Source organism: Stenotrophomonas sp. 24(2023) (assembly GCF_030913365.1).
In the GTDB taxonomy this organism is placed as follows: domain Bacteria; phylum Pseudomonadota; class Gammaproteobacteria; order Xanthomonadales; family Xanthomonadaceae; genus Stenotrophomonas.
This window is the reverse complement of the sequence record NZ_CP133160.1, coordinates 3,054,393-3,109,620: the sequence shown is the minus strand read 5'-3', so window position 1 is coordinate 3,109,620 and position 55,228 is coordinate 3,054,393. Positions and strand designations below refer to the sequence as shown.

Sequence of the window (55,228 nt, the reverse complement as noted above, 5' to 3'; positions counted from 1 at the left end):
CGGGCTGGCATTGTCGCCCATTGCCCCCATCTGGTCACCTCGGTAGGCTGACCGATTGCTGCTCCCCGCTGGTTCGCCCTGCTGGCCGGCACCCAGCCAACGCCCCCACAACCGGATTCCCCATGGCGATGGATTTCATCCGCATCCGCGGCGCGCGGACGCACAACCTGAAGAACCTCGACCTCGACCTGCCCCGCGACAAGCTGATCGTGATCACCGGCCTGTCCGGCTCGGGCAAGTCCTCGCTGGCCTTCGACACCATCTACGCCGAAGGCCAGCGCCGCTATGTCGAATCGCTGTCGGCCTATGCGCGCCAGTTCCTGAGCGTGATGGAGAAGCCGGACCTGGACCACATCGAGGGCCTGTCCCCGGCCATCTCGATCGAACAGAAGTCGACCTCGCACAACCCGCGCTCGACCGTGGGCACGATCACCGAGATCTACGACTACCTGCGCCTGCTGTACGCCCGCGTCGGTACCCCCCGCTGCCCGGACCACGGCTACCCGCTGGAAGCGCAGACGGTCAGCCAGATGGTCGACCAGGTGCTGACCCTGGACCCGGAACAGCGCTACATGCTGCTGGCCCCGGTCATCCGTGACCGCAAGGGCGAGCACGCGCAGGTGTTCGACCAGCTGCGCGCGCAGGGCTTCGTGCGCGTGCGCGTGGACGGCGAACTGCATGAAATCGACGCGGTACCGCCGCTGGCACTGCGCCAGAAGCACACCATCGAGGCGGTGATCGACCGCTTCCGCCCGCGCGAAGACATCAAGCAGCGCCTGGCCGAGAGCTTCGAAACCGCGCTGAAGCTGGGCGACGGCATGGCCTCGGTTCAGTCGCTGGACAACGCCGAGACCAAGCCGACCCTGTTCTCGTCCAAGTACTCCTGCCCGGTCTGCGACTACTCGCTGCCGGAACTGGAACCGCGCCTGTTCTCGTTCAACGCGCCGATGGGCGCCTGCCCGGGCTGCGATGGCCTGGGCATGGCCGAGTTCTTCGACCCCTCGCGCGTGGTGGTGCACCCGGAACTGTCGCTGGCCGCGGGTGCCGTGCGTGGCTGGGACCGCCGCAATGCCTACTACTTCCAGCTGATCGCCTCGCTGGCCAAGCACTACAAGTTCGACGTCGACGCGGCGTGGAGCTCGCTGCCGGCCGATGTGCAGCAGGCGGTGCTGTACGGCAGCGGCGAGGAGGCGATCACCTTCACCTACTTCACCGAAGCCGGTGGCCGCACCCAGCGCAAGCACCGCTTCGAGGGCATCATTCCCAACCTGGAACGCCGCTACAAGGAAACCGAATCGGCGGCGGTGCAGGAAGAACTGGGCAAGTACATCAGCGAACGGGCCTGCCCGGAATGCAATGGCGCGCGCCTGAACAAGGCCGCCCGCAACGTGTTCGTGGCCGACCGCCCGCTGCCGGAGCTGGTGGTGCTGCCGATCGACGAAGCGCTGACCTTCTTCAACGAGCTCAACCTGCCGGGCTGGCGCGGCGAGATCGCGACCAAGATCGTCAAGGAGATCGCCGAGCGGCTGGGCTTCCTGGTCGACGTGGGCCTGGATTACCTGACCCTGGAGCGCAAGGCCGATACGCTGTCCGGTGGCGAGGCCCAGCGCATCCGCCTGGCCAGCCAGATCGGCGCCGGCCTGGTCGGCGTGATGTACGTGCTGGACGAGCCGTCCATCGGCCTGCACCAGCGCGACAACGAGCGCCTGCTGGGCACCCTCACCCGCCTGCGCGACCTGGGCAACACGGTCATCGTGGTCGAGCATGACGAGGATGCCATCCGCCTGGCCGACTACGTGCTGGACATCGGCCCGGGCGCGGGCGTGCATGGCGGCGAGATCGTCGGCCAGGGCACCCTGCAGGACATCCTGGAAGCGCCGCGTTCGCTGACCGGCCAGTACCTGTCGGGCAAGCGCGCGATCGAGATCCCGGCGCGCCGGCACAAGCCGAACCCGAAGATGACCCTGCGCCTGCGCGGGGCCAGCGGCAACAACCTCAAGGGCGTGGACCTGGATATTCCGTCGGGCCTGCTGACCTGCGTGACCGGCGTGTCCGGCTCGGGCAAGTCGACCCTGATCAACGACACGCTGTTCTCGCTGGCCGCCAACGAGATCAACGGCGCCTCGCACCCGATCGCTCCGTACAAGGAGATCGATGGCCTGGACCTGTTCGACAAGGTGGTGGACATCGACCAGTCACCGATCGGCCGCACCCCGCGCTCGAACCCGGCCACCTACACCGGCCTGTTCACCCCGCTGCGCGAACTGTTCGCGCAGGTGCCCGAAGCGCGCGCGCGCGGTTATTCGCCGGGCCGCTTCAGCTTCAACGTGCGCGGCGGCCGCTGCGAAGCCTGCCAGGGCGATGGCCTGATCAAGGTGGAGATGCACTTCCTGCCGGACGTGTACGTACCCTGCGATGTCTGCCACGGCAAGCGCTACAACCGCGAGACGCTGGAGATCCTGTACAAGGGCCACAACATCAACGACGTGCTGGAAATGACCGTCGAGGATGCGCTGAAGCTGTTCGAGCCGGTGCCCTCGATCGCGCGCAAGCTGGAAACGCTGGTCGATGTGGGCCTGAGCTACATCAAGCTGGGCCAGAGCGCGACCACGCTGTCCGGCGGTGAAGCGCAGCGCGTGAAGCTGTCCAAGGAACTGTCGCGCCGCGATACCGGGCGCACGCTGTACATCCTGGACGAGCCGACCACCGGCCTGCACTTCCACGACATCGAAGCGCTGCTGGGCGTGCTGCACAAGCTGCGCGACGAAGGCAACACGGTGGTGGTGATCGAACACAACCTGGACGTCATCAAGACCGCCGACTGGATCGTGGACCTGGGGCCGGAAGGCGGCCATCGCGGCGGCACCATCCTGGTCACCGGCACGCCGGAAGACGTGGCGGCCTGCCCGCAGTCGTACACCGGCCAGTTCCTGGCCAAGATGCTGCCCTCCACCAGCGCACGCCCGGAACGCCCGGCCGCGGTGGCCAACAAGCCCGACGCCCGCCCGCCGCGCAAGGTGAAGCCTGAAAAGCCGGCCAAGAAGGCCGTCGCCGCCAAGAGCACCGGCACCGCCAGCAAGAAGAAGAAGGACGCCTGATGAGCAGCGAACACAAGATCCTGGCCCGCATCCCGATCAGCGTGCGCTGGCGGGACATGGACAGCATGGGCCACGTCAACAACGCCAAGTACATTTCCTACCTGGAAGAAGCGCGCGTGCGCTGGATGCTGGGCGTGGAAGGCGTGTCGATGACCGACCGGATCGCACCGGTCGTGGCTGCCACCAACGTCAACTACAAGCTGCCGATCGTGTGGCCCAACGACATCGTGGTCGAGCTGTTCGTCGAACGCCTGGGCAACAGCAGCGTGACCATCGGCCACCGCATCGTCGACCCGCAGGATGATGCGAAGCTGTACTCGGATGGCAACGTGGTGGTGGTCTGGATGGACACCCAGACCGGCAAGAGCGCGCCGCTGCCGGACGCGATCCGCAACGCGTCGAGCTGATGCGCTTCTGGCTGATGCGCTTCTGGTAGATGCCGACCTTGGTCGGCGTTTCGCCCGCCGAGCACGGCCCGGCGCTACCGGAGGCTGCACATTATCCGGCGCGCCCGGGTGCTGCTCTTCGTAGAGTCGAGCTTGCTCGACTGCTCTTGCTTGAAGCAGTCGAGCAAGCTCGACGCTGCGCGCCACGCCATACCCGTTTTTCCCCACTCAAAGGACTGAGATGATCCACCACACCGATCTGCACGACCTGCTGCCCGGCATGGCCCCCTTCCCCGCCGACGTCTTCCCCGCCGACCAGGCCTGGCTCGGCCAGCACCTGCTGCCGCTGCTGAAGATCGACCTGGGCGAGCTGCGCCCGGAGCTGGCCGGCCAGATGGCCACCCTGCTGTGCCCGATCGAGCCCTATGAAGGCTGTATCGGTGACGACACCACCGCGCACCACAACGCGTTCACCGGCATCAACTGGATCGCCTTCGAGCTGACCGCGGGCAACGAAATGCGCTTCCTGGGCACGCAGGACTACTTCCTGGGCGAGGCGGTGGAGGGAGAAGAGGCCCGCGCCCACATCGTCGAAATGCGCGAGAGCCATGCCAAGGCGCGTGCGCATTTCCTGCAGCATGGGCGCCTGGCCAGCTGCTCGCGCTACGGCGAGGGCGAACTGGACGAACAGGCATGGCTGCAGCAACTGGGCGGCCCGATCTGGTTTGGCAACTGGTCCGACTACGCCCCACTGCCTGCGGCATTCCAGCTGCAGGATCTGGCCGGTTACCGGCAGCGTGGCAGCCTGCGTTTCCGCAATGACAGCAGCCACCTGCCCGACGATGGCCTGCAACTGACCCGCGACGGCCATGCGTTCTTCCACGTGGCCAGCGTGCCGGCCAGCCACTGGGTCGCGGCCGGTGCCGATGCGATCGTGATGTTCTACGAACCGGCCAGCCGCACGGTCCTGTTTACGTTCGACTGGTCGTAAGACGCCGCCGGGCATGGCCCGGCGCTACCGGGTGCGTCGCCTGCGCTTCGTAGAGTCGAGCTTGCTCGACTGCTGTTGGCCGGAGCAGTCGAGCAAGCTCGACGCTACGGCGGCCGGCACCACCATCCCCTTACGGCGCAGCCTTGCGCACCGCCAACGTCGCGCTGGCCTCGCCACCGCCCTCCAGCTGCAGCTGCAGCGGCACGGCCTCGCCTTCCTTCAACGCACCCTTGCCCTCCATCAGCATCAGGTGCAGGCCACCGGGCTTGAGCTCGGCGCGGGCGCCCGGCGCCAGCGGCAGGCGCTCGACCGCACGCATGCGGCTGACCCCATCGACGATCGTGGTTTCGTGCAACGACACGTCAGCAAAGCGGGCACTGCGTGCACCGGTGATGGCCACCGCTTTCGCGCAGCCGTTGTGGATCAAGCCGTAGCCGGCGGTCATCGGCATGCCCGCGCTGGGCGGCAGCCGCACCCATCCCTGCTCGACCGTCACGCAGCCCACCTCGGCCGCCGAAGCCGATGCTGCGCCCGCACACAACGCGAACAATACGCCAACGAATGGTTTGGTTATCATCCTCGAATCCCTCCGCAACGAGACTGCAGCATGACCACGCTCATCGAGGTGATCAACCATGGCCCCATCCGCGAGCTGCGCCTGGCGCGCCCGCCGGTCAACGCCTTGGACACCGAGCTGTGCCGGCAGCTGATCCACGCCCTGGAACAGGCGATGGCCGACGACGCGCACGGCGTGATCCTGTCCGGCAGCGAACGCATCTTCACCGGTGGCATGGACGTGCCACACCTGCTGTCCCATGGCGATGACAAGCACAAGCTGCTGGACAGCTGGAACGCCTTCTTCGGCGCGGTGCGTACCGTGGCCGAAAGCCGCATTCCGGTGGTGGCCGCGATCACCGGCCACGCCCCGGCCGGTGGCTGCGTGCTGGCCCTGTGCTGCGATTACCGGGTGATGGCGCGCAGCGCCGACCCGGCCCGCCCCTACGCGATCGGCCTGAACGAAGTGCAGGTGGGCCTGGTTGCCCCGGAAGGCATCCAGCGCCTGCTGCGCCGCGTGGTCGGCCCGCACCGCGCCAGCGTGCTGCTGAACACCGGGGCGCTGGTGCCGGCCGAACAGGCCCTGCAGATCGGCCTGGTCGACGAACTGGCCGAAGGTGAGCTGGTCGTGGCCCGCGCCCTGGCCTGGCTGCAGCACCTGCTCAAGCAGCCCCGCCAGCCCATGCTGCTGACCCGTGCGGTCGGGCGCGTGGACCTGCACGAGGCCCTGCACCCGGACCTGATCCAGCTGGACCGTTTCGTCGACGCCTGGTTCGCCCCCGACGCACAGAACGCCCTGCAGGCGCTGGTGGCCCGGCTGGGCAAGTAAAGGGGCCCGGCAACGGAGGGGGCCGTGCGCACCGGTATAATCGAGCCCTCTTCACCGCTGTGGCCGTCCCCTTGAACGACACGCCCGAACCCGTCGTCTCCGAGCTGATCGAACTGCTCACCCTGGAGCGGCTGGAAGACAACCTGTTCCGCGGCCAGAGCCGCGACATCGGCACCAAGTACGTGTTCGGCGGACAGGTGCTCGGGCAGGCGCTGGCCGCCGCCCAGGCCACCGTGGACAACGGCCGCCACGTGCATTCGCTGCACGCCTACTTCCTGCGGGCCGGCAACATCGACCACCCCATCGTCTACGACGTGGACCGCACCCGTGACGGCGGCAGCTTTTCCGTGCGCCGGGTCACCGCGATCCAGCACGGCAAGGTGATCTTCTTCTGCGCGGCCTCGTTCCAGCAGGCCGAAACCGGTGCCGAGCACCAGCACAAGATGCCCGAGGTGCCGGCCCCGGAAGACATCGAGCCCAACCGCCCGCTGCCGCCGGAGGTGCTCGAGCGCCTGCCGATCAAGGTGCAGCGCTGGCTCTCGCGCGGCGGCCCGTTCGAGTTCCGCCACGTGTACCCGCGCGACGAACTGAACCCGCCCAAGCGCCCTCCCTACCACCAGGTGTGGATGCGCCTGAACGAACCGGTCGGTGATGCCCCCGAACTGCACCAGGCGTTGCTGGCCTACGCATCGGATTTCCATCTGCTGGGCACGGCGACGTTCCCGCACGGCATCAGCTACTACCACCCGCACGTGCAGATGGCCTCGCTGGACCATGCGATCTGGTTCCACCGGCCGTTCCGTGCCGACGACTGGCTGCTGTATTCGCTGGACAGCCCCAGCGCGCAGGATTCGCGCGGGCTGGCGCGCGGCCAGTTCTTCACCCGTAATGGCGTGCTGGTCGCCAGCACCGCGCAGGAAGGCCTGATCCGCGTGGTGCCCGACCAGGCCGCTGCAGCCGCCGTGCCGGCCAAGGAGTAAACGATGCGCCAGATCTTCAGCAGCCAGCGCGTGGAAACCGTCGAGGGCGTGGCCAAACTGCTGCACGATGCCGGCATCGAGGCCCGCATCACCAACGGCCGCTCGTACCACAGCAAGCGCAAGGGCCAGTTCAGCTACCTGGAATCGGGCAAGCCCTCGATGTACCCGACCCTGTGGGTGGTGCATGCCAACGACCAGCCGCGTGCACGCGAGATCCTGCGCGAAGCCCGCCTGCTGGAAACCACCCGCCGCGACCATCCCACCGCCGAGTTCGCTTTCCGCGACACGCCCGAGCCCTCCAGCGGACGCAACTGGGCCTGGCGCATCCGCATCGCCCTGCTGGTGGTCATCGCCGCCGTCGCGCTGGTGATCGGCCTGCGCCATCGCGGCGCACCGGCAACCGCCCCGGCCGTACCGGCACCGCAGGCGCAGCCGCAGCAGGCCCAGCCGGCCGCACCGGCACCGCCGCCGGCCGACGAGGAAGAAGTGCGGGTACGGATCCAGCCGTCAACGTAACCCGCCGGTAGCGCCGGGCACGGCCCGGCGTTACCGGAAAACCGGCAGGTCACAAACCGCGCGCGGCCCCGTCATGGGACACAATCCCTGCAAGGAGCCGCCGCCATGAATGCTGTCACCGTACCGGGCATCGACCAGACCCTGCACCACGAACTGCCGGCAGCCGCCGGCGGCTGCCAGCATGCCTATGGCCGCATCGTGCTGGCCTGCCAGAACACGGTGACCGCCATCGCGCTGGCCATCACCGGCGACCGCCAGGCCAGCGAGGACATCGCCCAGGAAGCGTTCGTGCGCGGCTGGCAGCAGCTGCACCAGCTGCGCAACCCGAGCAGCTTCCTGCCCTGGCTGCGGCAGATCACCCGCAACCTGGCCCGCGACTGGCTGCGCACGCAGCGCGGCCGCCCGCTGTCCGGCGAGGCGGCCGAGCTGGCCATCAGCATGGCCGCCGACCCGGCACCGGATGCCGCCGACCGCCTGCTGCGGCTGGAGGAAGAAGTGGCCGCCGAGGACATCATTTCCGCCCTGCCCGAGGAAAGCCGCGAAGTCCTGCTGCTGTACTACCGCGAAGGCCAGCGCTCGCAGCAGGTGGCCGATCTGCTCGGGCTGAGCGATGCGGCCGTACGCAAGCGCCTGTCGCGCGCACGCGGCATGGTGCGCGAAGGGATGCTGCAGCGCTTCGGCGCGTTCGCGCGCAGCAGCGCCCCCAGCGCGGCCTTCGCCACCACGGTGGTCTCGATGGTGCTGGTGGCTGCGCCGGGCACTGCCAGCGCGGCCATCCTGCTCGGGGCTGGCGTGGGTGTCGGTGGCGGCAAGCTGGGGCTGGGCGGTGCCAGTGCGGCCGGGGGCACGGCACTGGGATCGCTGGCCGCCGCACTGGCCCAGGTACCCACGGTGGAGATGCACATGAACCTGGGCGCCATCATCGGGGGCATCATCGGCGGCGTGGCCGGCAGCTATTTCGGCGGGCGCTTCCTGCTGTCGTTTGCCGAAAACGGCGCCGAGCGTGCGCGCATCCTGCGCTTCCTGTGGATCAACACCCTTACCGGCATGCTCGCCTGCATCGCGATCCTGGCCGTGGTGCTGCTGCGGGTCGAACTGTGGCTGCTGCTGACGGTCGCGGCGCTGGGCCTGGGCGTGGTGAACTACCAGTGCCTGGTACCGCTGCAACGGCTGATGGCCCCGCTGGTCGCCCGCGATGCGGCACGCCGCGGGCGCAAGGGCCCCCATTGGAAGTACGAAGCCGCCTACGGGCGGCTGGGCATCGTGCTGATGAACCTGATCGTGCTGGCCGCCATCGCCTGGGCGTTGCTGCGCTGACACCCGCCCCACGGCCAATCGCCGGCACACGGCCGGCGATCGGTCAGTACACGCGGTGCGCGGGACGGCAGGGCGCCGTCCGGTGTCGGCTCAGTTGGCCGGGGCCGGCTTCGGGCCATGCCCGTCACGCGGCGGGCGACCGCCGTGGCGCGGGCCGAAACCGAAGCCCTTGGCCGCATCGAACTCGGCCTTGCTCAGCTGGCCGTCCTTGTTGGTGTCGGCAGCGGCGAACCACGCGTCACGGCGCTGCTTCATGCCCAGCTCGCGGTCGGCCTTGTCCAGGTAGCCATCCTTGTTGAGGTCCAGCTGGTCGAAACGCGCGGCCAGGCGCGGGTCGGCCTGTGCTTCGGCACGGCTGATGCGGCCGTCCTTGTTGGTGTCCAGCTTGGCCCAGCGCTCGCCGCCCGGGCCGCGGTGGCCACGCTTCCAGTGCGGCAGCTCATCGGCCGACAACTTGCCATCCTTGTTCTTGTCCAGCTGATCGAAGTGCTGGGCCAACCACGGCGCGGCAGCCGCTTCCTGGCGGTCGATGACGCCATCGCCATTGGTGTCCAGCTTGGCCAGGCGTGGCGACGGGCCCGGCGCGGGGGCCGGCGCATCGGCGGCCAGGGCGACACCAGCGGCGGAAGTGCTCAGCAGCAGGGCCAGCAGCAGGGGGGTACGGTTCATGGGTCACTCCAGGAATGGAAAATCGCGGCGGGGTGCGTTCGTCACCCTCGGGGGACAACAACGCCCGGCCGGCCCATCGGTTGACCCGGCCAGCGGCGCCGTTCATCCCGCGGACAGTCGCGCCCGCTGCGATCCCCAGGGGCTATGCTGTCCCCATGGCGATCCACGGCGACCGAGACGACGACCTGCGGCTGTTCCAGACCGGCGAGCATCCCTGCGGCTACTGGCCGGACCGGGTTGCACGCGATCTGGTGCTGGACCCGCATGACCGGCGCCTGGGCGGGCTGTACCCGATGGCCTTGAGCTGGGGCTTCCGCCGCAGTGGCGACCTGGTCTACCGCCCGCACTGCGCGCAGTGCCAGGCCTGCGTGGCAGTACGCATCCCGGTAGCCCGCTTTGCCCCCGACCGCAGCCAGCGCCGCTGCGCGGCCCGCAATGCCGACCTGGAAGTGCGCATCACCGCCGCGGCCCCGCGCGATGACCTGTTCGCGCTGTACCACCGCTACCTCGTGCACCGCCATGCCAATGGCGGCATGGACGACCACGGGCCGCACGAGTTCGAGCAGTTCCTGATCGGCAGCTGGTCGCATACGCGCTTCATGGAAATGCGGCTGCCGGCACAGGATGGCCAGCCCAGCCAGCTGCTGGGCGTGGCGGTAACGGATGTGACCGAACATGGGCTGTCGGCGGTCTACACCTTCTTCGACCCGGCCCATGCCGGACGCGGGCTGGGCACGTTCGCCATCCTGCAGCAGCTGGCCTGGGCCCACCGCGAGGGCCTGCCCCATGTCTATCTGGGGTACTGGATCCGTGGCCACCAGAAGATGGACTACAAGCGCCGCTTCCGGCCGCTGGAGGCCTATGACGGCCGCCGCTGGCACGATTTCGACGGTGAACTGGACGGCCTCTGACAAACCGCTGACACCACCGCCGGTACACAATAGGGGCATGAACGCCCACTCCCTGACCCTCGGCCTGGCCCTGCTCTGCGGCGCCCTGGGCCCCGCCTTCGCCAAGACCCCCGCGATGACCGGAAAACCATCCGCGCCGCTGCGCCTGGCCACCTACAACACCTCGCTGTACTCCGATGAGGCCGGTGGCCTGGTCAAGGAGTTGGAAGGTGACAGCGAGCACGCGCGCAAGATCGCGGCCGTGCTGCAGCAGGTACGCCCGGACATCGTGCTGCTCAACGAATTCGACTACGACGACGCGCACCGCGCCGCCGAGCTGTTCCAGACGCGCTATCTGGACGTGGCCCAGCCGGGCGGCGGCAAGCCGCTGCACTTCGCCTACCGCTACCTGGCCCCGGTCAACACCGGCGTGCCCAGCGGCCTGGACCTGGACAACAACGGTTCGGTCGGTGGCACGGGCCGCGACTACGGCAACGATGCCTGGGGCTACGGCCTGCACCCGGGCCAGTACGGCATGCTGGTGCTGTCGCGCTACCCGATCGACGCGGCCAAGGTGCGCAGCTTCCAGTTGCTGAAGTGGAGCACGATGCCCGGCGCGCTGCGCCCGGTGGACCCGAAGACGCATGCACCGTTCCACAACGACACGGTGTGGTCGCAGCTGCGCCTGTCGTCCAAGTCGCACTGGGACGTGCCGGTGCAGACGCCCTCCGGCCTGCTGCACGTGCTGGTCGCGCACCCGACGCCGCCGGTGTTCGATGGCCCGGAAAAGCGCAATGCCGCGCGCAACCACGACGAACTGCGCCTGTGGAACGAGTACCTCAGCGCGGGCGACAAGCCCTGGCTGTGCGATGACAAGGGCCAGTGCGGCGGCCTGGCGCAGGACGCGCGCTTTGTGATCTTCGGCGACCTCAACAACGACCCGGTCGATGGCGATGGCCGCCACGATGCGATCGTCGCGCTGATCGAACACCCGCGCGTGCTGCGCTACCCCACACCGCACAGCGTGGGCGCCGAACAGACCAGCCTGGCCTATGCCGCCAAGGGCATCGCGCGCAAGGGCGCCCCGCAGCAGGCCACCGGTGATTTCGGACCGAAGTCGGGCACCCTGCGCCTGGACTACGTGCTGCCCTCGGCCGGCTTCAGCTACGTCGGCAGCGGCGTGTTCTGGCCGGCCAACGAGAGCCCGGAAGCCAAGTACGCCGATGGCAGCGACCACCACCTGGTGTGGGTGGATGTGAAGTAAGCCGGTAGCGCCGGGCCTGGCCCGGCGCTGCTTCCTGGTGGTTACGGACGCAGTTCCACGCCGATCACTTCAGCCGCATCACGGGCGATCGCGCGCGCATCATCGATGCTGTCGGCGCGGGCCAGGGTGACACCCACGCGGCGCTGGCCGTGCACGCTGGGCTTGCCGAACAGGCGCACGGCGGTATCGGGCACCTGCAGCGCGGCGGCGACGTTGTTGAAGTACGGCACGCCTTCGCCCTGGGCCAGCAGCGCGCACGACGCCGACGGGCCGCTCTGGCGGATCACCGGAATCGGCAGGCCCAGGATCGCGCGCGCGTGCAGGGCGAATTCGCTCAGTTCCTGCGACACCAGGGTGACCAGGCCGGTGTCGTGCGGGCGCGGCGAGACTTCGCTGAACCACACCGCGTCCCCCTTCACGAACAGCTCCACGCCGAACAGGCCCCAGCCGCCCAGATCGTCGGTGATCGCGCGCGAGATCTCTTCGGCACGCGCCAGCGCCTTGTCCGACATCGGCTGCGGCTGCCAGCTTTCGCGGTAGTCGCCGTCCTTCTGCAGGTGGCCGATCGGCGCGCAGAACGAGGTGCCACCGGCATGGCGCACGGTCAGCAGGGTGATTTCGTAATCGAAGTCGATGAAGCCTTCAACGATGCAGCGGCCGGCACCGGCGCGGCCACCGGTCTGCGCGTAATCCCACGCCGGGGCGATGTCCGCCTCGCTGCGCAGCGTGCTCTGGCCCTTGCCCGAGGAAGACATCACCGGCTTGACCACGCACGGCAGGCCGATGGCCGCCACGGCGGCGCGGTATTCGGCTTCGGTATCGACGAAGCGGTACGGCGAGGTCGGCAGGCCCAGGGTTTCGGCAGCCAGGCGGCGGATGCCTTCACGGTCCATGGTCAGGCGGGCAGCGCGCGCGGTCGGCACCACGCGCAGGCCCTGCTCCTGTTCCAGCTGGACCAGGGTTTCGGTATGGATGGCTTCGATTTCCGGCACCACCAGGTGCGGCTGCTCCTGGGCGATCAGCTGGCGCAGCGCCATCGCATCGAGCATGTCGATCACATGCGAGCGGTGGGCCACCTGCATGGCCGGGGCATCGGCATAGCGGTCGGCGGCAATCACCTCCACCCCCAGCCGCTGCAGTTCGATGGCCACCTCCTTGCCCAGTTCGCCCGAGCCCAGCAGCAGCACGCGGGTAGCGGAGGGGGACAGCGGGGTTCCGAGCTTGGCCATGGGGATTCCGGCAGCAATGTGAAGGCGGGTGGGCATTCTAGCCGGTCCGCCCCGGTTGGCCCGTCCGACGAACGGCACTTGCGGAGTGATATCAATTTGATATCTTCCATTGGAACCCTCAAGGACGTACCGCCATGAAAGAGAAGTCGCTGTCCTCCCTCAACGGCCTGGGCCTGCTCGCCGGGGCCCTGCTCGCAGGCCTGGCCGGCTGCGCCCTGTTCGTGCTCGGGGCTGCCGCGAAGGCCACCAGCGGCTCGCCCAACATCGCGCTGATGCTGGCCGGGGTGGCGATCGCTCTGGTCGCCCTGCTGGCGCTGTGCGGCCTGTACACCGTGCAGCCCAACCAGGCCGCCGTGCTGAGCCTGTTCGGCAAGTACGTGGGCACCGTGAAGGACAACGGCCTGCGCTGGAACAACCCCTTCTACAGCAAGCGCCGGGTCAGCCAGCGCGTGCGCAACTTCGAAAGCGGCAAGCTGAAGGTCAACGAGCTGGACGGCAGCCCGATCGAGATCGCCGCGGTGATCGTCTGGCAGGTGGTCGATGCGTCCGAAGCGGTCTACAACGTGGACGACTACGAGAGCTTCGTGCACATCCAGTCCGAATCGGCGCTGCGTGCGATGGCCACCAGCTACCCCTATGACCAGCACGAAGACGGCCAGCTGGCCCTGCGCAGCCACGCCAGCGAGATTTCGCTGCACCTGAAGAACGAGCTGGCCGAGCGCCTGGCCGATGCGGGCGTGCAGGTGCTCGACGCACGCATCAGCCACCTGGCCTATGCCGCCGAAATCGCCCAGGCGATGCTGCAGCGCCAGCAGGCCAACGCGGTGATCGCCGCGCGCACGCGCATCGTCGCCGGCGCGGTGGGCATGGTGGAAATGGCCCTGGCCGAACTGCAGAAGAACGGCGTGGTGCAGCTGGATGAGGAGCGCAAGGCGCACATGGTCAGCAACCTGTTGACCGTGCTGTGCTCGGACCGTGGCACCCAGCCGATCGTCAACGCCGGTTCGCTGTACTGATCGTGCGGTACCCGCCGGCCTGGCGCCGGCACCCCAAGCGGGAGCCCCACGCTCCCGCCAGGAGATTCCATGAGCGAGAAGAAAGCCTATCCACTGCGCATCAATGCCGATGTCCTGGCCGCCGCGCAGCGCTGGGCCGACGACGAGCTGCGCAGCCTCAACGCCCAGATCGAATACGTGCTGCGCGACGCACTGCGCAAGGCAGGGCGGCTGCCCAAACCCAGGCCATCGACGGAGGACAAGGAATGAGCACGCGTTGGAGCTACCAGACCGTTGAAGTGAAGACGACCCTGATGGGTGTCCTCAAACCCGAAGATGTGCAGGCCGAACTGAGCCGCCAGGGCCAGCTCGGCTGGGAACTGGTCAACATCATCATCCCGGCGCCGATGCGCCCGGCCATGCTGGTCTTCAAGAAGGAGCAGTAACGATGAACGCACGCCATCGACTGCTTGCCCTCGCCCTTGCAGCCACCAGCGGTGGCGCGCTGGCCGCCGAGCCGCAGCAGGTCGCCACGCAGTTGCTGGACCATCTGCAGGCCGGGCGCATCGCCGATGCCGAAGCGATGTTCACCCCGCCGATGGCCGCGGCCGTGCCTGCCGAAAAGCTGCAGGGCCTGTGGCAGTCGCTGGGCGAACTGCAGCAGCGCGGCGTGGCCCGCAGCCGCGAACAGCAGGGCGTGCACCTGGTGGAAGTGCCACTGCGGTTCGCCAGCGGTGCGATGATCGCGCAGGTAGCGGTGGATGGGCAGGACAAGGTGGCCGGCCTGCTGCTGCGCCCCGCCCCGCCGGACAAAGCACCGCCGCCGCCCGCCGATGCACGCTATGCGGAGGTGGATTTCAGCGTGCCGCAGGTGCGCGGCGCCCTGCCCGGCACGCTGGCGGTCCCCAAGGGCAAGGGCCCCTTCCCGGCCGTGGTGCTGGTGCACGGTTCCGGTCCGCAGGACCGTGACGAAACCATCGGCGCCAACCGCCCGTTCCTGGACGTGGCGCGCGGCCTGGCCACCCGGGGGATTGCTGTACTGCGCTATGACAAGCGCAGCTTCGCCCGCCCACAGGATTTCCGCGGCGACTTCACCGCCGATGATGAAACCACCGATGACGCCGTGGCCGCACTGGCGGCCCTGGCCGCGGATCCGCGCATCGATGGCCGCCGCGTGTTCGTGATGGGCCACAGCCAGGGCGGCATGCTCGCCCCGCGCATCGCCAGCCGCTGGCCGCAGGCCCGGGGGGCGATCCTGTGGGCCGCACCGGCACGCACGCTGCTGCAACTGCTGCCCGAACAGAACCGCCACCTGCTGGCCGTCAACGGCCAGACCGGCCCGGAGGCACAGGCGCGGCTGAAGGCACTGGATGCGCAGATTGCCGCCGCACTGGGCCCTGCCAAGGTGCCGGCCGCGCAGCTGCCGATGGGTGTGCCGCAGTCATACTGGAAGAGCATCGAGGCGGTCGATGCCCGCGCCGATGCCAAGGCGCTGCGCAAACCCCTGTTGCTGCTGCAGGGCGGCCGTGACTTCCAGGTAACCGCTACCGACTGGCAGCTGTGGCAGCAGGCGCTGGCCGGCCAGCCCGGCGCGGCACTGAAGGACTACCCGGCCCTGAACCACCTGGGGATTGCCGGTACAGGCGCAGGGTCGCTGCAGGAATACAGCCGGCCCGGGCACGTGGACGCACAGCTGATCGCCGACGTCGCGCACTGGGTGGAGGTGCAGCGATGAGCGGCAGCGACCCGCGCCGTTTCGGTGTGGCCGACAGCTCGTCCCTGCGCGTGCTGTGGGTGCTGGCGCCGGTGCTGCTGGTGCTGGGCCTGAGCACCTACCACCAGCTGCGGCGACCGGCCGGCGCCGCACCGTGGATCGAGATCAGCGCCACCCCGCCCTTCTTCCTGATGCAGGGAAGCGCGGCGTGGAGCATCGGCGTGATGCTGCTGATCGCCGCGCTGCTGGCCATCGCCTTCTTCCGGCGCCGGGTGGAACTGGATGGCAGCGTGCTGGACGTGCGTTCAACGCTGTACCGCCGCCGCACGCCGGTCGCCGACCTGCTGCTGGACCAGGCGGCGCTGGTCGACCTGCGCAAGGACCGCCACTACGCCGTCCGCTTCAAGACCAACGGCTACAGCATGCCCGGCTTCCTGTCCGGCCACTTCCGCCTGCAGGGCGGCCAGAAGGGGTTTGCCCTGGTCACCGACCGCACCCGGGTACTGGCACTGCCGGTGCGCGGTGGCAGCGTGCTGCTGCTGAGCATGGACCGGCCACAAGCCCTGCTGGACGCACTGCACAAGGTGGCCGCGCTGTCGCCGCCGCAGTAAGCTGCGCGGATGCACCGCACCCCACCGCTGCTGCTCAACACCGACGCCATCGAGCTGTGGCCGGCCGCCCTGCTGCGCGCGCGCAGCAGCACCGACGCACGCCTGCTTGCGCAGGCGCAGTGGGTGCTGCGGCGCAAACACGATGGACGCTACCTGGCCGCAGTACTGCCACGCGGCGTGCATTCGCTGGTAACGCACCTGCCGCGCGAACCCGGCGTAGACCTCGCGCTGGCCACACTGGACACCCGCCGCGCCGCACTGGAGGCACAGTGGCTGCCGATGGCCGGCCTGCAGGCACGGCTGGCGCAGCTGGGGCTGGATGCCGCGCGCTACGCCGCCGACAGCGGGCTGCGGCTGGAAGCCGAACCGGCCCTGCTGCACTACGCCGGTCGCGACCGCTTCCATCGCCCGCTGTGGCTGCGTCGCCCCGCCGCGCAGGCCTGGCGGCGGCTGCGCCTGCATGCCGCGCGCGAAGGCATCGCCCTAGATGCCATTTCCGGCTACCGCAGCCATGCCTACCAGCTGGGCATCTTCGAGCGGAAGCTGGCACGCGGACTGACGGTGGCGCAGATTCTCACCGTCAATGCCGCGCCCGGTTTCAGCGAGCACCATGGGGGGCATGCGCTGGACATCGGCACGCCCGGTGATGCACCCGCGGAAGAAAGCTTCGAGGGCACGCCTGCGTTTGCGTGGCTGCAGGCCCATGCCGGGGCGCATGGCTTCCACCTGAGTTACCCGCGCGACAATCCGCATGGCATCGTCTACGAGCCGTGGCATTGGTGCTGGAAGCCGGCCGGCGGGTAAGAACCTCATCCACGCATGGCGTGGATCTACAGAACAACATCCACGCATGGCGTGGATCCACAGGGAGCCGCGTCGGCTCAGCGCCGCAGCGCGGCGATCGCCAGCACCACCCAGCCCAGCATCAGCGTGGTACCACCGGCCGGCGCCAGACGCGTGGGCCATTGCCACAGCGCATTGCCGGCCAGGCTGCCGGCGAACAGCAACGTCCCCAGCAGCAGGGCATACAGGCCCAGATGGCCGAGCAGGCCCTGCGCGCGCTTGCCCATGGCGGCCAGCACTGCGCCATGGGCAAAGGCATACAGCGCGGCCATGTTCAGGTGCTGCTGCGCCACCGCATCGGTGACGCCGTGGGAGGCATAGGCGGACAGGCCGACGGCGGCGGCCGCCAGCAGCGCACCAAGACAGGCCAGCAGGGACGGCTTCTGTGCGCGTCGTTCGGGATTGAACATGGCAGCTCCTTGCGCGGCGCCCGTTCACGCCCGGGCGCGGGATGAAAAAAAAACGCGCCGCAGGAAGCGGCGCGTTTTCGATCGAGCATTACATGGGCCAGCCGAAGCTTACTTGACGGCCCAGTAGATGTCGTAGGTACCGTCCGGGGTGAACGACTTGTCCACGCCGTCCTTCCAGGACTCGTACGGACGGTCGATCACTTCGGCACCGTTGGTGACCGCCCAGGCACGCAGGCCGTTGCGGGCCACGTCCAGGCCAGCCATGTGGCCGACGTAGGCGGCGTGAGCCGAACGGTGCGGAGCCACGTGCACGTACTTCACCGGTGCGCCGCCGTCGATCTTGACCGACAGTTCGCCGGCCGATGCAGCGTCGGCGCCCTTCTTCTTCACCGGCTGGGCAACGTCGAAGGCGTACTTCTCAGCACCGAAATCGGTGGTGATGATGCGGAACGGGCCGGCGGCTTCCAGGCCGTTGGCTTCCATCACGCGCTTGATCCATTCCTGGTTGTCCTTGATGGACTTGGTGATGGTGTCCTGGCCACGGTCGACGTTGCCGGCGGTCACCACCAGCAGGTCTTCGGCCGGCACATCAACGATGCCCAGGTCGGTCAGCGGAGCATCGGCCTGCTTGTAGTCGATGTTCGGCACCGCGGCCAGCATGTTGGCGATGCGCGACAGGCCCAGCTTCAGGTCGTCACCGACGTGGCGGCTGACGTACAGGCCGGCATAACGGCCGAACAGGTTGAAGCCGTACTTGACGCTGTAGTCCTGGGTGATCTTGACGTTACGGCCACCCTTGCCGGTCGGCTCCAGGTTGAAGACCGTGACCTTGTCGTGGCCCTTGGTGTTGTCTTCGATGGCGATGGCAACGCGCTTGTTTTCTTCGCTCTCGGTGATCGTCCAGCTGCCGGAACCCAGCCCGGCGTCGGCCGAGGTGTAGTTCAGCGTGGCACCCTTGCCCGATGCCGGGCCGGACAGTTCCAGCTTGGCGGCGGGATCGCGCAGCAGCAGCGGGTTCCAATCCTTGAAACGACGCAGGCTGTTGACCGTGTCGTACACGATCGTCATCTTGCGGTTGGTCTCGATGCTTTCGGAAATGTGGCGCTCGCCCGGGAGGCACACGCCGATGAGGACGAACAGGCCAGCCACGATCCCCAAGGCGATCAGGAACTCGATAATACGGGTCATTCAGGAGTCTCCGGGGCCGATCCCACGGCCGGGTTGATTGAAGCGAAGCGCCAATCCTAGCAGGCTTCGCAGGCATTGTTTATCGGGATTGGCGCACCGGTTTCCGTGCCGGCGGCAGGTTTGTCTGGACAAAGAATTCGAAGCGTACCGCATCCACCCTGCCCACTAGTAGGGGGTGCCGGCTGACTGCGGCCCCGAGCGGACCGCAACCCATTGTCCTTCAAGGATTTTTCGTCACACCAGCTGAAGTTCGAACGCCTTCAGCACGGCCCGCGTGCGGTCGCGCACGCCCAGCTTGGACAGGATGTTGGACACGTGGTTCTTGATCGTGCCCTCGGCCACCCCCAGCGAATTGGCGATCTCCTTGTTGGAGAAACCGCTGGCCATCAGCCGCAGGATCTCGGTCTCGCGGTCGGTCAGCGGATCGGGCCGGTCCAGGCTGACGAATTCATTGCGCATGTGTTCCAGCCCGGACAGCAGGCGCTGGGTCACCGCCGGCTGCACCAGCGACCCCCCTTCGGCCACGGTGCGGATCGCCCCCACCAGCTGCTCCAGGGTGACATCCTTGAGCAGGTACCCCTTGGCCCCGGCCTTGAGCCCGGCCAGCACCAGCTGGTCGTCATCGAAGGTGGTCAGGATGATGGTCGGCGGCAGCTGCTCCTGGCGCGACAGCACCTGCAGTGCCTCCAGCCCGGACATCACGGGCATGCGCATGTCCATCAGCACCACGTCCGGCCGGACCTGGGGCACCAGTTCGACCGCCTGGCGGCCATCGCCGGCCTCGGCCACCACTTCGATGCCGTCGTCCAGCGCCAGCAGCGAGCGGATTCCCTGCCGCACCAGGGTTTGGTCATCGACCAGGCAGACGCGAATCATCAACGCACTCCTTCAGGAATCGGGGACAGCACGGCCAATCCGGACACCGGCACGGCAGCGCGCAACCGGAAGCCTTCGCCGGGGCGGGTGTCGATCTGCAGCTGGCCGCCACATTGTTGCAGGCGCTCACGCATTCCGCGCAAGCCGTTGCCGATGGTCAGGCCGTCCGAGCCCTGCCCATCGTCATGGGCATCGACCACCACCTGGCCCTCGCCCCGGTGCACGCGAATCCACAGGTTACGCGCCCCGGCATGGCGTACCGCGTTGGTGATGATCTCCTGGGTGCAGCGCAGCAGCACATGGGCGCGCTCGGGATCTTCCACGTCCAGCGGGCTGGGCACGTCCAGGTGGATGTCCAGCGAGGGCACCTGTTCGGCCAATGGCCGCAGCGCGGCCGCCAGGTCGATCGCCCCGCTGTCGCGCAGCTGGCTGACGGCTTCGCGCACATCGGTCAGCAGCAGCTTGGCCAGCGTGTGGGCCTGGTGCACATGTTCCTGCGCCTGCCCTTCGGTGATGTGCCCGGCCACTTCCAGGTTCAGGCTCAGCGCGGTCAGGTGGTGGCCCAGCAGGTCATGCAGCTCGCGCGAGATGCGGGTGCGCTCGTTGATCCGGGCACTTTCGGCCAGCAGGACGCGGGTGGCGCGCAGCTCCGCATTCAGGCGGCGCTGTTCCTCGCGGGCGTCGGTCTGCTGCCGGGCCACCAGGCTGGTCACGAAGATGAACATGGAAAAGCCGCCATACAGCAGCGACTGCATGACCGCCTCGAACAGCGGGAAACGCAGCAGCAGGTAGTACACCGGTGCCACGGCCAGCTGGCTGACCAGCAGCCACAGCACGCCCACCCGGACCGACAGCAGCCACGGGATGACCCCGGCCGCCACCATCATCAGGATGCTGCCCAGCCCCGAGGCGCTCAGGAAGCTGACCCCGAGCGCGGCCACCGTCAGCAGCATCAGCAGGCCACGGTCCAGCCAGGTGGTGTGGCTGTCGCTGCGCAGTTCGCGGGTGAGCCAGTAGTAGGCCGTGCCGAAGGCCAGGTAGGCACCGAACAACAGCACCGCCCAACCGCCCAGGCCACTGCGGTTGTGCAGGTTCTCGATCTGCGAATAGACCAGCGGCAGGCCGACCATGACCCAGGTGAACAGGCCGGCCAGGCGGAGGACGCGGGTATGACTGAGGGCTCCCAACATGCCAGCACTCTAAGGCTGAACCTGCCCCCCTGCACTCCCACGGAAGTCATGCCTGCCTCCCCCGGCGGCGACCGCCCATGCAATAATCGTGCGCAGGGCCCCAACGGGCCAACCGCGTTACCCCACGGAGTCACAATGTCGATTGTCATCCGCGACGTGCGCGAGCACGAGCTCGATTCCGTCCTGGCCTTGAACAACAACGCTGGCCTGGCGATCCTGCCGCTGGACGCTGTGCGCCTGCGCCAGTTCTATGAAACCGCCGAGTATTTCCGTGTTGCCGAGCGTGACGGCAACCTGGCCGGTTTCCTGATCGGCTTCGGCAGCGCCAGCCAGCACGACAGCAGCAACTTCGCCTGGTTCAAGCAGCACCTGGACACCCCGTTCTTCTACATCGACCGGATCGTGGTCGCCAGCCGCCGCCGCGGTGGTGGCGTCGGCCGGGCGTTCTACGCCGATGCGCAGAGCTTTGCCGAGCTGCGCTACCCGCAGATGACCTGCGAGGTGTTCCTGGACCACGGTGCCGATGCCGCCCTGCTCTTCCACGGCAGCTTCGGCTTCCGCGAGCTGGGCCAGAACACCATGCCGCAGGTGGACGTGCGTGCCAGCATGCTGGCCAAGGAACTGTGCAGCTACCCGTGGGTGCACGACACCTACGGCGGCAAGCTGCCGGATGTGGCATGGGCGCGTGACCGGCAGCTGCCGGCACAGGCACAGCGGCCGACGGGGACCTGAGCGTGGCGGTGAATTTCGATTACGAACAGGCCGGTGAACTGAAGATCGGCCAGGTGGGCATCGCCAACCTGCGCATCCGAACCCTTGATGTCGAACGCCTCGTGCAGGAAATGCGCGAGCGGGTGACCCGTGCGCCGAAGCTGTTCGGCCGCGCGGCGGTCATCCTCGATTTCGGCGGCCTGAGCCAGGTGCCGGACGTGGCCACCGCCCAGGCGCTGGTCGATGGCCTGCGCAACGCCGGCGTGCTGCCGGTGGCACTGGCCTATGGCACCAGCGCGGTGGACCTGCTCTCGCAGCAGCTGGGCCTGCCGCTGCTGGCCAAGTTCCGCGCCCAGTACGAACGCGCCGATGCCGAGCCGGCACCGCCGCCCCCGCCGTCGGCCGCCGAACCGCGCCGCGCCGACGCCCGGCCGAAGCCGGCCACGCCGGTGGCCAAGGCCGCCGATGCCGCCGCACCGCAGCCGGGCCGCATGCAGCTGGCCAATGTGCGCTCGGGCCAGCAGCTGTACGCGGAAAACTGCGACCTGACCGTGATGGCCACCGTCGGCGCCGGCGCCGAGGTCATCGCCGACGGCAGCATCCATATCTACGGCACCCTGCGCGGCCGCGCGCTGGCAGGGGCCCAGGGCAACACCGCGGCACGTATTTTCTGCCGTGATTTCCATGCGGAACTGGTGGCCATTGCCGGCCACTACAAGGTACTGGACGATGTCCCGGACACCCTGCGCGGCAAGGCCGTGCAGGTGTGGCTGGAACAGGACCAGATCAAGATCGCTGCGCTGGACTGACGCAGCCCCAAACTAATGCAGAACCAGGAGAAGTCCTTTGGCTGAAATCATCGTAGTCACCTCCGGCAAGGGCGGCGTCGGCAAGACCACTACCAGCGCAAGCCTGGCCTGCGGCCTGGCGCGTCGCGGCAAGAAGGTGGCCGTGATCGACTTCGACGTCGGCCTGCGCAACCTCGACCTGATCATGGGCTGCGAACGCCGCGTGGTGTACGACTTCGTCAACGTCGTGCACGGCGAAGCCACCCTCAAGCAGGCCCTGATCAAGGACAAGCGCTTCGAGAACCTGTACGTGCTGGCCGCTTCGCAGACCCGCGACAAGGACGCACTGACCCAGGAAGGCGTGGGCAAGGTGTTGAAGGACCTGTCCGCCGACGGCTTCGACTTCGTCATCTGCGACTCGCCGGCCGGCATCGAGAAGGGCGCCTTCCTGGCGATGTACTTCGCCGACCGCGCCGTGGTGGTGGTGAACCCGGAAGTGTCCTCGGTGCGCGACTCGGACCGCATCATCGGCCTGCTCGACTCGAAGACCCACAAGGCCGAATCGGGCCAGAACGTGCCGGCCTTCCTGCTGCTGACCCGCTACAGCCCGGCGCGCGTGGAAACCGGCGAGATGCTGAGCATCACCGACGTGGAGGAAGTGCTGGGCCTGAAGGCGATCGGCGTGGTGCCCGAATCGGGCGACGTGCTCAATGCCTCCAACAAGGGCGAGCCGGTCATCCTCGATGCCGAATCGATGGCCGGCCAGGCCTATGAAGATGCGGTCAGCCGCATCCTCGGCGAGGAGCGGCCGATGCGCTTCACCACCGTGGAGAAGAAGGGCTTCTTCAGCAAGCTGTTCGGAGGGTAAGCATGGGCCTGTTTGATTTCCTCAAAGCGAAGAAGACGACCGCCGAAACCGCCAAGAACCGCCTGCAGATCATCATCGCGCAGGAACGCAGCCACCGTGGTGGCCCGGATTACCTGCCGCTGCTGCAGCGCGAGCTGCTGGAAGTCATCAAGAAGTACGTCAACATCGACGCCGATGCGGTGAAGGTGGATCTGGTCAAGGATGGCCAGCACGACGTGCTGGATATTTCCGTGGCCCTGCCCGAAGGGCCCGACAAGCCCTGACCGATGCGCCCTGCCCGTGCCAGCCACGGGTGGGGCGTGGATGTACTGCATGACCGATCCCAAGCCCGAACCGAACGTCACCCGCGTCGGCGACATCGCCTTCGCCGATGCCCGGCGCCTGTTGGCCGGGCATGGCCTGCAGCTGCACCACGTGCCGGCAGGCGCGCCGATTCCCGGCAGCTACTGGGGCGAACCCGAAGCCGGCATCATCGCCAGCGATGTGTACGTGCGTGACGACACGCCGGTGCATTCGATGCTGCATGAAGCCTGCCACCTGATCGTGCTGCCGCCGGAACGGCGCGCGCAGGTGCATACCGACGCCACCGATTCGGTGGCCGAGGAAGATGCCACCTGCTACCTGCAGATCGTGCTGGCCGGGCAGCTGCCCGGTGTTGGCAGCGGGCAGTTGATGGCCGACATGGATGCGTGGGGGTATACGTACCGGTTGGGGTCGACCAGGGCGTGGTTTGAACAGGACGCGGAAGAAGCGAAAGCGTGGTTGATCGAACGCGGATTGTTGCCCGCGTAGAGCATCCACGCATGGCGTGGATCTACGCTCTGCCGCTGTTGCACGGCCATTGATGAAGGGGGCCCGCCGGGCATGCCCCGCGCTACCCGGCCAGCGCGCGCAGGGTGATGCCCACGATGTACGCCAGGTAGGTGCCGGTGGCATAGCCCATCGTGCCCAGCAGCACGCCCACCGGCGCCAGCGCGGGATGGAAGGCGGCGGCAACGACCGGCGCCGACGCCGGGCCGCCGATGTTGGACTGCGAGCCGATGGCGAAATAGAAGAACGGCACCTTCAGCAGCCTGCCCAGGCACCACAGCAGCACGATGTGCACGGTGATCCAGAGGATGCCCAGCAGGAACAGCCAGGGCCGGTCCAGCAGCGCCAGCAGGTCCATCTGCATGCCGATGCAGGCAATCAGGAAATACAGCAGCAGCGAGCCCAGACGCGAGGCGCCGGCCCCTTCCAGGGTGCGCGCGCGGGTGAAGCTCAGGCCCAGGCCGAGCGTGGTGGACAGCACCACCACCCAGACAAACGGCGCATCCAGGCTGAACTGCGCCGCCCAATCGACATGGGCCTTGAACCACGCCGCCAGCGGCGCACCGATGGCATGGGCCAGGCCGACGCCACCGAAGGCCACGGCCACGATCAGCATCAGGTCGGTCAGGCTGGGAATGCGCTCGTGCTCGGCCTGGAAGCGCGCGATGCGCTCCTTCAGTGCGTCGATGCCGGAGGTATCGGCACCGCTGCGCGCGTCGATCGTCGATGCACGCCCGGCCAGGAAGATCAGCACGGCCATCCACACATAGCCCACGCCGACATCGACCACGGCGAACTGGCCGAAGGTCGTCGCGTTGACGTCGAACACTTCGCGCATGGCCAGCATGTTGGCGCCGCCGCCGATCCAGCTGCCGGCCAGTGCGGCCATGCCGGCCCAGGTATCGCCGGCCACGGTGGCCGGATGGATCGCGCGCATCACCAGGAAAGCGACCACCGCGCCGATCATGATGCTGGCCGAGGCGCCCAGGTACATCAGCACCAGCTTCGGCCCCAGCCGCAGGATGCCCTTGATGTCCACTGCCAGGGTCAGCAGCACCAGCGCGGCAGGCAGCAGGATGTCGCGTGCGACCGGGTTGTAGAGCTTGGTGGTCTGCCCGTCGATCAGGCCGACGGTGTTGTAGATGCCCGGCAGCAGGTAGCACAGCAGCAGCGCCGGGACGAAGGTGTAGAAGCGCTTCCACGGCCCCTGCTCGCGCGAGGCGGTCCAGAACACCGCGCCGAGGGTGGCAGCGATCAGGCCGAACACCACGATGTCGTTCTGGATCAGAGCAGTCGAGGGCATGCAGGCCGGCACGGTAGCGCCGGGCCATGCCCGGCGGATCAAGGAAGGCGCGGAAACAGAAGCGCCGCCCCGGAGGGCGGCGCTGGAACGGCTTACTCGCCGATGTGCTGCTTCAGCCAGGCATTGACGGTGTCATGCCAGAGGATGCTGTTGTTCGGCTTGAGCACCCAGTGGTTCTCGTCCGGGAAGTACAGGAACTTGGATTCGATGCCCTGGCGCTGGGCGGCGGTGAACGCGGCCAGACCCTGCTCGACCGGGATGCGGAAGTCCTGCTGGCCGTGGATGACCAGGATCGGCTTCTTCCAGTCCTTGACGTGGTTGACCGGGTTGAACTTCTCGAAGTTGGCCGGCTTTTCGTACGGGGTGCCGCCCTGCTCCCACTCGGTGAACCACAGTTCTTCGGTGGCGTAGCCCATCATGCGCTGGTCGAACACGCCGTCATGGTTGACCAGGCACTTGAACGGGCCGTTCCAGTTGCCGGCGATCCAGTTGACCATGAAGCCGCCGTAGCTGGCACCCAGCGCGCAGGCCTTGTCGCCGTTGAGGAAGGAATACTGCTTCAGCGCGGCATCCCAGCCCTTCTGCAGGTCTTCCAGCGGGCGGTCGCCCCAGTGCTGGCTGATCGCATCGGTGAAGGCCTGGCCGTAGCCGGTGGAGCCGTGGAAATCGATCATCACCACCGCGTAGCCCTGCGCGGTATAGGTCTGCGGGTTCCAGCGGTAGCTCCAGCCATTGCCGAAGCTGCCCTGCGGGCCGCCGTGGATCAGGAAGGCCACCGGGTAGGACTTGCCTTCCTGGTAGTTGGCCGGCTTGACCACGTAGCCATGCACGGTGTCGTTGTTCCAGCCCTTGAACGAGAACTGCTCGAAATCACCGAACTGCACGTCCTTGAGCACCTCGCCGGCGGCCGGGGTCAGCGCGCGCAGCGCACCGGCGGCCTGGCCGGCGGCCGGCAGTTCGCCCACCAGCAGCTGGTCGTTGCTCTTGAGGCTGTTGCGGGTGATGGCCAGGGTCTTGCCGGCCACGTCCACGGCAGTGACGGTGCCCTCGCCCACCACCTTGGTGACCTTGCCGCTGGCCACGTCCACCTGGAACAGCGGGTGCTCGCCCAGGTCATCGGCGGTGGTGTAGAGGCTGGCGCCATCGGCCGACAGCGTGATGCCGCCGGCCGAACGGTCCCACGACGGGGCGATCTCGCGGGCCTTGCCGCTGGCCAGGTCCAGCGCCATCAGACCGAAGCGGTCCGCTTCGAAGCCCGGGCGCTTCATGGCGCGGTAGAACAGGGTCTTGCCGTCGGCGCTGAACACCGGACCGGCATCCCAGGCCGGGTTGGCGGCGGTCAGGTTGACCGGCGCCTGCTTGCCGGCGGCATCGAAGCGGTACAGGTCGAAGTTGGTCGACCACGGCTCCTGCTTGCCGGCCACGCGGATGCTGGCCACCACGCTGCTGCCATCGGGCGACCAGGTGAAATCATCATTGCCACCGAACGGCTTGGACGGGGCATCGCCATCAATGGTGGCGCTCAATGCCGAGGCGCCCTTCACCGGGCCGGCCTTGGCCACCGGCAGCGGGGCCACGAACAGGGTGTTGCGGCGGCCGTCGTTCCAGGTATCCCAATGGCGCACGAACAGGTTGTCGAAGACCTTGCCGCTGGCCTTGCTGGCGGCCACGTTCTTGAGCTTCTTCTCGGTGCAGGCCAGGTCGGAACCACAGGCCTGGAACACGCCGGCGCTGAACAGCACGCGGTCGTCCTGCGGCGAGACGTGGTAGCTGTCCACATCCACCGGGAAATCGGTCAGCTGGCGCGGAGTGCCGCCCGCCAGCGGCTGCGCGTACAGCTGCTGGCTGCCGTTCTTGGCGCTGAGGAAGTACACGGTCTGGCCATCGGCCGACAGCGAGGCGGAATTGACGCTCCAGCCGGCCGGGGTGATCTGCTTCGGCGGCGCGGCGTCACGGGTGCGCAGGTTGCGTGCGAACAGCGCGGTGCTGGCCTTGAGGTTGGCGTCCACGCTGCGCTTGGCGAACACCACGGTGTTGCCATCGGCGGTCAGCACCGGGGCGGAGACCCGGTCCATGGCGACCATGTCGCGGACATCGAGGCCGCGCGCGGCGGCCACGGACGGCAGGGCGGCCAGCAGGCTCAGTGGCAGCAGGGCATGACGCAGTTTCATCGGGGTCTCCGCAGGACGGCAAAAAACCGATGGTAGGCCCGCGCAGGCGGCGCTGCCAAGGCCATCGGTCATGGCCTCCCGGCAGCATCCGGCCAGAACGTGCAAACCGCGCCGGAGCGCGGTCTGCTGGGAAAACAGCCGGTGCCGCCCAGGGCGGCACCCGGGGGTTCCCTTCCCGGTCGGAAAGGGAACCGCCGTGCCGGCTTACGCCTTGGCGTGCTTGCCGGTGCGGTAGATCAGCCAGCCCACCAGGAACAGCACGGCCAGGCCGAACCACTGCGCGGCCGGCAGGTGGAACGGCAGGGCCAGCACGTCCGCACGGCTGCTGACCACGATCGGCACGGCGATGGCGATACCCATCAGGGCTTCGCCGGTGATCAGGCCGGCGGCGAACAGCACGCCCGGCTTGTGCACGCGGTCGCGGCCTTCCTCGTCATCCGCACGGACCTTGTGGAAACGCTCGACCAGATGGGCGATCAGGCCGCCCAGGAAGATCGGCACCATCAGTTCCAGCGGCAGGTAGATGCCGATGGCGGCGGCCAGCACCGGCACGCGGAAGCGGGCGTTGCGCGACTTCAACCAGCTGTCGAAGGCAATGATGAGCGCGCCCACCAGCGCGCCGAGGCCGATGAAGGTCCACGGCAGTTCGCCGCCGAACAGGCCCTTGGCCACCGAAGCCATCAGGTTGGCCTGCGGCGCGGCCAGCGCGTTGGGGTGCAGATCGGACTTCACGCCGATGCCATAGGCGGTGGCCAGCAGGTTCAGGACCGGGGCCATGATCAGCGCGCAGGAGAACGCACCGATGCCCAGCATCAGCTGCTGCTTCCACGGGGTGGCACCGACGATGTAGCCGGCCTTGAGGTCCTGCAGGTTGTCACCGCCCACGGCCGCCGCACAGCAGACCACCGCACCGATCATGATGGCGGCCACCGCGCCCAGCGGCGCGCCGAACGCACCGACCGGCTGCAGGCCATCCTTGCCCAGCAGCAGTACCAGCACGGCCGAGGCGAACAGGATGGTGGAAATGGTGATGCCCGAGACCGGGTTGTTGGACGAGCCGATCAGGCCGGCCAGGTAGGCCGACACCGACACGAACAGGAAGCCGGCGACGATCATGATGATGGTCATCGGGATCGACACGTGCCACTGGCCGACGATGGCCTGGTACAGGGCCAGCAGCGGCAGCACGAAGACCACCAGGGCCACCAGCATCCACTTCATCGGCAGGTCGCGTTCGGTGTGCGCCAGCACCGGGCCACCGCTCTTGCGAGCGGCGGCAAAGCCGCTCTTGACACCGTTCAGCAGCGACTTGCGCAGCGAGATCAGGGTCCAGATGCCGCCGATCAGCATCGCGCCGACGCCGAGGTAACGCATCTTCGCGCCCCAGATGGCGAACGCGGCCTCGGTGGACGAAGCGGCGGCAACCGACGCGGCCAGAGCCGGATCGGTGTTCATGAAGAACGCCTGGTAGATCGGAATGGCGATGTGCCAGGTCAGGATCGAGCCGGATACCACCACGATGCCGACGTTCAGGCCGACGATGTAGCCCACGCCCAGCAGCGCCGGCGACAGGTTGGTGCCGATGAAGGCGGTGACCTTGGAGCTGCCGACATAGGCCGAGGTGGCCCAGGCATCGGGAATCAGGCGCAGGCCGCTTTCCGCGGCCAGCTTGACGAAGGCGCCGATCACGGCCGACAGGCCGAGGATCTTCAGGCCCGGGCCGGGGTTCTCACCGGCCTTGAGCACTTCGGCGGCGGCCTTGCCTTCCGGGAACGGCAGCGGGTCTTCGACGATCATCGAACGGCGCAGCGGCACCGAGAACAGCACGCCCAGCAGGCCACCCAGGCCAGCGATGCCCAGCACCCACCAGTACTTGAAGTCCGGCCAGTAACCCATGATGACCAGCGCCGGGATGGTGAAGATCACGCCCGCGGCGATCGACGAGCCCGCCGAAGCGCCGGTCTGGACGATGTTGTTCTCCAGGATGGAGCCACCGCCGAGCAGGCGCAGCACGCCCATGGAAATGACCGCCGCGGGGATCGCGGTGGCAATGGTCAGGCCTGCGAACAGACCGAGGTAGGCGTTGGCGGCCGACAGCACCACGGCCAGCACGATGGCCAGTGCCACCGCGCGGAACGTGAGCTGCTTGGGCGCAGCGTCGTGATTCATGGGAGCCCCTGCTGGCAAAAAATCCTGGTCACGCTAGCGTTCAGGGGGCAGCAAGTCCAGTGCGGTTGGGGAGGGTTGCAGGCAAACCGCCATCACGCTATGGGGTTGCGGCCAGACTTGGCCAATTCCCCTGCGCCCCATTGCCCCCGGCAGGCAGGCGCTGCCACCGGCGATCCGCTTGCGGCCACCCCGTCGCGCGTGCATCGTGGTGCCCTCGCCTACCCAACAGGACGTTGCGGGAATGGGACGCTCACGCCGGACAGGACTGAACAGGGCGTTGCACGCCTTCTGCATGATCTTCGCCTGCGCGGTCTTCAGTGACCACGCGCAGGCCTTCAGCCGCATGGGCGAGGTGGAGATCTCCGACGCGGGGGGAACACCGTGTTTCGGACTGCCCGCCGCCGAACGCAAGCGCCTCGCCTCGGCGGTGGAGGTGTACGCCGTGGAGGTGTACGAGAGCGACACCCGCCCCCTCCAGGACCGGTGGGCGTTCAATCACGCCTACCCCGCCGCGACGCCACTGCCGGTGGGCACGTGCATCGCCTATGGCCAGGCGCCGGCCACGGCCACCCTGCGGCACCCTGCGGCGCCCCTGCAGCCCGGCCGACTGTATACGGTGGATCTGGAAGCCACCCGGGAAGGACCAACCCGCGGCTACTCGGCCCGCTTCTGCCTGAAGGCGCAGGCCGATGGCACGCTGAAGGCCCTCAGGGTCCACTACGACCGCAGGCTGGGCTGGACGGCCGCCACCTGCCTGCCCTGATCCGGCAGGCCCGGCTGCACCGCCGGTGCCCCCTGCGCATGCAACGACGCGATGCGGCTGCCGCCACCGCAGGCCGGGCCTATAATCGCGCCCTTTCCTGCTGTCCCCACCGTCGATGACCGCTGCCGCGCCCGCCTCCGACGATTTCCTTGGCCATCCCAAGGGCGTCTATGTCTGCTTCTTCACCGAGATGTGGGAGCGCTTCTCCTTCTATGGGATGAAGGCGCTGCTGCTGCTGTACCTGACCAAGTACCACCTGTTCGGCGACAAGGCCGGGCTGGACCTGCTCGGTGCCTACGGCGGGCTGGTGTACTGCATCCCGGTGTTCGGCGGCATGCTGGCCGACCGCTGGCTGGGCATGCGCCGGGCGGTGCTGTTCGGCGGCAGCCTGCTGGTGCTGGGCCATCTGGGCATGGCCTTCGAAGGCCATGCGGCCTACCGCGTCGATGGGCAGGTGGTGCGTGATACCGGTGCGCTGGCGGTGACCTACCTGTCACTGGCGCTGATCATCGTCGGCGTGGGCTTCCTGAAGCCGAACATCTCCAGCATCGTCGGCAAGCTGTACGCCAAGGACGACCCGCGCCGCGATTCGGGCTTCTCGCTGTTCTATGCCGGCATCAACCTCGGCGCCCTGTTCTCTTCGCTGGTCTGTGGCTTCCTGGGCGAGGCCTACGGCTGGAAGTACGGCTTCGGGGCCGCCGGCATCGGCATGCTGGCCGGGCTGGCGATGTTCCTGTGGGGCCAGAAGTACCTGCACGGCCATGCCGAACCACCCCACCCGGCCACGCTGAAGCAGAAAGTGCTGGGCCTGCCGCGCGAATGGCTGATCTACCTGTGCGCGGTGGTGGGCGTGCTGCCGCTGGCCTGGCTGATGTGGGCCGCCGGCAACGGCGCCTTCGCCCTGGGCGGGGAAATCAGCCTGGCCTTGATGCTGATGCTGGTGGTGCTGGGCGGCGTGCTGGTGTGGTTCGCCTGGTTCACCGGCACCCAGTGCACGCCGGTGCAGCGCCAGCAGATGATCGCGCTGATGGTGCTGATCTTCCTGGCCCTGGTGTTCTTCACCCTGTACGAGCAGTCCTACGGTTCCTGGGTGACCTTCACCGACCGCCTGCTGACCAAGGACATCGTGCCGGCACTGGTGGTGCGCGATGGTACGCCGCTGCCGTGGTCGATCGCCTCGCTGCTGCTGGCACCACTGGGCTTCATGGCCAGCGCGCGGCTGTCCGAGCAGCGGCCCGGATCGGCCGCGCCGCGCACCCTCTTCATCGCCATCGTCGCACTGATGCTGGTGCTGCTGGTGCGCGACTGCCTGGTGATTCCGCAGACGGCCGGCTCGCTGACCTACCTGGGCGGGCTGTTCCTGGTGCTGCTGGCCCCGGCCTTCGCCGCGCTGTGGACCTGGATGGACCGTCGCGGCATCGAACCGGGCAAGCCGGTGAAATCGGCCTGGGGCCTGGTGATCGGCGCGCTGTCATTCGTGCCGCTGGCGCTGGCCGCACAGCAGGTCGGCGCCACCGGGCAGCTGGCCAGCGTGTGGTGGCTGGTGCTGGCCTACTTCCTGCTGGCCAGCGGCGAGATGTGCCTGTCGCCGGTCGGCCTGTCGGCGGTGACCCAGCTGGCCGTACCGCGGGTGGTGAGCCTGATGATGGGCACCTGGTTCCTGGCCACGGCGTTCTCGGAAACGCTGGCCGCACTGTTCGGCAAGCTGGCCGCGATCGATGTGCCCGAGGGGGAAACCCTGGACCTGGCTTCGGCTGCCGGTGCCTACGCGCACCTGTTCTGGCTGCTGATGTGGATCGGCCTGGGCTGCGCGGTGCTGGCCTTCATCGCCGCACCGCTGCTGAAGCGGATGATGCACGGGGTGAAGTAACCCCGTGCATCACGGCCGGCTCAGGGCGCCCGGCCCTTGCCGGCGGCGCCCTGGACGGCGGTGCCGCCCCCCAGGCTGCGCGACAGGAACGCCAGCAACCGCGTGTAGTAATCGCGCTGGTTGGCCTCACCGTACAGGCCATGCCCTTCGCGCGGGTAATACACCGCTTCCACCGGAACACCGGCCTGCTTCAGCGCAGCCTCCATGCGTTCGGTGTGCTGCACCGGCGCACGCAGGTCCTCGCGGCCGGCGGCCAACAGCACCGGCACCTTGATGCTGGCCGCCAGGTTCACCGGCGATACCGCCGCCAGCGTCGCCGGGTCGCCCAGCCATTCGCGCAGGTAGGTGACCCCGGATTCACGGTCCTGGATGTCCCCCCGCCGGTACATCATCGGCAGGTCATACACCCCGACATAGCCGGCCGCGCACCGGTACAGGCCCGGCTCGCGCACCGTCCCCATCAGCGCCGAATAGGCACCGTAGCTGGCGCCGTAGATGCAGATGCGCCCGGCATCGGCGATGCCTTCGCGGATCGCCCAGCGGGTGGCATCGGTCACGTCGTCCTGCATCGCCCGGCCCCACTGCAGCGCGCCGGCCTGGCCATGGGCCCGGCCGTAGTTGCCCGAGCCCCGAAAATTGATCTGCAGCACGGCATAGCCGGCCTCGGCCAGCATCTGGTTGTCACGCTCGAAGCCACCATCGTCGAAAACGCCGAACGGACCGCCATGTGGCACCACCACCATCGGCAGGCCCTTGCCGTCGCTGCCGGGCGGCAGGGTCAGGAAGCCATGCAATGGCAGCCCGTCGCGTGCCGCCAGGCTGACCGGGCGCACCGGCGCCCCCGCGTCGCGGTCCAGCCAGCGGTAGCGCCCGGTCAGGAAGGCCGCCTTGCGCGTCGCCGTGGTGTACACGAAATAGTCACCCGGATTGCTGCCCGAGCTGACCTTCACCAGCAGGCGCGCCTGGTCGCGCGTGCCCGACACCAGGCTCACCACCTGCCCGGGGAACGCCTTTTCCAGCATGCGCTGGACGGTGGCGGTCGGCGATTGCTCGTCGAAGAAGGCCGTGCGCGTGGTGGCGCCCACGAACTGCACACCCACCGGCACCCCGGTGCCGGGCTGGTAGATGATGCGGGTGGGATCGACGGTGGTGTCCTGCAGCAGCGTGCGGCGCTCGTTGGTGGCCGGATCCCAGCTGACCACGGCGTCCGGTCCGGCGGGCTGTTCCACCACGAGGTAGGCCAGGCGGTTGTCGGCGGAAAAGCCGATCGGCCGCTCGATGCGGTGGCTGCTGCCTTCATCGTTCAGCAGCCGCCACTTCTGGTCGCCTTCGCGGTAGTACAGCTTGTTGACGTTGTCGGTCCCGGCGCCATGGGCCAGGCGCAGCGTGCCACTGTTGTCGGTGGTGAACGTCGCGCGCCGCACGGGTGAGTTGGCCACCAGGATGCGCCGGCCGGTCAGCAGGTCCATCTTTTCCAGGCGCGTGTTCGGGTCATCGCTGAACGGCCAGATGCTCACCAGCACGCTGCGTTCGTCCTCGGGCAGCGCGTCGGTCAGGAAGGCGGCCACCGGCTGCACCTTGCGCCCGGTCACGAAGCCGGGGTCATTGGGCTGTGCGCGGTAGCCGGCCAGCAGCTCACCCCGCTTGCCGTCGGCGTTGATGGCATACAGCTCGCCGGTGGGCCGGGGCTGGTCCAGCGAACCCCATTTCTCGGCCAGGCCGATCAGTACCCGGCGCTCACTCACCCAGTGGACATCGACGGCATGGTTGTTCTTCGGCGGCCGGAAATTGCCGACCATTTCCATCGTATCCGTGCGCAGGATGGCCACCGCCGTCGCGCCGTCCAGTGGCAGGGTCATCGCCAGGTAGTCGCCGGTCGGCGAGAGCGTGAGGTCGTTGAACTCGGCGCGGCGCAGATAATCATCCAGTGCCACGCCGGGTACGCCGGCAGCGGCGGCATGGCCGGCGGCCAGCAATGCGGCGAGCATGATCGGGTACTTCATGGTTTTCCCCCTGTGTACCGGGCGGCCATACCGCCCGGTGGCATCCCTGTGCGCGTGCACGGCACGCGCTGCCCGTATCGTCCCTGCCGCCTTACGGCGCCTTGCCCGTGCCGGCCGCGGCCGCATCCGCGGCGGTGGCACCGCCCAGGCTGCGTGACAGGAACGCCAGCAGGCGGGTGTAGTACTCCCGGCGATGCTCCTGGGCATAGAAGCCATGCCCCTCGGTCTTGTAGTAGAGGCTTTCCACGGGGGTACCGGCCTTCTTCAACGCCGCTTCCATGCGTTCGGTGTGCTGCACCGGCGCCCGCATGTCCTGGCCGCCCGCCGCCAGGAACACCGGCACCTTGATCTGCCCGGCCAGGTTGACCGGCGAACGGTCGGCCAGCGCCTTCGGCGATCCGATCCATTCGCGCAGGTAGTTCAACCCCGATTCCTCGTCCTGGATATCGCCCCGTGCGTACATCAGCGGCAGGTCGTAGACGCCCACGTAGCCGGCCGCGCAGCGGTACAGGTCCGGCTCGCGCGCCGCCCCCATCATCGCCGCATAGCCGCCATAGCTGGCGCCATAGATGCAGACGCGTGCCGGGTCTGCCGTGCCTTCGGCGATCGCCCAACGGGTTGCGTCGGTCACATCGTCCTGCATCGACGCGCCCCATTGCTGCTTCGCCGCCGTGGTATGCGCACGGCCGTAATTGGACGAGCCGCGGAAGTTCACCTGCAGCACCGCATAACCTGCCGCAGCGAGCATCTGCGCTTCGGCATCATAGGTACCGTCATCGAAAATCCCGATCGGCCCACCATGCGGCACCACCACCATGGGCAGCCCGCGCGCCGCCTTGCCGGCCGGCACGGTAAGGAAACCATGCAGCGGCAGGCCATCGCGCGCCTTCAGGCTGATGGGGCGGACCACCGCACTGTGCTCCGGATCGACCCACTCGCTGCGGCTGATCAGGTGCCGTGCGGCCTTGTTGACCGTGTCGTACAGGAAGAAATCCCCCGGGTTCCTGCCCGAGCGTGATTCCACCAGCACGGTGCTGCCATCACGGGTACTGGAGGTGATGTAGACCGGCCCGCCCAGCCCGGCTTCCAGGCTGCGGTACAGGCGTGCCTCGGCCGAGGCGTCATCGAAGAAGCGCGTGCGCGGGGTATCCCCGAGGAATTCAGCCCCCACCGGCACCCGCGTGCCGGGCCGGAAGATGATCCGGTGCGGATCGACCACCGCATCACGCAGCACGACCTTGCGCACGTTGTCCTGCGGGTCCCAGCTGACGATGGCGTCGGGGCCATCGGGCTGCTCGACCTGCAGGTAGGCCAAGCGGCCATCGGCGGAAAAGCCCAGGGGCAGCTCCACGCGCTGCGACAGGCCTTCGTCGTTGACCAGTACCCATTGGGCATTGGCACCGCTGCGGTAGTAGAGCTTGTCCACGTTGTCCGGGCCGGCGCCGCGCACGAAGCGCGCCTCGCCCTGCCCATCGGTGGTGAAGCTCCCGTGCTGGACCGGCGAGCGGGTGATCGCATTGCGGCGCCCGGTCATGACATCCATCCGCTCGAGCTGGGTGAAGGCATGCTGGGTGAACGGGGTGACCGCCACCAGGACGTTGCGGTCGTCCTGGGCCAGTTCGTCGGTGAGCTCGGCCGCGACCATGCCGGCCGGCTTCACCTTGATGTTCGTGCCCAGGCCCTGTTCCTGCACCCGGTAGCCCACCAGCAGTTCACCGGCCTTGCCGTTGGCGTTGATGCCGAACAGTTCACCGGTCGCCACCGGGCGGTCCAGCGGCCCCAGCTTCTGCGCCAGGCCGACCAGCAGGCGGTCATTGCTGACCCAATCGAATGTGTTCGCATGATTGTTGCGGGGGGGCCGGAAGGTCCCTACCCGTGCCATGTCCGCGATGCGGTAGATGGCAAGCGCGGTGCCATCCTCCAGCGGGACGGTGGCTGCGACATACTCGCCACCGGGCGAAATCTTGATGGCCGTGAACGCCTCCTCCCGCAGGTAGGTGTCCAGTTTCAACGTGCCGGCGCTGGCCGGCAGAAAAGCCGAAGCGCTGCACAGCAGCCCGGCCAACAACACTGTACGCATCCTTCCCCCTTTGATGCAGACACCCTGTCCGCGCTGGCGATTCTAGCCGTGCCGGGGAGCCGGCGCACAGACCCGGAAAAAACAACGGCACCGTTGCCGGTGCCGTTGCTGCCACTGCCTTGGAGAGAGAGTCAGGACGTGGGTTCGGGGGGCAGGCGCCGGGTCAATGGACCCCGCGCACCGCCAATGTCAGGGCAAGCACGCTCAGGATCACCGCGATGGTGCCATCCAGTACGCGCCAGGTGCTGGGCTTGGTGAACAGCGGGGCCAGCAGGCGCGCGCCCAGGCCCTGCGCGGTCAGCCACAGGCAGCTGGCGGTCACCACGCCGGCGGCGAAGGCCATGCGCGCATTGCCGAAATTCTCGGCGATGGAGCCGATCACCATCATGTCCAGCCAGAAGTGCGGGTTGATCAGCGAGAAGCCGACAGCGGCCAGCAGCACGGCGCGGCGGCTGCCATCGTCGCTGTCGGCCTCGCCCATGCCACCGCCACCGGCAAAGGCACGGCGCGCCGACTTCATCGCATACCAGGCCAGGAACGCCACGCCGGTCCACAGCACGGCACTGGTCAGCCACGGCAGCGCCGAGGTGAGCGTGCGCAGGCCGGCCACGCTGGCGAAGATGAAGAATGCATCGATGGCCGCGCAGGTGGCGACCACCGGCACGATGTGCTTGCGCAGGATGCCCTGGCGCAGGATGAAGGCGCTCTGGGCGCCGACCACGGCGAACAGGCCGACGCCGGTAGCTGCACCAGAGAACCAGGCACCGAGGCCGGTGCTGGCGGAGATGACCGAGAACATGGGGTGTACTGCCTTGTCGTGCGGGGGGACGGTGCCTCGCGGAGGCGGACAGCACCGGGAACGGGAAGAATTGTCGCGCCGCAGCATGGAAAAGACGAGCTAAACTTACTAAACCAACATTAGCGGAGCTTAATTCGATGCGTATCGATCATGCCCAGCTGCGCGCCCTGGCAGCGGTCATCCGCGAAGGCAGCTTCGACCGCGCCGCACAGTCGCTCAACGTCACCGCCTCGGCCATTTCGCAGCGGGTCAAGGCACTGGAGGACCGGGTCGGCCGGTTGCTGGTCAAGCGCGGCACCCCCTCCACCGCCACCGCTGAAGGCCAGGTGCTGGTGCAGCTGGCCGAGCAGACCGCCCTGCTGGAGCACGATGCCCTGCACCGCATGGGCGTGGCCGACGAGGACCTGCCACAGGCCAGCATTCCGGTGGCGGTGAACCATGACAGCCTGGAAACCTGGTTCCCGCAGGCCGCCTGGCAGTTCGCGCAGGGCACCGGCACCACCCTGGACCTGCGGGTGGAGGACCAGGACCATACCGTCGAACTGCTGCGCCAGGGCACCGTGCTGGGAGCGGTGACCACCCTGGATGAGCCGGTGCAGGGCTGCCAGATCCATGCGCTGGGCAGCATCCGCTACGCCGCCACCTGCACGCCCGCATTCCGCGAACGCCACTTTTCAAAGGGCGTGACCGCCCAGGCCCTGGCCCAGGCGCCGGTGCTGGTGTTCAACCGCAAGGACAACATGCAGGCCCGTTTCGCCCGGCGCCTGGCCGGCCACGACCTGCCCGGCACCGCGCCCACCTGGTGGATTCCCTCCACCCGGGCCTTCGTGCAGGCCAACCTGGGCGGCATGGGCTGGACCATGAACCCCCTGCCGCTGGTCAAGCGCCACCTGGATGCCGGCCGCCTGGTCTACGTGCGCCAGCGCGCCTGGGAAGACGTGCCGTTGTACTGGCAGCACTGGAAGGGCGACGTGCAGACCATGTCGCTTCTGACCCGGGCCGTGCTGGAGGCGTCCTCTGCGCTGGTACGACGCAAGCGCTAGGAAAGCCCGACGGGCAAGGCAACCGCGCTATCGCCGGCAGCGGGCCACTACGGCACCTGCACCGTCCGGCCCTGCGTGTATGCCATGCTGCGGGGCCACCCCCTGCCCCAGGAAGCCACCATGCCGATCCATACCCGTGACGCCGCTGCCGACGACGCCGCGGCCTGCATCGACCTGCGCGGCCGCACCCGCGAAAATGCCTTCAGCGCGGACCAGCTGGCGGCACTGGGCATCACCGCCGAGAGCTGGGCCGAAGGCATCGCCGCCGGCGATTTCATCGGCCGCATTGCCCTCGATGGCGAGCAGATGGTCGGCTACGGCTTCGCCGACCGTGAAAGCGGCGAAGTCCTGGTGCTGGCCCTGTTGCCCAGCCACGAGGGCCGGGGCATCGGCCAGCGCCTGCTTGAGGAAGTGGTCGCCCTGGCCCGCGATGCCGGCCACCAGCGCCTGTTCCTGGCCTGCTCGGCCGACCCGCGCTCGCGCTCGCATGGGTTCTACCGCCACCTCGGCTGGCACCCGACCGGTGAGATCGACGACGCCGGCGACGAGATCCTGGAACTGCGCTGACCGCAGCCCGGCGGTGCCCGGCTCAGCGCGACGCGCTGCCGGCGGGATCGGTGATGTGCAGCCCGCTGCTGACGATGCGCGCCTGCCCGCCCCGCATGCCCGGGGCCAGCTTGATGCTGAACACCGCCGACACATCGATCGGGTGCAGCGCGAAACCGCTGATCTCCGTCGGCAGGATGCGCCACGGGAACCGGAAGGACTGGCCCGGCCGCAGCGTCTGCGGCGTCTTCAACAACCGCGTATCCGGCAGGTTGGTGGCCAGCAGGATTTCCTTGCCGGAGTGGCGGTCCACCAGGGTCACGCTGGGCCCGCGCCGGCGGTAGAACTCCGCCGGTACCTGTGCGTCTTCATTGCCCGCATTGCGCAGTTCCAGTTCCACGCGGATGTCCTCGCCCCGGAAGTGGCAGGCGGCCTCGTCGATGCAGCGCACGTGGAGTTCGATCATGGCGGGCGTTTCCTGGCTGGATGCGGCGCAGGGCGCGGCGGCCAGCATCAGGGCAAGCAGCATCATGGAACGGTGCATGTGATCTCCCCCGGCAATCCCGCGGACCAGCAGTGCCTGGACCTTCGCACCGATGTTGCAGCAGTTGCGGGGCCGGGTCACGCGGCAATCCACGCTGGACAGGAGGGGCGCGCGCGGATCGCCGTCCTCGCGGAATTCCGGTGCGTGCACCGCTCCGGTGTCCTGCGTACCGCAGGGCAGCAAGCACCTGACGATGGCTTCGTTGCATGGCCCTTCCGTGGCCATGGGTACACCGGTGCGCCGCCGGACGGCCGAGCTTGCCGATGCGGGCGGCAGGATGCTGCATTGCACCAAAACAGGACCACATCCGGTTAGAATCCGCGCATGGATCGCGCAAGGCGTTGTTTCTTCACGCCCTTTCCCACCCGGGCACGCATCCTGATCTCCTCCCCTATGCAAGTGGACCCTTTCCCATGAAGAAGTTTGGCAAGGCGCTGCTGGCCCTGCTGGTGCTGCTGTTGGTGGTCTCGGTACTGTTCCTGTACTGGCCCCTGACCAAGCGCTCGGTACCGGCAGCCGGCAATGAGAAACCGGTGGATGTGGTGATGGTGGGTGCCGGCATCATGAGCATCACCCTGGCCACCTACCTGCAGGAACTGCAGCCGGACTGGAACATCCAGGTGTACGAGCGCCTGGACGGCGTGGCCGGCGAGAGCTCGGACGGCTGGAACAACGCCGGTACCGGCCACTCGGCCTTCGCCGAACTGAACTACACCCCGGAACTGCCCGATGGCAGCATCGAGACCAAGCGCGCAGTCGGCATCGCCGAAAGCTTCGAGGTGTCGCGCCAGTTCTGGTCGCACCAGGTGAAGGAAGGCCGCCTCAGCCAGCCCAGCGACTTCATCAACCCCACCCCGCACATGAGCTTCGTGTGGGGCGATGACAACATCGCCTATCTGCACAAGCGCCAGCAGGCGCTGGTGAAGAACCCGCTGTTCTACGGCATGCAGTACAGCGAAGACCCGGCGCAGATCGCCAAGTGGGCACCGCTGCTGATGGAAGGCCGCGACCCGAAGCAGCGCGTGGCCGCCACCTGGATGCCGCTGGGCACCGACGTCAACTTCGGCGTGATCACCCGCCAGCTGACCGCCGGCCTGCAGCGCAGCCCGAACTTCGGCCTGCACCTGGGCCATGAAGTCAGCGCCCTGCGCCAGGACCAGGACAAGACCTGGAACGTGACGGTGAAGGACCTCAAGAGCGGCAAGGAAAGCACCACCAAGGCCCGCTTCGTGTTCATCGGTGCCGGCGGTGCAGCGCTGAAGCTGCTGCAGATGTCCGGCATTCCCGAATCGAAGGACTATGCCGGCTTCCCGGTGGGCGGCCAGTTCCTGGCGTTCCAGGGCAGCAACGTGACCTCGCGCCATGACGTGAAGGCGTACGGCATGGCCGAAACCGGCTCGCCGCCGATGTCGGTGCCGCACCTGGATGCCCGCAAGCTGGACGGCAAGCCGGTGGTCCTGTTCGGGCCCTTCGCGCTGTACAGCACCAAGTTCCTCAAGCACGGTTCCTGGTTCGACCTGTATTCGTCGGTCACCCACAACAACGTCGGCCCGATGCTGCGCGTGGGCGCGGACAACCTGGACCTGGTGCAGTACCTGATGGCGCAGGCGCGGCTGAACGACGCCGATCGCCAGGCCGAACTGGTGAAGTACTTCCCCAACGCCAAGCCGGAAGACTGGAAGCTGGTCACCGCCGGGCAGCGCGTGCAGATCATCAAGCGCGATCCGCTCAAGGGCCCGGTGCTGCAGTTCGGCACCGAGATCGTCAGTGACAAGGACCACACCCTCGCCGCGCTGCTGGGCGCATCGCCGGGGGCCTCGACCTCGCCGCCGATCATGCTGGACCTGATGGCCAAGGCCTTCCCGGACGAAATGAAGGGGGGCTGGGAAACCCGCCTGCGCCAGATCGTCCCGTCCTACGGCCGCAAGCTCAACGAGAGCGCCGCGCTGACCAACGCGATCCGCACGCAGACCAGCCAGACGCTGCATCTGCCCTACCTGGAAGTGCCGGTGGACGGTGCGCCCGCCCCGGCTGCAGCGGCTCCGGCGCCGGCAGCGGCCAAGGAAAAGCGCAACGCCAACGAGGAACTGCAGGCCCTGTAAGCCTGCGTTCCACCGGTTGCACACGGACGGCCACCTTCGGGTGGCCGTCCGCGTTTACGGGACAGGCCACGGCAGGGCCGATGGCACGTCACGGATTGTAATGATGTTAAGAACGATTTACATTTGCGTTCCGCACGTGTCGCCATAGCAACCGCGGCGGTTCCCGGGATGGAGCCTGCCAGCCAGCGACGTACCCCTACGCGCGCCCCCGAGATGGACCTGACCTGCCCGGCCGTTGTGCCAGGGCATTGCCATGCCCTTGCCGTTCCCCCCACCACCCGAGCCCACCATGTCCCTGCCGCGAAAGTCCTGCCACCTGCCCCGTCGTGCCGCGCTGCCCACCGCGCTGCTGTCTGTCCTGATGCTGACGGCCGCGCCGGCCCTGGCCGAAACCGCCGCCGATGCGTCCGATGCCAAGACACTGGACCGCGTCAGCGTCAGTGCCGAGCACAGCACGCCACCGTCGAGCACCACCCGCCTGCCGATCACCCTGCAGGAGACGCCGCAGTCGAGCACCGTGCTCAGCCTGCAGCGCCTGCAGGACGAATCGCTGTTCAGCATCAACGACGTGATGCGCAACATCCCCGGCGTCAGCGTGTCCTTCTATGACACCCAGCGCCCGCTGTACTACGCACGCGGCTTTGCCATCACCGATTTCCAGGTCGATGGCATCCCCACCTACAGCGGCTCGACCAACCAGGAATACGACACCGCGTTCTATGACCGCATCGAAGTGATCCGCGGCGCCAACGGCCTGCTCAGCGGCGCCGGCGTGCCGTCGGCCACGGTGAACCTGCTGCGCAAGCGCCCGGGCAAGGAATTCGACGCCTCGTTCTCGGTGAGCGCCGGCAGCTGGGATTACCGCCGCATGGAAGCGGACGTGACCGCACCGCTGACCGCCGATGGCCGCTTCCGCAGCCGCGTGGTCGCCGCCTACACCGACCGTGGCCTGTATTACGACCGCTACGATGAGAACAAGATGGCCGGCATGGCCGTGCTGGAAGGCGACATCACCGACAGCACCACGGTCACCGTCGGCTACCAGACCCAGGACAACAATCCCGTCGGCTCGACCTGGGGCACCGTGCCCTTCTTCGACAGCACCGGCCAGTTCGCGCACCTGCCGCGCTCGACCAACCTGGCCCCGAAGTGGAGCTACTGGCAGCGCGAGACCAGCACCGCCTTCGCCAACCTGGAACAGCGTTTCGGCGAGAACTGGCTGCTGAAGATCAACACCGCCCAGACCCGCGGCAACGTGCAGAACGTGCGCGTGTACGGCAGCGGCAACCCGAACCCGGCCACCGGCGCGGGCATCTTCCTGCGCGCGGCCGCCGGCGATACCGAAGACACCCGCCGCAATGTCGATGCCTACCTGACCGGCACCTTCGACCTGTTCGGTCGCCAGCATGACCTGACCGTGGGTGCGCAGTGGTCGGACCTGGAAAGCACCACCAACACCGTGGCGCTGAACTTCCCCACCGACTGGGCGCGTTGCGGCAGCGAACGCTGCTACTACATTCCCAATGTGCACACCTGGAACGGTGACATTTCCGAGGTCACCTATACCCGCACCGGCGCACGCCGCGTGGCACACACCACGCAGAGCGGCTTCTACCTGGCCACCCGCCTGCGCCTGGCCGACCCGCTGTCGCTGATCGCCGGCGCACGCCTGAGCCGCTGGGAAACGCTCACCCGCGCCTACAACGCCGCCGGCACCTACACCGGCACCAGCGGTGCCTACAAGGTCAGCGATGAAGTCACCCCGTACGTGGGCCTGGTGTACGACCTCACCCCGAACGTAGCGCTGTACGCCAGCTACACCGAGATCTTCAACCCGCAGAACTACAAGGACCGCAACGAGAACCTGCTGGCGCCGGTGCAGGGTTCGAACCTGGAAGCGGGCCTGAAGACGCAGTGGCTCGACGGCCGCCTGACCGCCAATGCCGCCGTGTTCGAGGCCAAGCAGGACAACTACGCGGTGCGTGACACCAGCGTGCCGGACAACTCGCTCAGCGACGGCAGCTCGGCCTACATCGGCGTCAACGGCACCAAGGCGCGGGGCTGGGAAGTGGACATCAACGGCGAGATCCTGCCGGGCTGGACGGTCAATGCCGGCTACACCCACGTCAAGGTGACCCGCGCGGCCACCGACCTGCTGTACGCCAACCCGCCCAAGGACCTGCTGCAGCTCAACACCCAGGTGCAGCTGCGCGGCGTGCTGTCGCGCCTGAGCGTGGGCGGTGGCCTGCAGTGGCAGGGCAAGGTGCAGGGCTACAACGTGCCCTACCCGCTGGGTGGCACGGTGACGGTGAACCAGCCGGCCTATGCGCTGGTGCAGTTCAACGCCAACTACCGCATCACCGACAGCTGGACAGCGACGCTGAGCGTGCGCAACGCGCTGGACAAGACCTACTGGGCCAACCTGGACTACAACAACTATGGCGAGCCGCGCTTCGTGGCGCTGAGCCTGCGCTGGAAGTACTGAGGCCGGAACACGGCCGGCGCCGGATGCCTTTCCATGCGAAAGGCGCCGGCCCCACCCCATCAGACAGGGCCCGCCAGCGTGCGGGCCCTTTTTTTCGTCTGCGGCGATTGCGGCACGCGGCGCGCAGGCCTGCCTGAATGCGCGGCATTCACGCCCGGCGGTCGGTTTGCTGCAGTGCGGGTTGCACACCCCGCCATAATTATGGCGTAATTATTTCCACCGCCACTCGGACGCCGGTCGATGAACCCCAGTTGGGATACGTTGGAACGCAGCCGCCAGGCGCGCCTGCAGCGGGCGGCACCGTGGGCCCGGGGCCGCGAAGTGGCTGCCGGCGACGTGGGCGAACTGCTGCACGCCCTGCTGGAACCAGGCGACAAGGTCTGCCTGGAGGGCAACAACCAGAAGCAGGCCGATTTCCTCGCCCAGGCCCTGGCCGACCTGGACCCGGCACGGGTACACGACCTGCACATGGTGCAGTCGGTGCTGTCGCTGCCCTCGCACCTGGACGTGTTCGAGCGCGGCATCGCCTCCAGGCTGGATTTCTCCTTCTCCGGTCCGCAGTCGGTGCGGCTGGCCAACCTGGTGGCCGAAGGGCGCATCCAGATCGGCGCCATCCACACCTACCTGGAACTGTTCGGCCGCTACTTCATCGATCTCACCCCGCGCGTGGCGCTGATCGCCGCGCAGGCTGCAGATCGCCACGGCAACCTCTACACCGGCCCGAACACCGAAGACACCCCGGTCATCGTGGAGGCCACCGCCTTCGGTGGCGGCATCGTCATCGCCCAGGTCAACGAAATCGTCGACACCCTCCCCCGCGTCGATATCCCCGCTGACTGGGTCAACTTCGTGGTGCAGGCGCCGCGCCCGAACCACATCGAACCGCTGTTCACCCGCGACCCGGCGCAGATTTCCGAGATCCAGGTGCTGATGGCGATGATGGCCATCAAGGGCATCTACGCCGAGTACGGCGTCAACCGCCTCAACCATGGCATTGGCTTCGACACCGCCGCCATCGAACTGCTGCTGCCCACCTATGCAGAATCGCTGGGGCTGAAGGGAAAGATCTGCCAACACTGGGCGCTCAACCCGCACCCGGCACTGATTCCGGCGATCGAATCGGGCTTCGTCAGATCCGTGCACTCGTTCGGCTCGGAACTGGGCATGGAGAAGTACATCGCCGCCCGTGGCGATGTGTTCTTCACCGGTGCCGACGGGTCGATGCGCTCCAACCGCGCGTTCTCGCAGACCGCCGGCCTGTATGCCTGCGACATGTTCATCGGCTCCACCCTGCAGATCGACCTGCAGGGCAACAGCTCCACCGCCACCCGCGACCGCATCGCCGGCTTCGGCGGCGCACCGAACATGGGCTCGGATGCGCGCGGCCGCCGCCACGCCAGCGACGCGTGGATCAAGGCCGGCCAGCAGGCTGCGCGCCCCGGCGAGATGCCGCGCGGGCGCAAGCTGGTGGTGCAGATGGTGGAAACCTTCCGCGAGCACATGGCGCCGGCCTTCGTCGAGCGCCTCGATGCCTGGGAACTGGCCGAACGCGCGGCCATGCCGCTGCCGCCGGTGATGATCTACGGCGACGACGTCAGCCATGTGCTGACCGAGGAAGGCATCGCCAACCTGCTGCTGTGCCGCACGCCGGAAGAACGCGAACAGGCGATCCGCGGCGTGTCCGGCTACACCGCCGTCGGCCTCGGGCGTGATCGCGCGATGGTGGAAAACCTGCGCGACCGCGGCGTGATCCGCCGCCCTGAAGACCTGGGCATCTCGCCGCGCGATGCCAGCCGCGACCTGCTGGCCGCACGTTCGGTGAAGGACCTGGTGCGCTGGTCCGGCGGCCTGTACGACCCGCCCAAGCGCTTCCGCAACTGGTAAGGGACAGAGCATGGAAACCCTCGACTATCGATTCGACGGCCGCACCCCCGTGCAGTTCCCGCGCGATGCGGTGCTGGTGGGCGTGCTGGCTTCGGGCAACCTGGAGATCCTGCTGGAGCCCGCGGCGCTGGACGGTGCGATGACGGTGCGCATCATCACCGCCGCGCAGGGCTTCGGCACGATCTGGCAGGCGGTGATCGCCGACTTTGCCCAGCGCCATCCACTGCGCGATGTGCGCGTGTCGATCAACGATGCCGGTGCGACCCCGGCCGTGGTCAGCCTGCGCCTGGACCAGGCCGTGGAAACCCTGCTGGCCGGAGGCACGCCATGAGCCACGTACAACGCCACAGCTATTACGAAGCCGATGCACGCGAACGTATCGCCGGACTGGTCGATGCGGGTTCGTTCCGCGAGTTCCTCGGCCCCGCGCGGCGGATGATGAGCCCGCACCTGGCCCAGCTCGACCAGCCCGCCGCGTTCGACGATGGCATCGTCGTCGGCGAAGCCACGCTGCGGGGCAAACGCGTGCTGCTGGCCGCGCAGCAGGGTGCGTTCATGGGCGGTGGCGTCGGCGAGGTGCACGGCGCCAAGCTGACCGGCCTGCTGCGCCGGGCCGCCGAGACGCGCCCCGACGGCGTACTGCTGCTGCTCGACACCGGCGGCGTGCGCCTGCACGAAGCCAATGCGGGGCTGATCGCGATTTCCGAAATCATGCGTGCCACGCTGGGGGCGCGTGCGGCCGGCGTGCCGGTGGTCGCCCTGATCGGCAGCGGCAATGGTGCGTTTGGCGGCATGGGCATCGTCGCGCGCTGCTGCACCACCGTCATCATGTCCGAGGAAGGCCGGCTGTCGCTGTCCGGGCCGGAAGTGATCGAGACCGTGCGCGGCGTGGAAGAATTCGACTCGCGCGACCGCGCCCTGGTGTGGCGCGTGACCGGCGGCAAGCACCGCTACCTGATCGACCAGGCGCAGGTGCTGGTGCCCGACGCCATCGAAGCGTTTGCACGTGCCGCCGCCGATGCGCTGCAGGCCGACACCGCCAGCCGCGATACCGACACGGCATTGCACGCCCTGCAGGCCCGCCATGCCGCACTGAAGGCACGCGTGCAGGCCTGGGGCGACTGCCGCGACGGGCTGGAGATCTGGGCCCGCCAGGGCATCGCCGCGCCCGAGCGCCTGCCGCTGCTGGAGACCGATGCTTTCCTCGCCGCCACCGCTGGCCGGAGCCTGCCATGAACGCCCCGTTGCAGACCCTGCTCGACGCCCTGTTCCCGCGTGGCCACCGCATCGACATCCGCGATTCGGTATTGACCGGCACGGCCACCACCGACGACGGTGAGGTGACGGTGATCGGCACCACCGACCGCATCGAGGTCGGCGTGGACCACGCATTGGCCCTGGCCGACACCGTGCTGGCCAGCACCGCCATGCACCCGCAGCGCCCCATCGTGATGCTGGCCGACACCGCCGGTCAGCGCCTGGCCCGTCGCGATGAACTGCTGGGCATCAACGGCTACTTCGCCCATCTGGCACAGACCCTCGATCTGGCCCGCCGCCGTGGCGCACGCCTGGTCACCCTGGTCTACGGCGAATCGGTGAGCGGCGGATTCCTGTCCTTCGGCCTGATGGCCGACCACATCCATGCCCTGCCCGATGCACAGGTACGGGTGATGGACCTGCGCGCGATGGCGCGGGTAACCAAGCAACCCCTGGAGAAGCTGCAGGCACTCAGCCAGAGCTCGCCGGTGTTCGCACCGGGCGTGGCCAACTACGTCGCCATGGGCGCGGTGGAATCGCTGTGGGACGGCGATCTTGCCCAGCACCTGCTGCAGGCCCTGCGCACGCCCAGCGACGGCGACCTGCGTGCGGCACGCGGCGCACAGCGCGGCGGCCGTGCGCTGGCGGCAGATGTCGCCACTGCCGTGGCCCATGGCGATGCCTGAGCAGCCCGCCCGCCACACGCTGGCCTGGCTGTCGGCCAACGCCGACTGGCGGGCCGACGTGGCCGCGCACGAACCGCGCCTGGCAGCGTGGTTCGCGCAGGGGCTGCCGGCGATGGTGGCGCGGCGTGCCGTGGATGATCCCGACCCGCGCCTTCGTCTGGGCGTGCCGCTGCCGCCGAGCGAAGGCAAGCAGCGCATCGCCCTGCGCGTACCGCTGCAGGATGTGCTGCGCCAGCAGCCGCCGCCGACACTGGACGCGATCCTCGCCACCGGTGTTGCCCGTGACTGGCAGGTGGCGCTGCACGCATTGGTGCACATTGCACCGGCACGCGTGTTTGGTGCTTTCGCCTGGCAGCACCTCAGTGGCCTGCCCTATGTGCATGCCGCTTCGGATATCGACCTGCTGTGGCGGGTGGATGCCCGCGCGCAGGCCGATGCCCTTGTCGCACGCCTGCGGCACTGGGAAGACGAGTACGGCCATCGCGTCGATGGCGAACTGTGCCTGGCCGACGGTGGCGCGGTGAACTGGCGCGAATACGCCGGTGGCAGCCGCCAGGTGCTGGTGAAGCGCCTGGACGGCGCCGCACTGGAAGCCCGCGAGCACCTGTTCGCTGCTGCCGGAGCAGCCGCATGAGCGCTCTGGCGCACGCCGCCCTGCCGGTTGCGCGCCGCGTCGACAGCGCGCGGCTGGGCCGCCTGGCCATCGCCAGCCTGCATGCCGAACTGGCCTGCGCGCCCAAGCCGGGCCTGGTGACCCCGTTCGATACCGGCAGCCATGACGACATGGATGCCGGCACGTTCCTGCGCAGCCTGTTCGCGCTGCGCCACTATTTCACCGCCGTAGCCCACGCCGGCGCCGCCGATGCGCCGTTCGCGCAGCTGCGCGCGCAGGGCATCGCTGCCGAAGCGGCGATGCTGCGCGCCACCGGCGGTATCAACACCCATCGCGGGGCCATCTTCAGCCTGGGCCTGCTGGTGGCCGCCGCCGCACGCTGCCGCCAGCAGGCGGGCCAGGCCGCGCCCGCCACGCAGGTCTGCCTGGCGGTGCAGCACTGGGCCGATGACTTCGCCGCTGCGCCGCTGGATGCCTCCAGCCCCGGCCAGCGTGCCCGCCTGCGCCACGGCGTGCCGGGCGTACGCGAACAGGCCGCCGCCGGCTACCCCCTGCTGCGCGAACTGGCCGTACCCACCCTGCGCCACGCCCTGCACAGCGGCCTGGCGCGCGACGCGGCCATGTGCCAGACCCTGATGCAGCTGGTCGCGCAGGTCGATGACCTGAACCTGCTGCACCGTGGCGGTGCCGACGGCCTGGGCTGGGCCCGGCAGCAGGCGCGCAGCTTCATTGACGACGGTGGTGCTTTCGCACCCGGTTGGCAGGCTCGCCTGCGCGCCATCGGTGAGGGCTTCGTCGCGCGGCGCCTCAGCCCCGGCGGCAGCGCCGACCTGCTGGCCTGCAGCTGGTTCCTGCTGCAGCAGGAGGACGCATGAGCCTAGCCCTGCTCTGCCCGGGACAGGGCGCGCAGCATGCCGCGATGTTCGATCGCGTGCGCGATCTGCCCGCCGCACGCGAAGTACTGGACGCAGCCAGCGCGGTGCTGGGCCGCGATGTGTTCGCGGCAGCCGCCGACGACGCGCGCTTCGACAACACACTGGCGCAGCCCTTGCTGTGCGCGGCCAGCATTGCGCACTGGCAGGGCCTGCGCGCTGCACTGCCGGCACCGCTGCTGGTGGCGGGCTACAGCATCGGTGAGCTGGCCGCACATGCGGTTGCCGGCAGCATCGATGCCGCCCCCTGCCTGGCCCTGGCCGCACAGCGCGCGCGGCTGATGGATGCCGCCAGCCCTGCCGATGCAGGCATGCAGGCGGTGCTGGGGCTGCAGCGCCACAGGCTGCAGCCGCTGTGCGATGCCCACGGCGCCCATGTGGCCATCGCCAACGGGGAAGATCATTTCATCGTCGGCGGCACGCAGGCGTCCCTGCAGGCGCTGGCCGATGCAGCACGCGCACAGGGTGCGGAGGTCCGCCTGCTGCCGGTGCATGTGCCCGCGCATACCCCGCTGCTGCAGGCGGCCGTCACGCCGTTCGCCGCCGCACTCGATGCCTCGCCGCTGCAGGCGCCGCGCCTGCCGCTGCTGGCCGGCATCGATGCGCGCCCGGTGCGCGATCGCGCGGCAGCGGTACACACGCTGTCAGCGCAGCTGGCACAGACCATCGCCTGGGCGCAGGTGATGCGCCAGGCCTTCGAGCGCGGCGCGCGGGTCTTCCTGCAGCTGGGCCCGGGCAACGCATTGGCGCGCATGGTCGCGCCGTCCTACCCGTGCTGCCAGGTGCGCGCGGTGGAAGAGTTCCAGCGCCTGGACGGTGCCGCGGCATGGGTCCGCAGCGCGCTGGAGCGGCTGCAGTAACGGGTTCGAGCAGTACGTATCACGCATCACGCTGTACGACGCCTTACCCCGGGATGGCGGGTCACCATCGAAGCTGTACGCGAGTCACGTGTCTGGGAGGGCGCATGAGTCCACAAATCGCAACGATCATCGGCCTGGTGATCATGTTCATCGTCGCCACCGCCCTGCCGATCAACATGGGCGCGGTGGCGTTCGCCCTGGCCTTCATCGTCGGCGGGGTCTGGGTCGGCATGGGGGGCAAGGAGGTCCTGGCCGGCTTTCCCGGGGACCTGTTCCTGACCCTGGTCGGCATCACCTACCTGTTTGCCATCGCACAGAAGAACGGCACCATCGACCTGCTGGTGCACTGGGCGGTGAAAGCCGTACGCGGGCACATCGTGGCCATCCCGTGGGTGATGTTCGTCATCACCGCCGTGCTGACCGCGTTCGGCGCGCTGGGCCCGGCGGCCGTGGCCATCATCGGCCCGGTGGCACTGCGCTTTGCCAAGCAGTACCACATCAACCCGCTGATGATGGGCCTGCTGGTGATCCATGGTGCGCAGGCCGGCGGCTTCTCGCCGATCAGCGTGTACGGCAGCATCACCAACGGCGTGGTGCAGAAGGCCGGGCTGGAAGTCACCGAGATGGCGGTGTTCCTGACCAGCCTCGGCTTCAACTTCATGATGGCGATCATCTGCTTCCTGGCCTTCGGTGGCATCGCCCTGATGCGCCGGGGTTCGATCACCGCGGCCGGCACGGTGGGCACGGGCGATCTGGCGATGGCCGGTGGTCCGCAGGCGTCCTCGCGGCAGTTCGCCATCGAGGGCCACGGTGCGCTGGTCACCGCCGGCGGCGGCACGCTGTCCAACGACCCGGCAGCGCTGGATGCGGTGGGCATCACCCGCGAACGCCTGTTCACCCTGGTCGGCCTGCTGGGCCTGGGCATCGCTGCGCTGATCTACAACCTCAATGTCGGCCTGGTCTCGATCACCGTGGCGGTGGCGCTGGCCCTGCTTTCCCCGCAGAGCCAGAAGGGTGCGGTGGATGGCATCAGCTGGTCCACGGTCCTGCTGATCTGCGGCGTGGTGACCTACATCGGCGTGCTGGAACATGCCGGCGCGGTCGACTTCATCGGCAACGGCGTGTCCGACATCGGCATTCCGCTGCTGGGTGCACTGCTGGTGTGCTACGTGGGCGGCATCGTGTCCGCGTTCGCGTCGTCGGCGGCCGTGCTGGGCGCCACCATTCCGCTGGCCGTCCCGTTCCTGCTGCAGGGCCACCTGGGGGCCGCCGGGGTGATCTGCGCGCTGGCGGTGTCGTCCACCATCGTCGATGTCAGCCCGTTCTCGACCAACGGCGCGCTGGTGGTGGCTTCGGCAGCGAAGGAGGAACGTGAAACGCTGTTCCGCCGCTTCCTGGTCTACAGCGGCCTGGTGGTCGCGCTGGGGCCGCTGCTGGCCTGGCTGGTGTTCGTGGTGCCGGGCTGGATGTAAACGCAGCGTCGAGTGGCGGCCGGCGGTCGCCACTCCCTGGCGTTACACTCTGCACATGGCCATTGCTCCCGCTCCGCGTTCACCGAAAAAGCGCGCACCTCTGTACGAAGAGGTGGCCGAGGGTGTGCGCGAGCGCATCTACGATTACCGGCTGCCGCCGGGCGAGTGGATCGACGAGCCCGCGCTGTGCGAAGAACTGGGCATCAGCCGCACGCCGCTGCGCGAAGCACTGAAACTGCTGGCCGCCGAAGGCCTGGTGCAGATCGATGCGGGCCGAGGCGCACGGGTCACCCGGCTTACCCTGGAAGATCTCAACCAGCTGTTCCCGGTGATGGCGATGCTGGAAGGCCGCTGCGCACATGAAGCGGTCCGGCATATCGATGATGCCGGCGTGCAGCAGCTGGAGGACCTGCATGCGGCGATGGAAGCCGCCGCGGCCAACGGCAACATCGCCGAGTACTACCGCAACAACTACCTCATCCACGAAACCGTGCAGCACTACGCCGGCAACCCGTGGCTGATCCGCATCACCCATGACCTGCACCGCATCCTGAAGATGCACCGTGGCCGCCAGCTGCTGACCCCGGGGCGCACCGCACAGTCGCTGGCCGAGCACCGCGAGCTGATGGAGTGTTTCCGCAGGCGTGATGCCGCTGCCGCCGAACGCACCATGGAACGCCACCTGCTCAGCCAGGGCCAGGCACTGGCCGCCTACGTGGCTGCAGGCGGGCTGTTGAACGTACCGGCACCGCTGCCCACCGAAGGCGGTGGCTGACAGGGCTGTCGCTTCGCCGGGCATCGCCCGGCGGCAGATCGTTGTTGTGCCGCCTCAATCGCCGCAGCTGCCACCATCGCCGCCACCACTGTCGCTGCTGCAGTCCGAACTGCTGTGGCTGTGGCTGTGGCTGTCACTGGCATGGTTGCCGGAGGCATCGTAGCTGCCCGCGGTGCCGCCATCGCTGCGGCTGCCCGGCCCATCGGCCGTCGCGATCACCAGGCACAGGATGGCGCCCACCAGCGGCAGCAGCCACACCAGCAGCAGCTGCATCGCCCGCATGCCGAATGACAGGCCCTGGCGCTGCACGATCATCACCGTGGCGACCAGGTTCAGGCCCAGGACCAGCGCGACCAGGACCAGGGCCACGATCAGCATGGTGTCCTTCCAGCATGGGAAACCCGCCCGGTCATGGGGCCTCCATCAGGGCCTGGATCCTGGGCCACTCGTCCAGCGGCCGCTGGAAATCGACCGGGTAGACCGGCGCATGGTCCTTGCCCTTGAGCAGGAACAGGCTTTCACTGCCCACTGTGGCCTCGCGGATGTTGCCCAGGGTGTAGTGCCACATCGTCCACAACGGCACCCGGATCGTCGCCGGGACCTGGCCGTCACGCGGGCGCAGCACTTCCTGCACCTGCAGCACCAGGCGCATCTGGTTGTCCAGGCCCGGCCCGGTGCGCGATCGCGGATCGGTCAGCGGCCGTCCCTTGCCATCGACCATCTCCACCGCCACCACCCTGGCCCGGACGATCTGATCGGCCTCGGCCACCATCACCTCCAGCGGCTTGGGCACCACCGAGGTCGCCAGCGCCGGTGCGGCCGCGCCCAGGCACAGCAGCCCGGCAAGCAGCATCGTGGATCCCTTCATTGCGGTATTCCCCTCCCTGGATGCAGGCTGACAATAGCACTGGAACGCCCGTTGCCCGTGCCTGTCATGAAGATGGGACAATGTGTCCCCGTCGGCCCGGCCCCAAGGCCCGCCGACGTCCCGCACCACACGGAAGAAGAAGAACAACAACATGCTGAAAGTCATTTTCGATACCGACCCGGGCGTCGACGACGCCCTGGCGCTGCTGTACCTGCACAAGCACCCGCAGATCGACCTGCTGGGCGTGACCACCACCTTCGGCAATGCCTCGGTGGAATCGACCACCCACAATGCGCTGTACCTGAAGCAGGCCTGGGGTTTTGCCGCCCCGGTCGCGCGCGGTGCCGAAGGCCCGCTGCAGCCCGATGCCACGCCCGAAGCCTGGCCGGTGCACATCCACGGCCACAACGGCCTGGGCAACCACCCGGTGCCGGCCACGCTGGACGTGGCGGCCGATGCACGCCCGGCACCGCAGCTGATCATCGACCTGGTCCGCGCCCACCCCGGCGAGGTGACCCTGGTCGCCGTCGGCCGCATGACCAACCTGGCCCTGGCCCTGCAGCAGGCGCCGGACATCGCCGGCCTGGTGCGCGGCGTGGTCCTCATGGGCGGCGCCTTCCACGTCAACGGCAACATCACCCCGGCCGCCGAAGCCAACATCTGGGGCGACGCCGAAGCGGCCGACATCGTGTTCACCGCGCCATGGCCGGTCACCGCCATCGGCCTGGATGTCACCACCCGCGTGGAAATGGACCGCGATGGCCTGGACAAACTCGCCGCCATCGGCGGTGCCGATGCCGAACTGGTGCGCGCGCTGTCGCAGGACTATGTCGACTTCTACCTGCAGGCCGGCCACAAGGGCATGGTCGTGCACGACTGCTGCGCCTGCATCGCGCTGACCCGCCCGGAGCTGTTCCAGTTCGAGCGCGCCAGCGTGCGCGTGGCCACCGACGGTGTGGCCCGTGGCATGACCATTCCCAAGCCGGAAGGCCTGGCATTCGGCCCCAGCGTGTGGGATGGCCACGTGCTGCAGTCGATCGCCATCGGCGTGGATGCCGCCGCCGTGCTGGATGACATCACCCGGACCCTGACGGTCTGATGCTTCAGCGCCCGCCCCGGGCATCGGGGCGGGTGCCTGCGCCGGGCACGGTCTCCGGCAGCGTCCACAGCACCGGCAGCACCAGCACGGCCACCAGCGCGATCATCGCCCCCGGCGCCGCGGCCCAGCCGCTGTGGGACACCCACCACTGCGCCAGCAACGGCGTGGCGCCCCCGAACACCGCCGTGGCCATGGTCACGCCCAGTGCCAGCCCGCTGACCCGCCCTTCGCCGGGAAACTGCTCGGCCGTGGCCGGCGCCGCCACCGCACTGATTCCCCCGGCCACGCAGGCCAGCAGCACGGCCGCCAGCATGATGCCCAGCGGTGCCGCCTGCGCCATCCAGCCGAACAACGACAGCGGCAGCAGGGCCGACAGCAGCGTCAGCCCCAGCAGCAACGGCCGCCGGCCGAAGCGGTCCGACAGCGCGCCACACAGCGGCGTGATGAGGATCACCGCCACTGCCGCCACCGTCGACAACCACAGCGCTTCGCCTTCGTCACGCCCATGCGCATGCAGGAACGCCGGCACGTAGGTGATGCCCACGTAATAGGTGATCGAGCCGAGTGCGGAAATCGCGAACGTACGTGCCACCGCACCGCGGTGGTGGCGCAGCACATGCCGCAGCGGCGTGGCCGGAATACTGCCCTCGCGCTGCTGGCGCTCGAATTCGGGCGACTCGTGCATGTTCGAGCGGGCCACCAGGATCACCAGCGCCAGTGCGGCACCGACGAAGAACGGAATGCGCCAGCCCCAGCCATCGAGCTGGGCGGGCGACAGCAGCGCCACGGTGAGTGCCGAGACCGCCACCGCCAGCAACGCGCCGACTTCGCTGGCCGCTGATGCCAGCGAGGTGACCAGTCCCCGGCGCCGCTTCGGTGCGCTTTCCAGCAGGTAGGCCACCACGCCGGTGTATTCACCGCCCACCGAAAACGCCATCACGCAGCGCAGCAGCAGCAACAGCACGCCGGCGCTGGCACCGGCGGTGGCAGCGGTGGGCAGCAGCGCCGTGGCCAGCATCGCCGCGGCCATCAGGGCCATCGACGCCAGCAGCATCCAGCGCCGCCCCAGGCGGTCGCCCAGGTGCCCGAAGCACAGCGCACCGAGCGGGCGCATCAGGTAGGACACCGCGAAGCCCGCCAGCGTCAGCAGCAGCGCGTCCTCGCCGCCCCCGAAGA

53 protein-coding genes (1 of these 53 running past the window's edge) are annotated in these 55,228 nt (G+C 68.4%); 36 read left to right on the top strand and 17 right to left on the bottom strand.

Going from position 1 to position 55,228, the window contains the following annotated elements; translation table 11 throughout:
- Positions 1-122 precede the first annotated feature (122 nt).
- From uvrA to Q9R17_RS14045, 3 genes are all read left to right on the top strand, one after another.
- Positions 123-3,098, top strand: a complete 2,976-nt coding sequence (gene uvrA, locus Q9R17_RS14055; RefSeq protein WP_308155225.1) for an excinuclease ABC subunit UvrA — start codon at positions 123-125, stop codon at positions 3,096-3,098.
- The gene (locus Q9R17_RS14050) at positions 3,098-3,505 is read left to right on the top strand and encodes a thioesterase family protein (protein WP_308155224.1); all 408 of its coding nucleotides are present in this window, start codon (positions 3,098-3,100) and stop codon (positions 3,503-3,505) included. Before uvrA ends, Q9R17_RS14050 begins: the two co-directional genes overlap by 1 nt.
- A 220-nt stretch (positions 3,506-3,725) precedes the next feature.
- Positions 3,726-4,475 (top strand): enolase, encoded by a 750-nt coding sequence (locus Q9R17_RS14045; RefSeq protein WP_308155223.1) that lies wholly within the window; start codon positions 3,726-3,728, stop codon positions 4,473-4,475.
- 130 nt (positions 4,476-4,605) lie between these two features.
- Here Q9R17_RS14045 and Q9R17_RS14040 read toward each other — a convergent pair whose 3' ends face one another.
- Positions 4,606-5,052: a copper chaperone PCu(A)C gene (locus Q9R17_RS14040; protein WP_308155222.1), complete on the bottom strand. Its 447-nt coding sequence runs from the start codon at positions 5,050-5,052 to the stop codon at positions 4,606-4,608.
- 30 nt (positions 5,053-5,082) lie between these two features.
- On the opposite strand from Q9R17_RS14040, the gene Q9R17_RS14035 reads away from it, so the two are divergent.
- From Q9R17_RS14035 to Q9R17_RS14020, 4 genes are all read left to right on the top strand, one after another.
- On the top strand, positions 5,083-5,859 hold the full coding sequence (locus Q9R17_RS14035) for an enoyl-CoA hydratase/isomerase family protein (protein WP_308155221.1): 777 nt from the start codon (positions 5,083-5,085) through the stop codon (positions 5,857-5,859).
- 71 nt (positions 5,860-5,930) lie between these two features.
- Complete coding sequence (gene tesB, locus Q9R17_RS14030; RefSeq protein ID WP_308155220.1) at positions 5,931-6,839, top strand: acyl-CoA thioesterase II; 909 nt, start codon at positions 5,931-5,933, stop codon at positions 6,837-6,839.
- 3 nt (positions 6,840-6,842) lie between these two features.
- Positions 6,843-7,355: a pathogenicity-like protein gene (locus tag Q9R17_RS14025; RefSeq protein ID WP_308155219.1), complete on the top strand. Its 513-nt coding sequence runs from the start codon at positions 6,843-6,845 to the stop codon at positions 7,353-7,355.
- Between the two features lie 105 nt (positions 7,356-7,460).
- Positions 7,461-8,672 carry an RNA polymerase sigma factor gene (locus tag Q9R17_RS14020; protein WP_308155218.1) on the top strand — a complete coding sequence of 404 codons (1,212 nt, stop codon included), beginning with the start codon at positions 7,461-7,463 and terminating at the stop codon, positions 8,670-8,672.
- 90 nt (positions 8,673-8,762) lie between these two features.
- Here the strand turns inward: Q9R17_RS14020 and Q9R17_RS14015 are convergent, their stop codons facing one another.
- Entirely contained in the window at positions 8,763-9,341 is a 579-nt protein-coding gene (locus Q9R17_RS14015) for an EF-hand domain-containing protein (protein ID WP_308155217.1), read from the bottom strand.
- Between the two features lie 155 nt (positions 9,342-9,496).
- On the opposite strand from Q9R17_RS14015, the gene Q9R17_RS14010 reads away from it, so the two are divergent.
- Positions 9,497-10,252 carry an arginyltransferase gene (locus Q9R17_RS14010; RefSeq protein WP_308155216.1) on the top strand — a complete coding sequence of 252 codons (756 nt, stop codon included), beginning with the start codon at positions 9,497-9,499 and terminating at the stop codon, positions 10,250-10,252.
- A gap of 37 nt (positions 10,253-10,289) precedes the next feature.
- A complete protein-coding gene (locus tag Q9R17_RS14005; RefSeq protein WP_308155215.1) occupies positions 10,290-11,495 on the top strand; it encodes an endonuclease/exonuclease/phosphatase family protein in 1,206 nt (401 codons plus the stop codon).
- Positions 11,496-11,536: 41 nt separating this feature from the next.
- On the opposite strand, the gene purT is transcribed toward Q9R17_RS14005, so the two are convergent.
- The gene (gene purT / locus Q9R17_RS14000) at positions 11,537-12,724 is read right to left on the bottom strand and encodes a formate-dependent phosphoribosylglycinamide formyltransferase (RefSeq protein WP_308155214.1); all 1,188 of its coding nucleotides are present in this window, start codon (positions 12,722-12,724) and stop codon (positions 11,537-11,539) included.
- A 134-nt stretch (positions 12,725-12,858) separates the two neighbouring features.
- Here purT and Q9R17_RS13995 point away from each other — a divergent pair, with 134 nt between their 5' ends.
- The 6 genes from Q9R17_RS13995 to Q9R17_RS13970 all read left to right on the top strand — a co-directional run bounded on the left by Q9R17_RS13995 (position 12,859) and on the right by Q9R17_RS13970 (position 16,848).
- Positions 12,859-13,740 carry an SPFH domain-containing protein gene (locus Q9R17_RS13995; RefSeq protein WP_308155213.1) on the top strand — a complete coding sequence of 294 codons (882 nt, stop codon included), beginning with the start codon at positions 12,859-12,861 and terminating at the stop codon, positions 13,738-13,740.
- A 69-nt stretch (positions 13,741-13,809) separates the two neighbouring features.
- Entirely contained in the window at positions 13,810-13,989 is a 180-nt protein-coding gene (locus tag Q9R17_RS13990; RefSeq protein WP_308155212.1) for an Arc family DNA binding domain-containing protein, read from the top strand.
- Positions 13,986-14,165, top strand: coding sequence for a DUF4177 domain-containing protein (locus Q9R17_RS13985; RefSeq protein WP_308155211.1), 180 nt, complete (start codon positions 13,986-13,988; stop codon positions 14,163-14,165). Before Q9R17_RS13990 ends, Q9R17_RS13985 begins: the two co-directional genes overlap by 4 nt.
- 2 nt (positions 14,166-14,167) lie before the next feature.
- Positions 14,168-15,454: an alpha/beta fold hydrolase gene (locus Q9R17_RS13980; RefSeq protein WP_308155210.1), complete on the top strand. Its 1,287-nt coding sequence runs from the start codon at positions 14,168-14,170 to the stop codon at positions 15,452-15,454.
- Positions 15,451-16,044, top strand: a complete 594-nt coding sequence (locus tag Q9R17_RS13975; protein ID WP_308155209.1) for a hypothetical protein — start codon at positions 15,451-15,453, stop codon at positions 16,042-16,044. The genes Q9R17_RS13980 and Q9R17_RS13975 overlap by 4 nt, the downstream gene beginning before the upstream one ends.
- Before the next feature lie 9 nt (positions 16,045-16,053).
- Entirely contained in the window at positions 16,054-16,848 is a 795-nt protein-coding gene (locus Q9R17_RS13970) for a M15 family metallopeptidase (RefSeq protein ID WP_308155208.1), read from the top strand.
- 77 nt (positions 16,849-16,925) lie between these two features.
- On the opposite strand, the gene Q9R17_RS13965 is transcribed toward Q9R17_RS13970, so the two are convergent.
- The 4 genes from Q9R17_RS13965 to Q9R17_RS13950 form a co-directional block, all read right to left on the bottom strand.
- Positions 16,926-17,297: a DUF423 domain-containing protein gene (locus Q9R17_RS13965; protein ID WP_308155207.1), complete on the bottom strand. Its 372-nt coding sequence runs from the start codon at positions 17,295-17,297 to the stop codon at positions 16,926-16,928.
- 108 nt (positions 17,298-17,405) lie between these two features.
- Positions 17,406-18,485, bottom strand: coding sequence for an SRPBCC family protein (locus Q9R17_RS13960; protein WP_308155206.1), 1,080 nt, complete (start codon positions 18,483-18,485; stop codon positions 17,406-17,408).
- 234 nt (positions 18,486-18,719) lie between these two features.
- Entirely contained in the window at positions 18,720-19,361 is a 642-nt protein-coding gene (locus tag Q9R17_RS13955; RefSeq protein WP_308155205.1) for a response regulator transcription factor, read from the bottom strand.
- Positions 19,361-20,551: a sensor histidine kinase gene (locus Q9R17_RS13950; RefSeq protein ID WP_308155204.1), complete on the bottom strand. Its 1,191-nt coding sequence runs from the start codon at positions 20,549-20,551 to the stop codon at positions 19,361-19,363. The genes Q9R17_RS13955 and Q9R17_RS13950 overlap by 1 nt, the downstream gene beginning before the upstream one ends.
- A gap of 135 nt (positions 20,552-20,686) precedes the next feature.
- Here Q9R17_RS13950 and Q9R17_RS13945 point away from each other — a divergent pair, with 135 nt between their 5' ends.
- The 5 genes from Q9R17_RS13945 to Q9R17_RS13925 are packed head-to-tail and all read left to right on the top strand — an operon-like array spanning position 20,687 to position 23,710.
- Positions 20,687-21,283 (top strand): GNAT family N-acetyltransferase, encoded by a 597-nt coding sequence (locus tag Q9R17_RS13945; protein ID WP_308155203.1) that lies wholly within the window; start codon positions 20,687-20,689, stop codon positions 21,281-21,283.
- 2 nt (positions 21,284-21,285) lie between these two features.
- Positions 21,286-22,071 (top strand): septum site-determining protein MinC, encoded by a 786-nt coding sequence (minC, locus tag Q9R17_RS13940; protein WP_308155202.1) that lies wholly within the window; start codon positions 21,286-21,288, stop codon positions 22,069-22,071.
- A 37-nt stretch (positions 22,072-22,108) separates the two neighbouring features.
- Positions 22,109-22,918: a septum site-determining protein MinD gene (gene minD / locus Q9R17_RS13935; RefSeq protein WP_308155201.1), complete on the top strand. Its 810-nt coding sequence runs from the start codon at positions 22,109-22,111 to the stop codon at positions 22,916-22,918.
- A 2-nt stretch (positions 22,919-22,920) separates the two neighbouring features.
- Positions 22,921-23,181, top strand: coding sequence for a cell division topological specificity factor MinE (minE, locus tag Q9R17_RS13930; RefSeq protein ID WP_308155200.1), 261 nt, complete (start codon positions 22,921-22,923; stop codon positions 23,179-23,181).
- A 40-nt stretch (positions 23,182-23,221) separates the two neighbouring features.
- The gene (locus tag Q9R17_RS13925) at positions 23,222-23,710 is read left to right on the top strand and encodes a hypothetical protein (RefSeq protein WP_308155199.1); all 489 of its coding nucleotides are present in this window, start codon (positions 23,222-23,224) and stop codon (positions 23,708-23,710) included.
- An 82-nt stretch (positions 23,711-23,792) separates the two neighbouring features.
- On the opposite strand, the gene Q9R17_RS13920 is transcribed toward Q9R17_RS13925, so the two are convergent.
- From Q9R17_RS13920 to Q9R17_RS13910, 3 genes are all read right to left on the bottom strand, one after another.
- Positions 23,793-25,031 (bottom strand): DUF819 family protein, encoded by a 1,239-nt coding sequence (locus Q9R17_RS13920; protein ID WP_308155198.1) that lies wholly within the window; start codon positions 25,029-25,031, stop codon positions 23,793-23,795.
- A 92-nt stretch (positions 25,032-25,123) separates the two neighbouring features.
- Positions 25,124-27,202 carry a S9 family peptidase gene (locus tag Q9R17_RS13915; protein ID WP_308155197.1) on the bottom strand — a complete coding sequence of 693 codons (2,079 nt, stop codon included), beginning with the start codon at positions 27,200-27,202 and terminating at the stop codon, positions 25,124-25,126.
- Positions 27,203-27,406: 204 nt separating this feature from the next.
- Positions 27,407-29,371 carry an oligopeptide transporter, OPT family gene (locus tag Q9R17_RS13910; protein ID WP_308155196.1) on the bottom strand — a complete coding sequence of 655 codons (1,965 nt, stop codon included), beginning with the start codon at positions 29,369-29,371 and terminating at the stop codon, positions 27,407-27,409.
- Between the two features lie 292 nt (positions 29,372-29,663).
- On the opposite strand from Q9R17_RS13910, the gene Q9R17_RS13905 reads away from it, so the two are divergent.
- The gene (locus Q9R17_RS13905; RefSeq protein ID WP_308155195.1) at positions 29,664-30,134 is read left to right on the top strand and encodes a hypothetical protein; all 471 of its coding nucleotides are present in this window, start codon (positions 29,664-29,666) and stop codon (positions 30,132-30,134) included.
- Positions 30,135-30,249: 115 nt separating this feature from the next.
- Positions 30,250-32,004 carry an oligopeptide:H+ symporter gene (locus tag Q9R17_RS13900; protein ID WP_308155194.1) on the top strand — a complete coding sequence of 585 codons (1,755 nt, stop codon included), beginning with the start codon at positions 30,250-30,252 and terminating at the stop codon, positions 32,002-32,004.
- A 20-nt stretch (positions 32,005-32,024) separates the two neighbouring features.
- Here Q9R17_RS13900 and Q9R17_RS13895 read toward each other — a convergent pair whose 3' ends face one another.
- The 3 genes from Q9R17_RS13895 to Q9R17_RS13885 all read right to left on the bottom strand — a co-directional run bounded on the left by Q9R17_RS13895 (position 32,025) and on the right by Q9R17_RS13885 (position 36,886).
- Positions 32,025-34,007 carry a prolyl oligopeptidase family serine peptidase gene (locus Q9R17_RS13895; protein WP_308155193.1) on the bottom strand — a complete coding sequence of 661 codons (1,983 nt, stop codon included), beginning with the start codon at positions 34,005-34,007 and terminating at the stop codon, positions 32,025-32,027.
- 91 nt (positions 34,008-34,098) lie between these two features.
- The gene (locus Q9R17_RS13890) at positions 34,099-36,087 is read right to left on the bottom strand and encodes a S9 family peptidase (protein WP_308155192.1); all 1,989 of its coding nucleotides are present in this window, start codon (positions 36,085-36,087) and stop codon (positions 34,099-34,101) included.
- A gap of 163 nt (positions 36,088-36,250) precedes the next feature.
- Positions 36,251-36,886, bottom strand: a complete 636-nt coding sequence (locus Q9R17_RS13885) for a LysE family transporter (protein ID WP_308155191.1) — start codon at positions 36,884-36,886, stop codon at positions 36,251-36,253.
- A gap of 137 nt (positions 36,887-37,023) precedes the next feature.
- Here Q9R17_RS13885 and Q9R17_RS13880 point away from each other — a divergent pair, with 137 nt between their 5' ends.
- Entirely contained in the window at positions 37,024-37,929 is a 906-nt protein-coding gene (locus Q9R17_RS13880) for a LysR family transcriptional regulator ArgP (protein WP_308155190.1), read from the top strand.
- A gap of 120 nt (positions 37,930-38,049) precedes the next feature.
- Positions 38,050-38,496, top strand: a complete 447-nt coding sequence (locus Q9R17_RS13875; RefSeq protein ID WP_308155189.1) for a GNAT family N-acetyltransferase — start codon at positions 38,050-38,052, stop codon at positions 38,494-38,496.
- Between the two features lie 22 nt (positions 38,497-38,518).
- On the opposite strand, the gene Q9R17_RS13870 is transcribed toward Q9R17_RS13875, so the two are convergent.
- Positions 38,519-38,941, bottom strand: coding sequence for a hypothetical protein (locus tag Q9R17_RS13870; RefSeq protein ID WP_308155188.1), 423 nt, complete (start codon positions 38,939-38,941; stop codon positions 38,519-38,521).
- Positions 38,942-39,432: 491 nt separating this feature from the next.
- Here Q9R17_RS13870 and mqo point away from each other — a divergent pair, with 491 nt between their 5' ends.
- The 11 genes from mqo to Q9R17_RS13815 all read left to right on the top strand — a co-directional run bounded on the left by mqo (position 39,433) and on the right by Q9R17_RS13815 (position 52,085).
- Positions 39,433-41,121 carry a malate dehydrogenase (quinone) gene (gene mqo / locus Q9R17_RS13865; RefSeq protein ID WP_308155187.1) on the top strand — a complete coding sequence of 563 codons (1,689 nt, stop codon included), beginning with the start codon at positions 39,433-39,435 and terminating at the stop codon, positions 41,119-41,121.
- 361 nt (positions 41,122-41,482) lie between these two features.
- Positions 41,483-43,606 (top strand): TonB-dependent siderophore receptor, encoded by a 2,124-nt coding sequence (locus Q9R17_RS13860; protein ID WP_308158348.1) that lies wholly within the window; start codon positions 41,483-41,485, stop codon positions 43,604-43,606.
- 240 nt (positions 43,607-43,846) lie between these two features.
- On the top strand, positions 43,847-45,490 hold the full coding sequence (gene mdcA, locus Q9R17_RS13855) for a malonate decarboxylase subunit alpha (protein ID WP_308155186.1): 1,644 nt from the start codon (positions 43,847-43,849) through the stop codon (positions 45,488-45,490).
- Between the two features lie 10 nt (positions 45,491-45,500).
- The gene (mdcC, locus tag Q9R17_RS13850) at positions 45,501-45,821 is read left to right on the top strand and encodes a malonate decarboxylase acyl carrier protein (RefSeq protein ID WP_308155185.1); all 321 of its coding nucleotides are present in this window, start codon (positions 45,501-45,503) and stop codon (positions 45,819-45,821) included.
- Entirely contained in the window at positions 45,818-46,726 is a 909-nt protein-coding gene (locus tag Q9R17_RS13845; protein WP_308155184.1) for a biotin-independent malonate decarboxylase subunit beta, read from the top strand. The genes mdcC and Q9R17_RS13845 overlap by 4 nt, the downstream gene beginning before the upstream one ends.
- Positions 46,723-47,433, top strand: coding sequence for a biotin-independent malonate decarboxylase subunit gamma (mdcE, locus tag Q9R17_RS13840; protein ID WP_308155183.1), 711 nt, complete (start codon positions 46,723-46,725; stop codon positions 47,431-47,433). Before Q9R17_RS13845 ends, mdcE begins: the two co-directional genes overlap by 4 nt.
- Positions 47,426-48,067 carry a malonate decarboxylase holo-[acyl-carrier-protein] synthase gene (gene mdcG / locus Q9R17_RS13835; protein WP_308158347.1) on the top strand — a complete coding sequence of 214 codons (642 nt, stop codon included), beginning with the start codon at positions 47,426-47,428 and terminating at the stop codon, positions 48,065-48,067. The genes mdcE and mdcG overlap by 8 nt, the downstream gene beginning before the upstream one ends.
- On the top strand, positions 48,064-48,921 hold the full coding sequence (mdcB, locus tag Q9R17_RS13830) for a triphosphoribosyl-dephospho-CoA synthase MdcB (protein WP_308155182.1): 858 nt from the start codon (positions 48,064-48,066) through the stop codon (positions 48,919-48,921). The genes mdcG and mdcB overlap by 4 nt, the downstream gene beginning before the upstream one ends.
- A complete protein-coding gene (gene mdcH / locus Q9R17_RS13825; protein ID WP_308155181.1) occupies positions 48,918-49,838 on the top strand; it encodes a malonate decarboxylase subunit epsilon in 921 nt (306 codons plus the stop codon). The genes mdcB and mdcH overlap by 4 nt, the downstream gene beginning before the upstream one ends.
- Positions 49,839-49,942: 104 nt before the next feature.
- Positions 49,943-51,310 carry an SLC13 family permease gene (locus tag Q9R17_RS13820; protein WP_308155180.1) on the top strand — a complete coding sequence of 456 codons (1,368 nt, stop codon included), beginning with the start codon at positions 49,943-49,945 and terminating at the stop codon, positions 51,308-51,310.
- Between the two features lie 55 nt (positions 51,311-51,365).
- On the top strand, positions 51,366-52,085 hold the full coding sequence (locus Q9R17_RS13815) for a GntR family transcriptional regulator (protein ID WP_308155179.1): 720 nt from the start codon (positions 51,366-51,368) through the stop codon (positions 52,083-52,085).
- Positions 52,086-52,139: 54 nt separating this feature from the next.
- Here the strand turns inward: Q9R17_RS13815 and Q9R17_RS13810 are convergent, their stop codons facing one another.
- Complete coding sequence (locus Q9R17_RS13810; RefSeq protein WP_308155178.1) at positions 52,140-52,463, bottom strand: hypothetical protein; 324 nt, start codon at positions 52,461-52,463, stop codon at positions 52,140-52,142.
- Between the two features lie 31 nt (positions 52,464-52,494).
- The gene (locus Q9R17_RS13805) at positions 52,495-52,953 is read right to left on the bottom strand and encodes a hypothetical protein (RefSeq protein ID WP_308155177.1); all 459 of its coding nucleotides are present in this window, start codon (positions 52,951-52,953) and stop codon (positions 52,495-52,497) included.
- A 151-nt stretch (positions 52,954-53,104) separates the two neighbouring features.
- Between Q9R17_RS13805 and Q9R17_RS13800 the strand changes: the two genes are divergently transcribed.
- On the top strand, positions 53,105-54,052 hold the full coding sequence (locus Q9R17_RS13800; RefSeq protein ID WP_308155176.1) for a nucleoside hydrolase: 948 nt from the start codon (positions 53,105-53,107) through the stop codon (positions 54,050-54,052).
- A 4-nt stretch (positions 54,053-54,056) separates the two neighbouring features.
- Here Q9R17_RS13800 and Q9R17_RS13795 read toward each other — a convergent pair whose 3' ends face one another.
- A protein-coding gene (locus tag Q9R17_RS13795; protein WP_308155175.1) for an MFS transporter crosses the window boundary here: on the bottom strand, positions 54,057-55,228 show its 3' portion. It continues 109 nt past the right edge of the window; 1,172 of the gene's 1,281 nt are visible here — the last part of the coding sequence; the start codon falls outside the window, past its right edge; its stop codon occupies positions 54,057-54,059.

Bases quoted from the DNA above. Each gene is read 5' to 3' on its own strand.
- Q9R17_RS14035 (WP_308155221.1), top strand. From the start codon at position 5,083: ATGACCACGCTCATCGAGGTGATCAACCATGGCCCCATCCGCGAGCTG.
- purT (WP_308155214.1), bottom strand. From the start codon at position 12,724: ATGGCCAAGCTCGGAACCCCGCTGTCCCCCTCCGCTACCCGCGTGCTG.
- mdcA (WP_308155186.1), top strand. From the start codon at position 43,847: ATGAACCCCAGTTGGGATACGTTGGAACGCAGCCGCCAGGCGCGCCTG.
- Q9R17_RS13870 (WP_308155188.1), bottom strand. From the start codon at position 38,941: ATGATCGAACTCCACGTGCGCTGCATCGACGAGGCCGCCTGCCACTTC.
- uvrA (WP_308155225.1), top strand. From the start codon at position 123: ATGGCGATGGATTTCATCCGCATCCGCGGCGCGCGGACGCACAACCTG.
- minE (WP_308155200.1), top strand. From the start codon at position 22,921: ATGGGCCTGTTTGATTTCCTCAAAGCGAAGAAGACGACCGCCGAAACC.
- Q9R17_RS13890 (WP_308155192.1), bottom strand. From the start codon at position 36,087: ATGCGTACAGTGTTGTTGGCCGGGCTGCTGTGCAGCGCTTCGGCTTTT.
- Q9R17_RS14045 (WP_308155223.1), top strand. From the start codon at position 3,726: ATGATCCACCACACCGATCTGCACGACCTGCTGCCCGGCATGGCCCCC.
- Q9R17_RS13805 (WP_308155177.1), bottom strand. From the start codon at position 52,953: ATGAAGGGATCCACGATGCTGCTTGCCGGGCTGCTGTGCCTGGGCGCG.
- Q9R17_RS13980 (WP_308155210.1), top strand. From the start codon at position 14,168: ATGAACGCACGCCATCGACTGCTTGCCCTCGCCCTTGCAGCCACCAGC.
- Q9R17_RS14025 (WP_308155219.1), top strand. From the start codon at position 6,843: ATGCGCCAGATCTTCAGCAGCCAGCGCGTGGAAACCGTCGAGGGCGTG.
- Q9R17_RS13970 (WP_308155208.1), top strand. From the start codon at position 16,054: ATGCACCGCACCCCACCGCTGCTGCTCAACACCGACGCCATCGAGCTG.
- Q9R17_RS13845 (WP_308155184.1), top strand. From the start codon at position 45,818: ATGAGCCACGTACAACGCCACAGCTATTACGAAGCCGATGCACGCGAA.
- Q9R17_RS13995 (WP_308155213.1), top strand. From the start codon at position 12,859: ATGAAAGAGAAGTCGCTGTCCTCCCTCAACGGCCTGGGCCTGCTCGCC.
- Q9R17_RS13975 (WP_308155209.1), top strand. From the start codon at position 15,451: ATGAGCGGCAGCGACCCGCGCCGTTTCGGTGTGGCCGACAGCTCGTCC.
- Q9R17_RS13905 (WP_308155195.1), top strand. From the start codon at position 29,664: ATGATCTTCGCCTGCGCGGTCTTCAGTGACCACGCGCAGGCCTTCAGC.
- Q9R17_RS13960 (WP_308155206.1), bottom strand. From the start codon at position 18,485: ATGACCCGTATTATCGAGTTCCTGATCGCCTTGGGGATCGTGGCTGGC.
- Q9R17_RS13900 (WP_308155194.1), top strand. From the start codon at position 30,250: ATGACCGCTGCCGCGCCCGCCTCCGACGATTTCCTTGGCCATCCCAAG.
- mqo (WP_308155187.1), top strand. From the start codon at position 39,433: ATGAAGAAGTTTGGCAAGGCGCTGCTGGCCCTGCTGGTGCTGCTGTTG.
- Q9R17_RS13920 (WP_308155198.1), bottom strand. From the start codon at position 25,031: ATGCCCTCGACTGCTCTGATCCAGAACGACATCGTGGTGTTCGGCCTG.
- Q9R17_RS13860 (WP_308158348.1), top strand. From the start codon at position 41,483: ATGCTGACGGCCGCGCCGGCCCTGGCCGAAACCGCCGCCGATGCGTCC.
- Q9R17_RS13810 (WP_308155178.1), bottom strand. From the start codon at position 52,463: ATGCTGATCGTGGCCCTGGTCCTGGTCGCGCTGGTCCTGGGCCTGAAC.
- Q9R17_RS14015 (WP_308155217.1), bottom strand. From the start codon at position 9,341: ATGAACCGTACCCCCCTGCTGCTGGCCCTGCTGCTGAGCACTTCCGCC.
- Q9R17_RS13925 (WP_308155199.1), top strand. From the start codon at position 23,222: ATGTACTGCATGACCGATCCCAAGCCCGAACCGAACGTCACCCGCGTC.
- Q9R17_RS14050 (WP_308155224.1), top strand. From the start codon at position 3,098: ATGAGCAGCGAACACAAGATCCTGGCCCGCATCCCGATCAGCGTGCGC.
- Q9R17_RS13985 (WP_308155211.1), top strand. From the start codon at position 13,986: ATGAGCACGCGTTGGAGCTACCAGACCGTTGAAGTGAAGACGACCCTG.
- Q9R17_RS13820 (WP_308155180.1), top strand. From the start codon at position 49,943: ATGAGTCCACAAATCGCAACGATCATCGGCCTGGTGATCATGTTCATC.
- Q9R17_RS13800 (WP_308155176.1), top strand. From the start codon at position 53,105: ATGCTGAAAGTCATTTTCGATACCGACCCGGGCGTCGACGACGCCCTG.
- Q9R17_RS13885 (WP_308155191.1), bottom strand. From the start codon at position 36,886: ATGTTCTCGGTCATCTCCGCCAGCACCGGCCTCGGTGCCTGGTTCTCT.
- Q9R17_RS14020 (WP_308155218.1), top strand. From the start codon at position 7,461: ATGAATGCTGTCACCGTACCGGGCATCGACCAGACCCTGCACCACGAA.
- Q9R17_RS14040 (WP_308155222.1), bottom strand. From the start codon at position 5,052: ATGATAACCAAACCATTCGTTGGCGTATTGTTCGCGTTGTGTGCGGGC.
- Q9R17_RS13915 (WP_308155197.1), bottom strand. From the start codon at position 27,202: ATGAAACTGCGTCATGCCCTGCTGCCACTGAGCCTGCTGGCCGCCCTG.
- mdcH (WP_308155181.1), top strand. From the start codon at position 48,918: ATGAGCCTAGCCCTGCTCTGCCCGGGACAGGGCGCGCAGCATGCCGCG.
- Q9R17_RS13875 (WP_308155189.1), top strand. From the start codon at position 38,050: ATGCCGATCCATACCCGTGACGCCGCTGCCGACGACGCCGCGGCCTGC.
- Q9R17_RS13950 (WP_308155204.1), bottom strand. From the start codon at position 20,551: ATGTTGGGAGCCCTCAGTCATACCCGCGTCCTCCGCCTGGCCGGCCTG.
- Q9R17_RS13965 (WP_308155207.1), bottom strand. From the start codon at position 17,297: ATGTTCAATCCCGAACGACGCGCACAGAAGCCGTCCCTGCTGGCCTGT.
- mdcC (WP_308155185.1), top strand. From the start codon at position 45,501: ATGGAAACCCTCGACTATCGATTCGACGGCCGCACCCCCGTGCAGTTC.
- mdcE (WP_308155183.1), top strand. From the start codon at position 46,723: ATGAACGCCCCGTTGCAGACCCTGCTCGACGCCCTGTTCCCGCGTGGC.
- mdcB (WP_308155182.1), top strand. From the start codon at position 48,064: ATGAGCGCTCTGGCGCACGCCGCCCTGCCGGTTGCGCGCCGCGTCGAC.
- mdcG (WP_308158347.1), top strand. From the start codon at position 47,426: ATGCCTGAGCAGCCCGCCCGCCACACGCTGGCCTGGCTGTCGGCCAAC.
- Q9R17_RS13895 (WP_308155193.1), bottom strand. From the start codon at position 34,007: ATGAAGTACCCGATCATGCTCGCCGCATTGCTGGCCGCCGGCCATGCC.
- Q9R17_RS13880 (WP_308155190.1), top strand. From the start codon at position 37,024: ATGCGTATCGATCATGCCCAGCTGCGCGCCCTGGCAGCGGTCATCCGC.
- Q9R17_RS14005 (WP_308155215.1), top strand. From the start codon at position 10,290: ATGAACGCCCACTCCCTGACCCTCGGCCTGGCCCTGCTCTGCGGCGCC.
- Q9R17_RS13945 (WP_308155203.1), top strand. From the start codon at position 20,687: ATGTCGATTGTCATCCGCGACGTGCGCGAGCACGAGCTCGATTCCGTC.
- Q9R17_RS13815 (WP_308155179.1), top strand. From the start codon at position 51,366: ATGGCCATTGCTCCCGCTCCGCGTTCACCGAAAAAGCGCGCACCTCTG.
- Q9R17_RS13990 (WP_308155212.1), top strand. From the start codon at position 13,810: ATGAGCGAGAAGAAAGCCTATCCACTGCGCATCAATGCCGATGTCCTG.
- Q9R17_RS13910 (WP_308155196.1), bottom strand. From the start codon at position 29,371: ATGAATCACGACGCTGCGCCCAAGCAGCTCACGTTCCGCGCGGTGGCA.
- Q9R17_RS14010 (WP_308155216.1), top strand. From the start codon at position 9,497: ATGGCGATCCACGGCGACCGAGACGACGACCTGCGGCTGTTCCAGACC.
- Q9R17_RS13955 (WP_308155205.1), bottom strand. From the start codon at position 19,361: ATGATTCGCGTCTGCCTGGTCGATGACCAAACCCTGGTGCGGCAGGGA.